This is a genomic window from Streptomyces sp. NPDC051576 (genome assembly GCF_040681835.1).
Classification (GTDB): Bacteria; Actinomycetota; Actinomycetes; order Streptomycetales; family Streptomycetaceae; genus Streptomyces.
In genome coordinates, this window is record NZ_JBFAZO010000004.1 from 508,414 (window position 1) to 563,217 (window position 54,804).

The following is a 54,804-nucleotide window of genomic DNA, read 5'->3' on the forward strand; positions in this document are numbered from 1 at the left end:
CGCCCACGCACAGGACGTGCACCTCCGAGCCGACGCCTCCGGCCCCAACCGGATCCACCGCGACCAGAAGACCGGCCGAACCACGAGCCCGCTCCACGGACACCGCGCCCACGCACAGGACGTGCACCTCCGAGCCGACGCCTCCGGCCCCAACCGGATCCACCGCGACCAGAAGACCGGCCGAACCACGAGCCCGCTCCACGAACACCACGCCCACGCACAGGACATCCACCCACAAGCCCACACCCAGACCCACCACAATCACGTCCCCCCGCAGCCCGGCACCTCCGCCCCCGCCCGGATCCACCCCTCCGGCCACGACCAGAAACCCGCCGCCTCATGAGCCCCCTCGACGGACACCACACCCACGAGGAGGACGTCCACCTCCGTGCCGACGCCTCCGGTCGCGCCCGCATCTACCAGGCCCGCCGCGACCTGTTCGCCTCGGAGCGCGACCTCCACCTCCACTACGAGGACGGCGTCCGCACCGCCCGCCGCGTGCACACCGCCGACGATTCGCAGGAGTGCCCGTACCCCGGGCTCGCCGCGTTCGGTGCCGAGCAGGCCCGCTGGTTCTTCGGACGGGACGCGCTCGTCGCCAAACTCCTGGTGCGGCTGGACAGTTGTCTCGCGGAGGGCGGGGCCCTGGTCGTCGTAGCACCTTCGGGGGCCGGGAAGTCCTCGCTGCTGCGGGCCGGGCTGCTGCCCGAGATCGCGCGGGGCGCCCTGCCCGGTTCGGCGCGGTGGGCCTGCCGGTGGCTGACCCCGACCGCCCACCCGATGACGGCCCTGGACGCCTGTCTCCAGGAGGTCCAGAAGGGCCAGAAGATCCAGAAGGACACAACCTCCGCTCGACGTCCCGTACTTGTCGTCGACCAACTGGAGGAACTGTTCACGCTCTGCGCCGACGACCAGGAGCGCCGTGAGTTCCTGGACACGGTCCTGGACCTCGCGGAACCGGGCCCGCACGGCGAACCGCCCGCCGGGATCGTGGTCTTCGGGCTGCGCTCGGACTTCTACACCCACTGCGCCGCGTATCCCCGCCTGCTGGACGCGGTGGAGCGCAACCAGGTGCTCGTCGGCCCGCTCTCCCCGGCCGGTGTACGGGAGGCGATCCTGTATCCCGCCCGTTCGGTCGGTCTCGACGTCGAACCGGGCCTGGTCGAACTCCTGTTGAGCGATCTCGGCGCACCCGCGCCGGAGGAAGCGGCAGAGGCTGCCGCCTACGAGATCGGGCGGCTGCCCCTGCTGGCCCACGCCCTGCGGGCCACCTGGCTGCGCCGCGCCGGGCATGTCCTCACCGTGGACGGCTACCGGGCCACCGGCGGCATCGCCCACAGCGTGACCACCGCCGCCGACCGCATCTTCGACGAGCTGGACCCGGCCGCGCGGCAGACGGCCCGGTCGATGTTCCTGCGGCTGGTCAGGTTCGACGACGACAACGGTGACACCCGACGCCCGGCCACCTACGCGGAGTTGCTCGGCGCGGACGCGGATACGGACAGGACCGCCGATGTGATCGAGGTGTTCACCCGGGGGCGCCTGCTGACCCGGGAGCAGGACCGGGTCGCGATCACCCACGAGGCCCTGCTGCGGGCGTGGCCCCGGCTGCGGCAGTGGATCGAGGCGCATCGCGCCGAGTACGTGGTCCGGCAGGAGTTCGAGGAGGCGGCCACGGCATGGCAACAGGCCGGTCGTGACCCGGGGTTGCTCTACCGGGGCGGCAGGCTGGCGACGGCCCGCGCCTGGACCGATCGGCACGGCACGGCCCAACTGGACGCGACCACGGCCGCGTTCCTCACCGCCTCCGCCCAACTCCGCCTCCGTGCACGCCGAATCCGGCGCGGGGTCGTCGTCGTCCTGTCCGTGCTGGCGCTGCTGGCCTCGGGCTCCGCCGTCGTGGCGTTCCAGCAGCGAGGCGCGGCCCGGCACGAGCGGAACACGGCGATCCTCGGTGAGATCAGGGCCGAGGCGGACCAAGTCCGAGTCGGGGACCCGTCGTTGGCGGCGCAGCTCGATCTGGTGGCGCAGCGGATGGTGCCGGGGGCGGGGACGGCCACGCGGTTGATCAGCGCCCAGAACCTGGCGCTGTCGACCGTGCTGCCCGGTCACACCGACCGGGTGGACACCGTGGCGTTCAGCCCGGACGGGCGGCTGCTGGCGAGTGCCGGGGACGATCGCACCATCCGGCTGTGGAGTACGGCACGATCAAGTCAACCAGCCTTGCTGGGCGCCCCGTTGCGCGGTTCGGCCGGTCCGGTCCGGGCGCTGTCCTTCAGCCCGGACGGGCGGATGCTCGCCGCCACCGGCGACGACGGAAGAGTGCGCCTGTGGGCCATGGGCGACCCCCGTCACCCCACCCCTCTCGGCACCCCGTACGACATCGGCGCGGGGGCGCTCAGGGCACTGGCCTTCACCCCGGACGGACACACCCTGGCGGTCGCGGGGCAGGACGGCCGTATCCGGCTCCTCGATCTCACCGCCCCCGGGCGCCCCCGGTCCCTGACCACCCCGCTCAGCGCGGCCGTGGGCACGGTGAACGGGCTCGCCTTCAGCCCCGACGGCGCGCTGCTGGCCTGCGGCGGCACCGCGCCGACCGTACGGCTGTGGCGGGTCTCCGACCCCGGCGCCCCCGTCCCCCTCGGCGCGCTCCCCGGCCGTATCCCCTACCAGTCCGGGGTCTCCGGCTCCGCCCACGCGGTCGCCTTCAGCCCGGACAGCCGTACGCTCGCCGCGGCCGGCAGCGACAACAAGGCCCATCTGTGGAATGTCGCCGACCCCGAACACCCCACCGCGCTCGCCCAGTTGGAGAGCAACAACGAGGTCAACGCGGTGGCCTTCGCACCGGCCGGTGACCTGCTGGCGTACGGCGGCGACGAGAACAACATCAGGCTGCGCAACGTCACACGGCCGGACGACGTCTGGCGCCTGACCGAGGCCCTCAAGGGGCACACCGGGCATGTGCTGGCGGTGGCCTTCGACCCGAGGGGCGGCACGCTGGCCAGCGCGGGCAGCGACGGCACCGTACGACTGTGGACGCTGCCGCGCACGATCCGCACCGGGCACAACGGTTACGTCGACACGGTGGCGGTGTCCCCGGACGGGCGGCTGTTCGCCTCGGGGTCGGAGGACAGCACCGCCCGGCTCTGGGACATCCGCGACCCGGGGCGCCCGCGCCCGCTCGGTACGCCGATCCGGGGCGGCGGCACGGGCTATGTCAACGCGGTCGCCTTCAGCCCCTACGGGCACGGCCGTGTCCTGGCCGTGGCGGGCGGCCGGGACATCCGCCTCTGGGACGTCTCCGCGCCGGCCCGGCCCAGGCCGCTGGGCGCGCCGCTGCGCAATCCGCGCGACGGCTTCCTGCATGTGACGTTCACACCGGACGGCCGCACCCTGATCGGCTCGAACGGCGACGGCACCGTCACCCTGTGGGACGTCACCGCCCCGGCCCGACCGAGGGTCCTGGGGGCACCCCTGAAGCTGCGCTCCGGCTGGGCCATGCGCGTGGCGGTCGGCCCCGACGGCCGCACGCTCGCCTGCGCGACCCGGAACGGCACGATCCGGCTGTGGGACATCACCCGCCCCGACCACCCCACCGCGCTGGGCGCACCGCTGCGCGCGAGCGCGGAGGAGCTGGACTCGATCGTGTTCAGCCCCGACGGCCGCACCTTGGCGAGCGCGGGCCGGGACGGCCGCATCCGTCTGTGGGACCTGCACACCCGCCGCACGCGCCCGACCCCGCTCGGCAGGCCCCTGACCGGCCACACGGACACCGTCTACGCCCTGGCCTTCAGCCCGGACGGCCGACTACTGGCCAGCGGCAGCTTCGACAACACCGCACGTCTGTGGGACCTGACCGACCCGAGCCACGCGCGGGCCCACGGAGCCCCCCTCACCGGCTTCCTCAACTACGTCAACGCGGTCGCCTTCACCCCCGACGGCGGCACGCTCCTCCTGGGCGACGGCGAGCACACGGTCCGCACGCTGCCCCTGACGGTGAAGACGGCCACGGCCTACGTCTGCGAGGCCACCGGCGACACCCTGTCCCCGGCGCTCTGGCACACGTACATCCCGCAACTGCCCTACGACCCCCCGTGCACCGGACACGGCTGACCGCGTCTCACCGGTCGAGGGCCGTCCGCCACTGCTCCACGGCGGACACCGAGACCGGCTCCGTCCAGCCGCCCGGCCGGGCCGCGCCGCCGATGTGGAAGGCGTCCACTCCGGCGGCGCGCAGGGTCGGTACGTGGTCGAGGCGCAGGCCGCCGCCGACCAGGACGCGCTGCTCGTAGCCCGGTTCGCCGCGCAGTGCCGCCTCGCGGAGGAGGGTGGGGAGGCCGTCGTCGACGCCGGTGGCCGAGCCGGCGGTGAGGTAGGTGTCCAGGCCCGGCAGGTCGGCGAGCTGCTTGCGCAGGGCGTCGCGGTCGGCGGCGCGGTCGATCGCGCGGTGGAACGTCCAGGCGCAGCCGTCCAGTTCGGCGACGACCCGCTCCACGGCGTCCAGGTCGACCCCGCCGTCGGCGTCGAGGAACCCGAGCACGAACTGGTCGGCACCGGCGGCCCGCAGCTCCCCCGCGACCCGCACCAGCCGGTCCACGTCACCCGCCGCGAACCCGTCCGCGAGCCGCACCATCACGCGCAGGTCGATGTCCACGGCGGCCCGGATCGCGGCGAACCCCTCGACCGACGGCGTGAGTCCGTCCGCCGCGATGTCGGTGACCACTTCAAGGCGGTCCGCCCCTCCGGCCTGGGCGGCGACCGCGTCCTCGGCACCGAGGGCGATCACCTCCAGGACTGCACGCGTACTCATAGGACCCCTTCCGTGGTGTTCCCTGGAGCGGCTACAGGTCTAGTCCAATCTCAGGGTACGCGGGAGGGGTACGGGCCGCGAGATCGGCCCCGTCACGCCACCAGACCGCCGAAGATGTTCAGCTCCCCCACCTCCGCCCCCGCCAGCTCGTACCCGGCCCCCTCCCGCACCGGCCGCCCCGAGTAGAGCCGTACGAGGGTGGCCGCGTCGCCGATGTAGCGCGCGGGTGTCCGCTCCCCCGACACATCGCCCAGCCGCAGCGGGTCGTCCACGTCGTCGAGGTCGGCGTGGAGGGGCAGGTGGCCCTTCTCGCGGGTGATGCGGGCGAGCAGGGCCAGGGCGTCCGGCAGTCCTTCGCCGCCGTACGCACCGGGCTCGCCGAGCACGTCCCGTACGTCCCCTGCGTGCACCCACTCACCCAGCGCGACCGCGTCCAGCACCCCGCCCGCGCGGGCGATCGCCGGGCCCGCCTCGGTCATCCCGCGCTCCAGCTCGTCGACGACCCGCGCGTTCGTCCAGTCGGCCCGCTCGGCGATGTCCCGGTCGTTGGACTCCGGCGAGAACACCCCCTTCTCGAACCGTCGCTCCACCACCCGCGTCAGCACGGCCGAACAGTGCGCGACCACATCCCGCACGGTCCAGCCCGGGCACCCGGCGGTGGCCAGCGCGAAGTCGTCGTCGGGGCGGGAGCGCAGGAGCGGGATGAACGCGTCGCGTTCGAGGGTGAGGAGGCGGCCGGGCAGCTCGGGGTCGCGTACGTCGTGTGCGGTGTCGGCGTAAGTCATGGGTTCCACGCTAGGTGCGGGGACGCGGGAGGAAAATAAGGGGCATGGCCGATCTTGACGCTCTTCGCGCCCGCTGGACCCGCGCCCTCGAAGGGGCCCGCTCGCCCGGCGGCGGACCCGACCCGGTGCCGTACGCCGAGAATCTCCTGGTCCGCTGGCAGGAACCGCAGCGGCACTACCACACGCTCACCCACCTCACCGCGATCCTCGACCACGTCGACGTGCTGGAGAAGCACGCGGCCGACCCGGACGTCGTACGGCTCGCGGCCTGGTTCCACGACGCGGTCTACCACCCCGACCGCTCGGAGAACGAGGAACGGTCGGCGCGGCTGGCCGAGCGGGCGCTCGCCGAGGCCGGAGTGCCGGAGGACAAGACCGCCGAGGTCGCGCGTCTCGTCCGGCTCACCGTCACCCACGCCCCCGCCGACGACGACCGCGACGGCCAGGTCCTGTGCGACGCCGACCTCGCGATCCTGGCCGCACCGCCGTCGGCGTACGCCGCGTACACGGCCGCCGTACGCGAGGAGTACGCGTTCGTCCCCAACGAAGCCTTCCGGGAGGGCCGTTCGGCGATCCTGCGTCAACTCCTCGATCTGCCGCGGCTGTTCAGGACGCCGTACGGGGCGGCGGAGTGGGAGGCGACGGCCCGGTACAACCTGCGCGGCGAGCTGGAAATGCTGTCGCCCTGAGCCGTACCGACCGCTTAGCCTGCCCGCATGCGAGACATCGGCGCGGAACAGGTGGAAGCGGCCGTCGCGGAGGCCGTGGCACTGCTGCGGACGGCGACCGGCCTGGACTGGGAGAAGGCCACGGCGGGCCGGCTGGAGTGGAGTTGCCGCCGCACCGCCGAGCACATCGCCGGTGATCTCATCGCGTACGCGGGCCAGTTGGCCGGCCGCCCGCAGCACGCCTACGTCCCCTTCGACATCACCTTCGACGAGGGCACCGACAACTCCGGTGTCCTGGACGTGATCGAGACGACCGGCGCCCTGCTCGTCGCCGCGATCCGCACCACACCCCGCGAGGTGCGCGCCTTCCACCCGTACCCGTTCCGCGGCGCGAACCGCGAGGGCTTCGCCGCGATGGGCACCGCCGAGGTGCTCCTCCACACGCACGACATCGCCGAGGGCCTGGGGCTCGCGTACGAACCGGCCCCGGAACTCAGCGAGTTCGTCCTCACCCGGATCTTCCCGCACGTCCGGCCCGGCCCCGACCACTGGCGCACCCTGCTGTGGGCGACCGGCCGCGGCGACCTCCCCGGCCGTGCCCCCGTCACCGACTGGCGCTGGCACAACAACCTGGTGCACCGCACCGACCGGCTCACCCTCGAAGGCATCACCCCCGCCTCCGCCACCGACCTCGCCGCCGGTGGCGACGGCGGCTTCGACTGGGTGGTGGGCGGCCCCTACCAGGGCACCCGGGACGCGGCCACCATGACCCTCAAGGCGTACCAAGCGGGCGTGCACCGACCGGAGTTCGGCGTCTTCGCCCTGATCCGGCAGGACGGCCTCGCGGTCGGCGGCATGGGTTTCCACGGCACCCCGGACGACGAGGGCCGGGTGGAGGTCGGCTACGACCTCGTCGAGGGCGCCCGCGGCCGGGGCTACGCGACGGAGGCGCTGCGAGCCCTCTCGGAGTGGGCACTGGCCAGGGACGACGTCCACACCGTCCTCGCCACGATCGACCGCGACAACCTCGCCTCGCAGGCGGTCGTCACCCGGGTGGGCTTCCGGAAGGTGAGCGAGGGCCACAGCGACGACGAGGAGTTCGCCTACGAACTCGGCCGCTGACCGAACCGGGTGACCAACTGGGCTACTGAGCCCGCCCCTTGGGCCGCCGCAGCCCTGCCACCGTCAGCAACCGCACCACCTCCCGGCTCCTGACCTCCACCGCCCCCGCGGCCACCGCGTCCGCGTAGCGATGCGACGGGATGTCGTAGTGATCGCGCTCGAAGGCCCGCCGAGGCACGCCCAACTCCTCGGCGAACAAGTGGAGTTCGTCGTACGACACGTCGCTGACGAGGTGGGACCAGAGGCGGCCGTGCCCCGGCCAGGTCGGCGGGTCGATGTAGACGGTCACAGGGAACCCAGGCTTCCCACCGCGGCGACCTTCACGCCCGCCTGGTGGCACACCCAGTGCGGGTCGGGTCCGAGTTCCGGTTCGACCTCCAGGGCGTGCGGGTCGCCGGAGGAGCAGACGGGGCACAGGGGCCAGCGGCCGTACCGCTCCAGGAGCGCGTCCTGTACGTCCTGGGCGACCAGGCCGGCGACGTACTCGACACCTTCCGGCCACTGCTCCACCCACCACCGGCGCTCCACGACGGACTCCTCCACCATGGACACCACGTCCGCCGCCACGACCTCGCCCGAGGCCAGGTCTGCGAGCACGAGGGCGCGAGCGGCGTGCAGCGCCTGCTCCAGGGGACTGACCGGATCGTTACTGGGTGCCATGCACCCATTGTGCGCACTCTTGACCCGACCACCGGACGAAAATATCTTTCAAGGGTGACCCAGGACGTGAAGGAAATTTTCGGAAGCCCCTCCAGGGGTTCCGGGGCCTCCAGGGGTTCCGGGAGTACGCCACCCGCCGCGCTCGCCGCCAAGGTGCGCACCCTCGCCCCCTCCATGACGCGCTCCATGCAGCGCGTCGCCGAGACCGTCGCCGCCGACCCGGCCGGCTGCGCGGCCCTCACGGTCACCGGCCTCGCCGAGCTCACCGGCACCAGCGAGGCCACCGTCGTCCGCACCGCCCGCATCCTCGGCTACCCCGGCTACCGCGACCTGCGCCTGGCCCTCGCCGGGCTCGCCGCGCAGCAGCAGTCCGGGCGGGCGCCCGCGCTCACCACCGACATCGCGGTCGACGACCCGATCGCCGACGTCGTCGCGAAACTCGCCTACGACGAGCAGCAGACCCTCGCCGACACGGCCGCCGGACTCGACACCGTGCAGCTCGGCGCGGCCGTCACCGCGCTCGCCGCGGCCCGCCGGACCGACGTGTACGGGGTGGGCGCCTCCGGGCTCGTCGCCCAGGACCTCGTCCAGAAGCTGCTCCGGATAGGACTCATGGCCCACGCCCACAGCGACCCGCACCTCGCCGTCACCAACGCCGTGCAGCTCAGGGCCGGGGACGTGGCCATCGCGATCACCCACTCCGGGTCCACCGGCGATGTCATCGAGCCGCTGCGCGTCGCCTTCGAACACGGGGCTACGACCGTCGCCATCACCGGACGTCCGGACGGACCGGTGACGCAGTACGCCGATCACATCCTCACCACGTCCACGGCCCGGGAGAGCGAGCTGCGGCCGGCGGCGATGTCGTCCCGGACGAGTCAACTGCTGGTCGTGGACTGCCTGTTCATAGGCGTGGCGCAGCGGACGTACGAGCAGGCGGCGCCCGCGCTGTCGGCGTCGTACGAGGCGCTGGCGCACCGGCACCGCCGCTAGGCCCTGTCGCTAGGCCCTGTCGCCAGTCCCTTTCACCAGTCCCTGTCGCCAGATCCCGTCATCGGCCAAGACGCGCACGACCTCACACCGCACACGTGAAAGAGCCGCCGAACCATGACCTCCACGTCCAACCCCCGTGATCTCCGCACCGAGTTGGAGACACTCACCACCGAGGCCTTCCGCCCCGAACTCGCCGAGATCGACCAGCTGCCCACCCTCTCCATCGCCCGCCTCATGAACGCCGAGGACGCCACCGTCGCCGCCGCCGTCGCCCGGCGCCTCCCCGAGATCTCCGCCGCGATCGACGCCGTGGCCGAGCGGATGGGACGGGGCGGCCGGCTGATCTACGCGGGCGCCGGTACGGCCGGACGGCTCGGGGTGCTGGACGCCTCCGAGTGCCCGCCGACCTTCAACACCGACCCCTCGCAGGTGGTCGGCCTGATCGCGGGCGGCCCCGCCGCCATGGTGACGTCGGTCGAGGGCGCCGAGGACTCCCAGGAACTGGCGAAGACGGACCTCGACACGCTCGCGCCGACCCCCGACGACTCGGTGGTCGGCGTCTCCGCCTCCGGACGCACCCCGTACGCGATCGCCGCCGTGGAGCACGCGCGCGCACTGGGCGCCCTCACCATCGGCCTGTCCTGCAACGAGCACAGCGCGCTCGCGGCAGCCGCAGAACACGGCATCGAGGTGGTCGTGGGCCCCGAACTCCTCACCGGATCAACGAGGTTGAAGGCGGGCACGGCCCAGAAGCTCGTCCTCAACATGCTCTCCACGATCACGATGATCCGGCTGGGCAAGACATACGGGAACCTGATGGTCGACGTACGCGCCTCGAACGAGAAGCTGCGCGCCCGCTCCCGCCGTATCGTCGCGCTCGCCACCGGCGCGGACGACGCGGAGATCGAGCGGGCGCTCGCGGCGACCGACGGCGAGGTGAAGAACGCGATCCTGGTGGTCCTCGCCGGGGTCGACGGCCCGACGGCCGCCCGCCTTCTGGAGGAGTCCGGCGGCCGGCTGCGCGCGGCACTGACGGCGGCGACCGACTGACCAGCACGATCGTTGGGTGAACACTCCGTACGAAACCGCCGCCGCGCTCCTCCCCCTGGTCGGCGGCCCCGCGAACGTCACCTCCGTCGCCCACTGCATGACCCGCCTCCGCCTCGGCCTCATCGACCGTTCCCTGGTCGACGAGACGGCGTTGCGGGCGGTACCGGGCGTGCTCGGGGTGGTGGCCGACGACACGTCCTATCAGGTGGTGCTGGGGCCGGGGGCGGTGGTCCGAGTAACCCAGGAATTCGAGAAGTTGACGAGCGGCGCGGCCGAACTGGCCGCGCGGGGAGCCGAGTTGCGGAACGAGCAACGCGCCCGCAATTCAACTCCCGCCAAACTCCTCCTGCGCCGGGTGGCGAACATCTTCGTCCCCCTCATCCCCGCCCTGATCGGCTGCGGAGTCCTGGCAGGCCTCAACGGCCTGCTGACCAACATGAGTTGGCTGCCGGGAGTGACCCCCGCCCTCTCCGCGATCGCCTCCGCATTCCTCGCCCTCATCGCGGTCTTCGTCGGCTTCAACACGGCGAAGGAGTTCGGCGGGACGCCGGTGCTGGGCGGGGCGGTGACGGCGGTCGTGGTCTACCCCGGGGTGGCGAAGGTGACGGCATTCGGGGTCGCTCTCTCCCCCGGCCAGGGCGGAGTACTGGGCGCGCTCGCGGCGGCGTTGCTGGGCACCTACGTCGAGAGATGGTGCCGCACCTGGGTCCCGGCAACCCTCGACGTCCTCCTCACCCCCACCCTCACGGTCCTCATCTCCGGCCTCGCGACGCTCTACGGCCTCATGTACGCGGCCGGCGAGATCTCCACGGCGATCGGCACGGCGGCGAACTGGCTCCTGTCGACGACGGGCCCGTTCGCGGGCCTGATCCTCGGCGGCCTGTTCCTCCCCCTGGTGATGCTGGGCCTCCACCAGGCCCTGATCCCCATCCACGCCACCCTCATCGAGCAACAGGGTTACACCGTCCTCCTCCCCCTCCTCGCGATGGCGGGCGCGGGCCAGGTCGGCGCGGCGGCAGCGGTCTACGTCCGCCTGCGCCACGACACGTCGATCCGTACGACGATCAAGTCGGCCCTCCCGGCAGGGTTGTTGGGCGTGGGCGAACCCCTCATCTACGGCGTCTCGCTCCCCCTCGGCCGCCCCTTCCTCACCGCCTGCGCGGGCGGGGCGGCGGGCGGGGCCTTCGTCGGCTTCTTCGCGATGCTGGGCGACAAGGTGGGGGCGACGGCGATCGGGCCGTCCGGGTGGGCGCTGTTTCCGTTGCTGGCGGGGAACAGGGGGTTGGCGCTGACGGCGGCGGTCTATGGAGGAGGCTTGCTGACGGGCTACTTGGTGGGCTTCCTGGCGACATACGCCTTCGGCCTCACCGGAGTCGCGGGCTTGGCTACTTCGCCTCACCGGAGTCGCGGTGAGGGCGCTCGGCCCGTGGAGCGGCCCGGTGTTTAGGGTCCTTCCATGACAAGGACCACGCCTCCACGCCCGCTCGACATAGAGGCGCTTTTCCCGGATCTGGCCGCGTACCGCGGCACAACGACCCGGCTGCACCCGCGGCCGGGAAACCCGACGGCATCGGCGAGTTCCGTGGGCGGGCCGTTGCTGTGGCCGGCCGACGAGCCGTGGCCCGTGTGCACCGAACCGCACGCCCGTGCACGAGGTAGGCGCCCTGCGGACATCCACCAGGAGCGGCGGGTCCTGGCCGCAGCATGGGCCCGCGACCGTCCCACGGACGAGGAGCGGCAGCTCTTGGACGACCTGGGTCGTGAGCACCGTGTTCCTGGCGTTTCCGAGACTGATCCGCTCCCGATGATCGGTCTGGCGCAGTTGTATCGGCGGGACGTCCCCGACCTGCTCGCGGGGCCGGACGACTGCGACCTCCTCCAGTTGTTGTGGTGCCCCTTCGAGCGGCACGGCGAGAGCGGGTACGGCCTGGCGCTTGAACTGCGCTGGCGCAGGTCGTGGGAGGTGGCCGAGGTGCTGGCCTCGCCGCCGCAGCCGCAGGTCGTGGGTTCCCCCGGTTTCGTGGCGGAGCCGTGCGTGCTGCACCCGGAACAGGCGGTCACCTATCCGTTCGCGGGGCTTTTGCCCGAGGCTCTGTGCGCGCGGATCGACTCGTGGGAAGACGCCCTCGCGGAGGAGTCCGAACAGGCCGGTGGGCACGTGGCGGACGGAGAAACAGCCGAGCCGCCCGCCTACCAGTACGACCTGTCCATCCCACCCGGGTGGCGCGCCGGCGGGTTCGCATCCTGGCACGCGACCGACCCGTACCCCATGGACTGCCTGACCTGCACGTCACCGATGCAACTGCTGCTGACCATCGACAGCTCGGAATGGGACGGCGGCAGCGGCAGCTGGAGGCCGCTGGAGGAGCAGGGCGCACCCGCATACCTGGCTGCCAGACCGACCGAGGTCACCGTGGGCCGCTGGGGCGAGCTCAACGTCTTCGCCTGTCCGCTTGATCCTCGGCACCCGCATCGTTGGAGCATCCAGTAGACGGAAGTCGGCCGGTTCAGTTCGCGAGCGCGGACGTGAGGCCGAACGTCGGCACCAGGTTCGGGTCGTTGAATGCCGTGATGCGGGCAATGCGGTCGCCGATCAGGGTCAGGACCTGGACGCCGTACGCCTCGTAGTGGCCCTTGCCGGTGTGCTGGTAGACGACGAAGGCCGGCTGGCCGTTGGCGCGGGTGGGCACCATCCGCCACAGGTCCCTGCGGAGTACTCGACCGGCCAGGAATCCGGCGACGGCCGGCCGACCGGTGAACCAGGTCGGGATCGGTGGCATCTCCATCTCGACGTCGGCCCGCAGCAGGCCGACCAGCGCGTCGACGTCGGCCCGGGTGAACGCGTCGACGTAGTCGTCGAGGAGGGTGCGCAGGGTCTCCTCGTGCGGCTCGGCCTGGTCGTCCTCGACCGGTCCGACCTCCGCCAGGCGGGCCCGGGCCCGACGCAGCACGCTGTCGACGGCCGCGGTCGTCGTGTCCAGCATCTCGGCCACCTCGGCGGTCCGGAACGCCAGCACGTCGCGCAAGGTCAGCACGGCCCGCTGCCGGGCGGACAGGAACTGGAGTGCGGCGATGAAGGCGAGCCGCACTCCCGTCCTCCTGACCGCGATCGCCGCCGGGTCGTCGGCGCCGACCAGCGCGTCGGGTACCGGCTGGAGCCACGCCACCGACGGCTCGCGGGGAGCCATCGCCACTCGGTGATCGTCCGAAGGCGCACCCAGTCCCGACGGAAGCGGCCGCCGGGAGCGGGTATCCAGCGCCGTCAGGCAGGCCCTGGTGGCGATCTTGTAGAGCCACCGCCGCAGCGAGGAGCGTCCCTCGAACCGGTCGAACCCGCGCCATGCCCGCAGATAGGTCTCCTGCACCAGGTCCTCGGCGTCATGGATCGAGCCGAGCATCCGGTAGCAGTGGGCGATCAGCTCCGGCCGGAACTGCTCGGCCAGGGCGGCGAACTCGACGTCCTGCGGCATCGCGGATTCTCCCAGGGAGGCGGTGCGGTCCACGGTAGGCGGCGGCTCAGTCGACCGGACGCGGTCCCGCGCCGTCGACCTGGTACTCCGGACTTGCGCCGGGGTCCTGGGCGATTTCCATGACGGCCTTGGCGACCTGGTCCGGGGTGAGGACCGGCTCCAGGCCCTTGACGAAGGTGTCCCGGTCGACGCCCTGACGGGCGGCGTAGCCCGCGACCCCGACCGAGCCCACGCCACCGAACGGGGTCAGCGTCGGAAGCAGCGCGTGGAACCGGATGCCGAGACCGGCCCGCTCCGACTCGTCGGCCGCGTACCCGCGCAGGTAGCGGATTGCGGCCTTGGCGCTGGCGTAGCCGCCGCTGAGCGGTGAGCCGCCCAGGACGGCTCCGCTGGACATCGCGAGGACCACGCTGCCCGGCGCCAGGGGCTCCCGCAGCGCTGCCCGCAGCCACGTGAAGACATGCCGGGTGTCGACCTCCCAGTTGCGGCTGAAGGTTTCCCAGGTCTGCTCGTGCACGGGCGCCATGTGCGGAACGACCCCGGCGTTGAGAACGAGCAGGCCGGGACGGTGTGTTCGGATCACGTCCTGCGCGAGCGCCTCGTCGGTGGCATCGGCGGCGACGGACGTGAAGCGGGCGCCGAGTTCATCGCCTACGGCGCGCAGCTCCCGCTCATCGCGGGCGATGCCGACGACGCTGGTGCCCGCGGCCACGAGCGCGGCTGCGACAGCGCGCCCGAAGCCACGGCCGGCACCGGTGACAACGGCGGTCTGAAAGGGTTCGGACATCGGACACTCCCCAGGGGTGGTCGGGTTCGGTCCGCATCAAGACCAGCCGAAGGACGAAAACCCGTCGCCGCGACCGAATCGAGAAGAGTGATACAGGTCACACCTGCCGCCACACCAGCGTGTACCGCCAGAACAGCCGCCGCCGCAGCCGGGCCCCCGGCAGCAGGCGCACGGCCTCGCGGCGGATCTCGGCGAAGGTCATCTCCGGGGGCCGGGTGACGGCGGTCATGGACACGGGACGCGATCCTCTACGGCCCTTGTTCTTCAGCCAGCCGGTGGCGAGGTTCAGGGGGATGGAGAGGACGCCGAGCAGATGGGCGACGGCGCCCTCGTCGCGGGCACAGCCGACGACCACCAGGGTTCCGCCGGGGGCGAGTTGGTCGCGGAAGCGGGTGAGCGCGTCGACGAAGGGCAGGTGGTGGAGGACGGCGACGCAGGTGATGACGTCGTAGGGGCCGGCGGGGAGTCCGGCCGGGGCATCGGCGACGGCGAAGGCGGCCGGGACACCGGGTGGGGTCAACTCCCTTGCCCGGTCGATGATTTCGGGATCCGAGTCGACCCCCTCCACCACCCCCGTGGCGCGTACGGCGAGCAGCCGCACCAGATCCCCGCTCCCACAACCCACGTCCAGGGCGGGCCCGAACCTGCGGGGCAACTGCCGTAGCAGCCAAGGGTGGTAGTGCGCGTTATGGCTCCAGGGATGGGCGGAGTTGAAGTTCTGGAGGGCGCGGAGGAGTCGGGGGGTGAGTACGGGCATGCGGCCAGTCGATCACGCCGGGCCTGTCACGGGAGGCGGGCCTCGCGATTCCTCTCCCGCACCCGCGCCCGCAGCACCTCCTCCTGCGCGGCCGGCCCGGTCGACTCCGGTGGGCAGTCCCACTCCCGGCCGCCGGCGACGGGCCGCAACTGCACCAGCCCGCCCACATGCCCCATCACCTCCCCGACCCGCCCGTCCCGTACGTCCACGACATGCGCCCCGACCGGCGGCCGTTCCCCGCGCAGCACGGACGCGAGCTTCTCGGCGGTACGGACGTTGCAGCGCCCCAGGACGACGAGGGCGAATCGTTCCTCGCTCGCACCGGTCACCGGGTCCACACACAGGGACGGCAGGACGACGCCCACACCCGTGAGCGCCTCCCGGAGCGAAGCGACGACCTCTTCCGTCGACCGCAGCATTCCTTCACCTCCACGCAGAGTTCGTGATTCGCGACACAGCGTGGCGGCTGCGCCTCTAACCTGGCCAGACGGAGCGACCCAACAATTTCGGATGTCGGACAGGGAGTTGCCGTGGCAGGACAGAAGGACCTCGACCCCTCTACGTCGCCGCGCGCACTCCTCGGCGCGGAGCTGCGGCACGCCCGCGAGAAAGCCGGCCTCAACCAGGAGGAGTTGGGGCAGCGGCTGTTCGTGAGCGGGTCGTTCATCGGGCAGTTGGAGGCGGGGACGCGGCGGATGCTGCCGGAGTACGCGCGGATGCTGGACGCGGAGTTGGGGACGGGGGACTTCTTCGAGCGGAACTGTGTGGCGGCGGCGAAGTCCCGGTACCCGGAGCACTTCGCCGAGGCGGCAGAGGCGGAGGCGAGGGCTACGGCGATCCGCGAGTACGCACCGATGCTGATCCCCGGCCTGCTCCAGACACCCGCGTACGCACGAGCGGTGAACCGCGCTTACGACCCCACGGCACCCGAGGAGACGATCGACGAGTGGGTGGACGGCCGGATCGCCCGGACCCGCCTGCTCGACCACCCAACAAAACCGCTGTTGTGGTCCGTACTTGACGAGGCGGCACTACGCCGAGAGACCGGTGGCCGGGCGGTCATGGCGGAGGTCCTGCACCACATCGTGGACCTGGGCCGTCGGGGCCGGATCATCGCGCAGGTCTTGCCATTCAACGCGGGAGCACACACTGCGATGGAGGGTTCCCTGAAGCTCATGGACTTCGCGGACGCCCCTCCGCTGGTCTACTTCCAGGGAGTTCGCATCGGACGACTGGAGGACGACCCGGCCACCGTCACCCAAGTCAGGCTGGACTTCGAACTCCTCGCGGCCTCCGCACTCTCTCCAGAGAAGTCCCTGGCCCTGATCGAGACGTTGGCGCAGGATTACGCCCATGAGGAACTTTCCTGACTACGACCTGAGTACGGCCACCTGGCACAAGTCCAGCTACAGCGGTGGGGGCGGCGGCGACTGCCTCGAAGTAGCCGAAGGCAACCCCGCCCTCATCCCCGTCCGCGACTCCAAGAACCCCCTCGGCCCGAAGCTCGTGTTCCGGGCGGAGGCGTGGTCGGTGTTCGTCGGGGATCTCAAGCGGGGCTGATCACCTGCGCTGCCCGAATCGGAAGTCTCGGGCTCCGCTTCACTCCATCCGGTGACCGTTGCCGCTATAGCGCCACTATGCTGTGGACGACATATTACGGTGCGCCGCATGGACGACCTGTACGTGATCGAGTTGGAGCCCGAGGTGCGGTCTTGGCTTGAGCTTCTTCCTGACAGCCAGCACCGCAAGGTGGAGGAGTACGCGGAGTTACTCGCCACCCTGGGGACGAGGACGCCCATGCCGTTCGCCCGTCCTCTGGAGGAGGGGGTGTACGAACTGCGACCCACACTCGGCGGCGTTAACACGCGGATCACCTACTGGTTCACGCCCGAGCGCCGCATCGTGCTCCTCACCGTCTTCCGCAAGACGCGGATGCACGAGTCGGCCCAGGTGGCCCGTGCCGTGGCCGCCCGTAAGCTGTGTGCCAGCGAGCATGGACCGGCCCACACGACGTACAGCCGCTGTGAGGAAAGGGAAACGCGATGAGCCACACCCGCTGGAGGCTGGCCCGCGAGAAGAAGCTGGCCGAGGGGTACACCGAGTCCCCGGAGGTCGCGGCCGAGCGCGCGGAGATCCGGCTGGCCATGGCCTTCGCCCAGGCTGTGTACGACCGCCGCAGGGAACTGGGCTTGTCCCAGACAGAGCTGGCCGAGCGCGCTGGGCTGACCCAGGCGAAGATCTCCCGGGTCGAGGGCGCCGACACCGTACCGACCCTTCCACTCCTGCGCCGCTTGGCCCTGGCTCTGGACGCCTCGCTGAACATCGCCTTGGACGATGGTCGCGAGGAAGTCACCTTCGTCGCCCACTCAGCGGCCTGAGCTGCGGCAAAGGCCCGCTGCCGGAAACCCGTACACCCGAAACCCGACCATCCCGACTATCGTCGGCAGGACCATGAACCACGCCCAGCAGACCGCCCTAGGCCGCGCCCTCCGTCTCCTCGGGGAGCACGGTGACGCGCTGACGTCCGACACCCCCGACGGGAAACTCCACGAGGTCAAGGCCGACCTCAAGCGCGCCCTCGACCTGCTGGACGACAGCGTCAGCGGTGCCGCGCCGACCACCCGCTGCCTGGAGCATCCGAACGGGCCGGTCGACGCCGACGCCCCCGACCTCTGCCTGCTCTGCGAGACCCGGCGCCGCGCGGCCCGCCGCTCCGAGTTCAACGGGCCGGACCCGTACACCCGGGGCGCCGAGACCACGCCGTCCCGCTACGGCGTGCGCGAGGACCGCCCCCAGCCTCAGCAGCGCTGGCTGCCGGAGGCCTGGAACGGCCAGGCGTGGCAGCTCTGCGGCACGCCGCGCCGCGACCGCCACGAGGCCGAGCTGTACCTCAACGCCCAGCGCCGCGGCTCCCGCCCCGCGATGGCGTACCGCCTCGTCCACGAGTTCACGGACTACGAGGTGCTGCGGGTCTGGGGCACGCCGGTGCACGTCGACATCGAGCCCCTTGGGAACCTGTAGTCAGTTCAGTACGGCCAACTACCCTTTCGGCGCGTGCCGTTCAATCATCGACCGCATCTCCTCCGCGTCCAACTGGTACACCGTCTCGTGCGCCCGCGGGTCCCGTGCGTGGAAGGTGTGGAACATCGGCCCGGTCTCCCCGCCCAGCTCCACCAGTGACGCCGAGGCCCCGCGCACCGCCCGCTCCGTGCCGTATGCCGTGGTCAGGTCGATGCGGTTGACGACACCGGGTGTGACCCACACCGGCGTGGCCTCCAGGAAGCCGAAGAGCTGGAGGTGGAAGTGGCCGGTGAGTACGACCCGTACGTCACTCCCCCGGATCGCGTCCGCCAACTCCCCGGGATTCCGCAGCCCGAAGGCCTGTTGTGACGGCACGTCGAGGGTGACCGGCGGGTGGTGGAAGGCGAGGACGGTCCCGTTCTCGGACGGTGTCCGCAACTCCTCCCTCAGCCAGTCCAGTTGGGCCCCGCTCAGCAGCCCGTGCACCTTCCCCGGCACAAGCGAGTCGAGCGTGATGAACCGGTACCCGTCGACCACGCTCACGGCAGCGCACCCGAACTCCGCCGGAAACAGAGCGGATACGACATCGTCCGTACCGTCCGCCGCGAGGTGCCCGCTCCCCAACACCTTCCCGAACGCCTCGCGTTCGTCGTGATTCCCGGTGGTGTAGAAGACCGGCACCCCACCCCCCGCACCCATCGACCGCGCGAACTCGCCCATCAGCTCCCGCAGCGCCTGGTACGCCTCGACCGCGCCGTCGTTGGCGAGGTCCCCGGTGACGACGATCGCGTCCACACCGCGCTGGTGCCGCAGCTCGGCGAGCATCAGCCGCAGGGAGTCGGTCGCGTTGACGCCGTTCCGGTTGGGGGCGTCGGTGCGCTCCAGGTGGGTGTCGGACAGGTGAAGGATCCTCATGTCCCGGCACGCTAGCCCGAGTTGACGGCCGGGCGCCACATCGTCGTCACGACCTGGCCTCCGGCGGTGACGATCTCGTCCCGTGCGACGAAGCCGACGCTCTCGTACCGCTTGTTGTTGGCCGGGTTGGTCGACTCCAGGTAGACCGGAGCAGCGCCGAGCGCGTCGATCCGGGCGAGCCCCTCCCGCACCAGCGCCATGCCCAGCCCCTTGCCCCGGTGGTCGGCGTGCGTGCCCAGGATGGTCAGATAGAAGAAGGGCTCGGCGGGGTGTACCGCCTCGAACTGCTCCCCCACCGCCATGATCGCCCGAGCCGTCCCCGCGTCCGTGACCCCGGCCAACCGCCCCTCCAGCCCGGCCGCCTCCTCCTCGGTCAGCTCGACCCCGCCCGCCGGAATGAAGATCGCCGCGGCTTCTACGCCAGGCGTCACCAGCGTCCAGGGGTAGCGCAGCGCGGAGCCGGCGTAGACCCGCCACATCACGGCCGCCTGCTCGGCGCGTCGGCGCTCGTCCGGGAACGCGGGGCCCCAGACGGGGTCGTGGAGGAAGGCGCTGGTGAAGGTGGAGACAATGGCGTCGAGATCGGCGGGGGTGGCGATGCGGGCGGGTCCGGCAGGAGTCGTCATCACGAGGCCCCACGGTATGCCGGTTGGACGGGACGAAGGGAATCACCGATGAGACGGCTGTTCTCCACGGGCGCCGGAAAGGCCGCGTCCGTGCTGGCGGCCCTCGCGACCGCTCTTCTTCTCGTGGGCGCGGTCTGGGGGACGCTGACGGACAGTGCTCAGCAGCACGACCTCTCGATCGGCTGCCTGCGCGCGGCCGCGCTCCTGGCGGCCGTAGCACTCCTGCTCATGCTCCGACACCGCGAGGCGCTTCGAGCACGAGAGAGCACCGCTTCCGGCCCGTCCGGCGGTTGAGGACGAGGCCGGAGGCTGATGGGGTCTGGGGGCGAGCCCCCAGGGACACGCGCCCCCACCACCCGCACCGGCACCTCAGCTCACCTCAGCTCAGCGAGCGCAGCGCCGCCGCGTCGTACGGCGCCAGCTCCCCCACCCGCCCCGCGAGGACCTTCGCCGCCCACTCGGGGTCCTGGAGGAGGGCCCGGCCCACGGCGACCAGGTCGAACTCGTCGCGTTCCAGGCTGTCGAGGAGGTCGTCGATGCCCTTGAGCGGGGCGCCTTCGCCACGGAAGCCCTTGAGGAAGTCGCCGTCGAGGCCGACCGAGCCGACGGTGATGGTCGGCCTGCCGGTGAGCTTCTTGGTCCAGCCGGCGAGGTTGAGGTCGGAGCCGGTGTCGGCGAACTCGGGGAGCCAGTAGCGGCGGGTGGAGGCGTGGAAGACGTCGACACCGGCCGCGGCGAGCGGGGTGAGGATCGCCTCCAGCTCCTCCGGGGTCTCGGCGAGACGGGCGCCGTAGACGTCCTGCTTCCACTGCGAGAAGCGGAAGATGACCGGGAATTCGGGGGAGACCGTCTCGCGGACCGCCGCCACGATCTCCGCCGCGAACTTCGTACGGGCGACCGGGTCGCCGCCGTAGGCGTCCGTACGGCGGTTGGTGCCCTCGTAGAGGAACTGGTCGAGGAGGTAGCCGTGCGCGCCGTGCAGCTCGACCCCGTCGAAGCCGATGCGCTCGGCGGCGGCCGCGGCCTCGGCGAAGGCGCCGATGACGTCGTCCAGGTCCCGCTGGGTCATGGCCGTGCCGGTGACCTCGTCGCTGCCGATGCGCAGCCCGGACGGGCCGACCGCGGGAGCCTCGGCGTACGGCGGCTGGCCCTGCTTGCGGACCATGCCGATGTGCCAGAGCTGCGGCACGATCGTGCCGCCCGCCGCGTGCACGGCCTCGGCGACCTTGGCCCAGCCCGCGAGCTGCTCCGTACCGTGGAAGCGCGGCACGCGGTCGCTCTGCCCGGCCGAGTCGTGGCCGACGTAGGTGCCCTCGGTGACGATCAGGCCCACGCCCGCGGCGGCACGACGGGAGTAGTACGACACCACGTCGTCACCGGGGATGCCGCCCGGGGAGAACTCCCGGGTCATCGGCGCCATCACGATCCGGTTCGGGACCGTCAGGCCGTTGAGGGTGATCGGGCGGGCGAGGACTTCGGCCGCTCGGGAGGCGGGGGCGGTCGTAGACACGTGTGGGGGCTCCTCGAAGTGCCGGGTACCAGGCAATGGGTACCGGATGGTATGTGCGTATGCATCGACTATCCGTCAACGACAACCCTCCGGCCAAGCCCCTCATTCCTGCCGTCCGGCCCCAGAGCCTGTGATCCCGGACACGGCACCCCGGACACGCCGAAGGGCGGCACCCCCTGCCCGAGCAGGAAGTGCCGCCCTCCGTAAGGACGTTGATCAACCGGAGGCCGGGGCCCCGAGGCGGATCAGAAGTCCATGTCACCGCCCGGCATGCCGCCGCCGGCCGGGGCCGCGGACTTCTCCGGCTTGTCGGCGATGACGGCCTCGGTGGTGAGGAACAGCGCGGCGATGGACGCGGCGTTCTGCAGGGCGGAACGCGTGACCTTCGCCGGGTCGATGATGCCCTCGGCGATGAGGTCCACGTACTCACCGGTCGCGGCGTTGAGGCCGTGACCCGGGGTGAGGTTGCGGACCTTCTCCACCACGACGCCGCCTTCGAGGCCGGCGTTGACGGCGATCTGCTTCAGCGGGGCCTCAAGGGCCAGCTTCACGATCGCGGCACCGGTGGCCTCGTCACCTTCGAGCTCAAGCTTCTCGAAGACGCTGCCGGCCTGGATGAGCGCGACGCCACCACCGGCGACGATGCCCTCCTCGACGGCCGCCTTCGCGTTGCGAACGGCGTCCTCGATGCGGTGCTTGCGCTCCTTGAGCTCGACCTCGGTGGCCGCGCCCGCCTTGATGACGGCGACGCCGCCGGCGAGCTTGGCGAGGCGCTCCTGGAGCTTCTCGCGGTCGTAGTCCGAGTCGCTGTTCTCGATCTCGGCGCGGATCTGGTTGACCCGGCCGGCGACCTGGTCGGCGGAGCCGGCGCCGTCGACGATCGTGGTCTCGTCCTTGGTGATGACGACCTTGCGGGCGCGGCCGAGGAGATCCACGGTCGCGTTCTCCAGCTTGAGGCCGACCTCCTCGGAGATGACCTCGCCGCCCGTGAGGATGGCGATGTCGCCGAGCATGGCCTTGCGACGGTCACCGAAGCCCGGAGCCTTGACGGCGACGGACTTGAAGGTGCCGCGGATCTTGTTGACGACCAGCGTGGACAGGGCCTCGCCCTCGACGTCCTCGGCGATGATCAGCAGCGGCTTGCCCGACTGCATGACCTTCTCCAGGAGCGGGAGCAGGTCCTTGACGTTGGCGATCTTCGAGTTGGCGATCAGGATGTACGGGTCGTCGAGCGACGCCTCCATACGCTCCATGTCGGTGGCGAAGTACGCCGAGATGTAGCCCTTGTCGAAGCGCATGCCCTCGGTGAGCTCCAGCTCAAGACCGAAGGTCTGCGACTCCTCGACGGTGATGACGCCTTCCTTGCCGACCTTGTCCATCGCCTCGGCGATGAGCTCGCCGATCTGGGTGTCGGCGGCGGAGATGGAGGCCGTGGAAGCGATCTGCTCCTTGGTCTCCACGTCCTTGGCCTGCTCAAGGAGGGCACCGGAGACGGCCTCGACGGCCTTCTCGATACCGCGCTTGAGGGCCATCGGGTTGGCGCCCGCGGCTACGTTGCGGAGGCCTTCCTTGACGAGGGCCTGGGCGAGGACGGTCGCGGTGGTCGTACCGTCACCGGCGACGTCGTCCGTCTTCTTGGCGACTTCCTTGACCAGCTCGGCGCCGATCTTCTCGTACGGGTCCTCGAGCTCGATCTCCTTGGCGATGGAAACACCATCGTTGGTGATCGTGGGGGCGCCCCACTTCTTCTCGAGGACGACGTTGCGGCCCTTGGGGCCAAGGGTGACCTTGACGGCGTCGGCGAGCTGGTTCATCCCGCGCTCGAGACCGCGCCGTGCCTCCTCGTCGAACGCGATGATCTTGGCCATGTGAAGTGGTCCTCCCGGACTGGGGTGGATTGCTCCGGACCGCGCTGGCGCCCGCGACGGACGGCCTGCCTGCCCCGTGGTTCCTTGCACCACCTGGCCTGCGGGCCTCACCCACCCGGTCCTTCGTTATCACTCTCACCTTCAGAGTGCTAACGCCAATGATTAGCACTCGGCATGGTCGAGTGCAAGCGGCTCCCAGCTACTGACCCCCTCGTACCGGCTCCTCGTACCGGCTCTCCGACATGCCGAAGGGCCCGTACCCCAGGGGGTGACCCCAGAGGTACGAGCCCTTCGGTGGGAACGAAGAACGTCGCTGCTGTTCGTCGGCGCGTGCTTCAGCCGACCGCGAGCTTGACCATGTCAGCCTGCGGCCCCTTCTGACCCTGCGAGATCTCGAAATCGACCCGCTGACCCTCTTCCAGGGTGCGGTAGCCGTCCATCTGAATCGCGCTGTAGTGGACGAAAACATCCGCACCACCGTCGACCGCGATGAAGCCGTACCCCTTCTCCGCGTTGAACCATTTGACGGTGCCCTGAGCCATGCCTAACTCCCCTATTACTGGCCCTTGCACGGACCCGCACTTCGCGGATCCGGGTCAGACCTCACCCCCCACAGGATTGGGGGCGTGCGCCGGAACGCGTCGACCGCGGCCGAATGTATCCGTCCAACTGCCGTCTGCAACAGGTCAATCCGACGAGAATTCCGGGCAGGACCGGTCGGGAATTTACGGAGAATTCGTCCGACTTCAGGGCAAGTCGGGCCCCATAAAGAGAACATAAGGTGCAAAAGACCTGCACACTTTGGCTACTTCTCGTCGCATGCGAAGCCGGTACTCATATGCGTCCGGCATGCGGAGTGGAGCGCGTTCCCCAACTGTACCGTGCTCAATCATAGAGAATTGCCCCCTCCGCTTCTCTCACGGAGGGGGCAATTCAATGAACTCTTGGTAACCGCGGTTACCCAGGGTAATGATCAGCCTCCGGCGACCGCCGGAATGATCGAGACGCCGGCCCCGTCCGGAGTGGCCGTCTCCAGCCCCTGCTCGAACCGCACGTCGTCGTCGTTCACGTACACGTTGACGAACCGCCGCAGCTTGCCCTGGTCGTCCAGGACGCGGGCGGAGATGCCGTTGTGGTTCTTCTCCAGGTCGGTGATGACCTCGGCGAGGGTGGCGCCCTCGGCGGCGACTTCGGCCTGACCACCGGTGTAGGTGCGCAGGATGGTGGGGATGCGGACGGTCACGCTCATGCGAGGCCAGCCTCTCGGAAGGAGTCGAGGTTCGGGCGGATGGTCGCGGTCAGGCCGGTGCCGGCGACCGCGTCCAGGGTCTTGAGGCCGTCGCCCGTGTTGAGGACGACCGTGGTGAGAGTGGGGTCGAGGAGACCATTCTCGATCAGCTTCTTCGTCACGCCCACCGTCACCCCGCCCGCGGTCTCCGCGAAGATGCCCTCGGTCCGCGCCAGCAGCTTGATCGCGTCGACGACCTGCTCGTCGTTGACATCCTCCACCGCCCCGCCCGTCCGGCGCGCGATGTCGAGCACGTACGGCCCGTCCGCCGGGTTCCCGATGGCCAGCGACTTGGCGATCGTGTTCGGCTTCTGCGGGCGTACGACGTCGAGCCCCGCCTTGTAGGCGACGGACACCGGCGAGCAGCCCTCGGCCTGGGCGCCGAAGATCTTGTACGGCTTGTCCTCCACGAGCCCGAGCTTGATCAGCTCCTGGAGTCCCTTGTCGATCTTCGTGAGCTGCGAGCCGGAGGCGATCGGCACGACCAGCTGGTCCGGGAGCTTCCAGCCGAGCTGCTCGCAGATCTCGTACGCCAGGGTCTTGGAGCCCTCCGCGTAGTACGGCCGCAGGTTGACATTGACGAAGCCCCAGCCCTCGCCGGCCGGGTCGCCGATCAGCTCGGAGCAGAAGCGGTTCACATCGTCGTAGTTGCCCTCGATGCCGACCAGCTCGCCGCCGTAGATCGCGGCCATGACGACCTTGCCCTGCTCCAGGTCGTGCGGGATGAACACGCAGGAGCGGAAGCCGGCCCGCGCGGCGGCGGCGCCGACCGCGCCCGCGAGGTTGCCGGTGGAGGAGCAGGAGAGGGTGGTGAAGTTGAAGGCGCGCGCCGCTTCGATGGCCTGGGCCACGACGCGGTCCTTGAAGGAGTGCGTCGGGTTGCCCGAGTCGTCCTTCACGAAGAGCTTGCCGGCGTCGACGCCCAGTTCGCGGGCGAGGTTGTCGGCCTTGACGAGCTTGGTCCAGCCGGGGTTGATGTTCGGCTTGTCCGCCACGTCCGCGGGGACGGGCAGGAGGGGCGCGTAACGCCAGATGTTCGCGGGGCCCGCTTCGATGCGCTTGCGGAGCTCTTCGGTGTCGTAGGCCGAGAAGTCGTAGGCGATCTCCAGCGGGCCGAAACACTCCTCGCAGGCGAAGACCGGGCCGAGCGGGACGCGGTGGCCGCACTCGCGGCAGGAAAGCGCGGCGGCGGGGCCGAGATCAACGGCGTCTACGGGGTTCGTGGTGCTTGCAACAGTCTGCGCAGCCATGGAGGCGAGGCCCTTTCTCCTCATCTTCCTCACGGCGCATCTCGCCGTGAGACGGATTTGGCACCTTCCCGAGCCGGGAGCCTCGCCACGTCAACGTGACAAGACCGGCTGGAGGGTTGCCGGGGCTTCAACGGGCCGTATCCCTCTGCCCCTCTGGATGAGCGGTGTTCAGTTGTGTATGCGATTGTCTCGCCGACGGCCCCGACATGCGATGGTCATCAGCGTTGTTCAAGACTGTAACCGAAGGCCAGGACAGTTGAGTGAGCCGTCCGAACCGCGAGATGGATCACCCACAGTCCGTGATCACCCCTCGCCGAGAGAACGCAGAGGAGCCGCGCAACGTGCTGAAGGAAGTCGAGCACTGGCTGAGCACCCGCTCCTGGTCCCTGACCGATCGGCCGCTCCACAAGATTCTCGCCGCGAAGCAGCGCACGGGCCAGTCGGTCAGTGTCGTGCTGCCCGCGCTCAACGAGGAGGCGACGGTCGGCGACATCGTCGCCATCATCCGTCATGACCTCATGCAGCAGGTCCCGCTCGTCGACGAGATCGTCGTCGTCGACTCCGGGTCCACCGACCGCACCTCCGAGGTGGCCGCCGCGGCGGGCGCCCGGGTCGTGCACCGCGACGACATCCTGCCCCGCATACCCGCCGTGCCCGGCAAGGGCGAGGTGCTGTGGCGTTCGCTGCTGGTGACCAGCGGCGACATCGTCTGCTTCATCGACGCGGACCTGAAGGAGTTCTCCTCCGACTTCGTCACCGGGATCGTGGGCCCGCTGCTCACCGAACCCGGCGTCGACCTCGTCAAGGCGATGTACGACCGCCCGCTGGGCGGCGCGGCAGGCCAGGGCGGCCGGGTCACCGAGCTGATGGCCCGCCCGCTGCTGAACATGCACTGGCCGCAGTTGGCCGGTTTCGTACAGCCGCTCGGCGGCGAGTACGCGGCCCGCCGTTCGCTGTTGGAACAGCTCCCGTTCCCCGTCGGATACGGCGTCGAGCTGGGCATGCTGGTGGACGCGCTGCACCTGGTGGGCCTGGACGCCCTCGCGCAGGTCGACGTGGGCGTGCGGAAGCACCGCCACCAGGACGGGCAGGCGCTGGGTCGGATGGCCGCGCAGATCTACCGCACGGCTCAACTCCGGCTGGCGCGCGGACATCTCGTCCGGCCGTCGCTGACCCAGTTCGAGCGGGGTCCTGACGGATTCGAGCCGCGCACGTACTCCGTGGACACGGAGGAACGGCCGCCGATGGTGGAGATCACCGAGTACCAGTCACGCAAGGTGGCGTAGCCGGCCGGGGGCGATGTCGCGGGCGGGGCCGTATACGGATCCATTCGGTCCGCTGTGGCCCGTCCGGGCCCGTCCGTACGTTTGAGCGTTTGTGGGCCGGGCTAGGTTGTGGCACATGACTTCCACGTACGGTGCTGCTCAGGTGCTCGTCGCGTCCAACCGCGGCCCCGTCTCGTACGAGGTGGGCGACGACGGTTCGCTGCACGCGAGGCGCGGTGGCGGCGGGCTGGTGTCCGGGCTGTCGGCGATCGGGCCGGACGCGGGGGCGCTGTGGGTGTGCTCGGCGCTGTCCGACGGTGACCGGGAGGCGGTACGGCAGGGGGTCGGCGAGGACGGCGTACGCATGCTGGCCATCCCGGCCGACGTGCACTCCGACGCCTACAACGGCATCGCGAACTCCGTCCTCTGGTTCGTCCACCACATGCTGTACCAGACCCCGCTGGAGCCGGTCTTCGACGCCGAGTTCCGGCGGCAGTGGGCGTCGTACGAGGCCTACAACCGGGCGTTCGCCGAGGCGCTGGCGGAGGAGGCGGCCGAGGGCGCGGTCGCGATCGTGCAGGACTACCACCTGTGCCTGGTCCCGGGGATGCTGCGCGAACTCCGGCCCGACCTGCGCATCGGGCATTTCTCGCACACGCCGTGGGCGCCGGCGGACTACTTCCGGATGCTGCCGGACGACATCCGGGAGCGGCTGCTGCGGGGCATGCTCGGCGCGGACCGGCTGGGGTTCCTGACGCGCCGGTGGGCGGACGCGTTCAGTGCCTGTTGTACGGAGTTCGCGGGCGGCCTTGGTGGGACGCGGATCGGCGTCCACGGCCTCGGCGCGGACGCGGAATTCCTGCGGGCCCGTTCGCACGAGGCGGACGTCGAGGAGCGGATGGTGGCGTTGCGCGAGGAGATCGGCGCGGGCCGCCGGACGATCGTCCGGGTCGACCGCACCGAGCTGTCCAAGAACATCGTGCGCGGGCTGCTGGCGTACCGCCAACTCCTCGACGATCACCCGGAGTTGCGGGAGCGGGTGGTACACGTGGCGTTCGCCTACCCCTCCCGGCAGGACCTCGCCGTCTACCGCGACTACACCGCCGAGGTGCAGCGCCTCGCGGAGGAGATCAACTCCCGGTACGGGACGCCCGGTTGGACCCCGGTCGTCCTGCACGTCAAGGACGACTTCGCCCGTTCCCTGGCCGCGTACCGCCTCGCCGACGTGGCCCTGGTCAACCCGATCCGCGACGGCATGAACCTCGTGGCCAAGGAGATCCCGCTCGTCTCCGACGAGGCCTGCGTCCTGGTCCTCTCCCGGGAGGCGGGCGCGTACGAGGAGTTGGGCGAGGACGCGATCCCGGTCAACCCGTACGACGTGACGGCCACGGCCACGGCCCTCCACGAGGCCCTCACCATGCCGACCGAGGAGCGAGCCGAGCGAACCAAGCGCCTCGCTGCGGCGGCTACGGCGCTTCCGCCGGCTCAGTGGTTCCTGGAGCAGTTGAACGCGTTGCGCGATCAGGAGGGTTGAGCGGCGGGCGGCTACAACCCAACTCGACGACGCACTCAGCCCAGTCGAGCCGCCAACGCCGCCAACAACCCCGCCACCCCCGCCGCCCCGTCCACCACCAGGTCCGCCCGTTCCCGCAGCTCCGTGACCTCGTCGCTTCCGCTGCACACCAGCAGGCCCGGGACGCCGTCGGAGCGGAGTTTTTCGACTGCTGCGAAGGCGGGGAGGTCGCCGAGGTCGTCGCCTGCGTAGAGGACGGATTCTGCGGCGGTTTCGCGGATGTGGTCGAGGAGGGCTACGCCCTTGTCCATGCCGGGGGGGCGCAACTCCAGGACCATGCGGCCGGGTTCGACGATCAGGCCGTGGCGGGTGGCGAGGTCGGTGAGGGGGGCGCGGAGGGCGTCGAAGGCGGCCTGAGGGTCGGTGGCTCGGCGGGTGTGGACGGCGAGGGCGCGGCCCTTTTCCTCGATCCAAGTGCCCTGCCCGGCGCCGATGCGGTCGAGGAAACCGGGGAGTTCGGCGCGGACGGCGGCGACCCCGGGGTGCGGGGCGGGAGCGGTGACTGTGCCGCTCACCGCGTCCCAGCGCTCCGCGCCGTAGTGGCCGAGGACGACCAGGTGTTCCAGGCCGCGGACGCCCGCGAAGCCGCCGTTGCGGACCGCCACTTCGGCCGGGCGGCCGGTGATGACGGCGACGGAGGCGACTCTCGGGGCGAGCGCGGCCAGTGCCGGTACCGCGTCCGGGTGGGCCCGGGCCTGCTCGGGGTCCGCCACGATCGGTGCGAGCGTGCCGTCGAAGTCGAGCCCGATCACCGCGGCGGCGGGGTTCGCGAGGATCGCGGCGAGGCCCTCGCGTCCGGCGGCGGTGACGGGGGTCGGCACTACGTCATCAGGGCTGGCCATACGACGACCCTATCCGGGCGGACCGGGACCGCACCTGCCCCTCACCGCTCCGAGCGGCGGCTTTCACGGACCCGTCTCAGCCTGTTCACCGTGACCGGGTCGTGGGCCAGTGCCCGTACGTCGTCCAGCAGGGCGTTGAGGAGTTGGTAGTAGCGCACGGGGGCCAGGCCCAGTTCCTCGCGTATCGCGCGCTCCTTCGCGCCGGGGCCCGGGAAGCCGCGGCGCTCCAGCGCGAGGATGTCCTGTTCCCTTCGGTTCAGCGAGGGCCGGTCGCCGTCCTTGTCCATGTGTCGAACCGTAGACCCCGCCACTGACAACCGCCCCGCCCCGCTACTTGCCGCTCTCCGCCAGCGTCGCCGCCGACTGCAACTGCCCCAGCACCGCCCCCGGGCTGCCGTTCGCGGCCACCGCCTGCCCTATGCGCTTCTTGATGTCGGCACTGACCGTGGCCCACGAGGTGTTGCCGACCGGGTAGAGCGTCGACAGCGGGAGTTCCGCCAGGAACGGCCGCAGCGCCTTGTCCTGCTTGTCGGCGGCCATCGCCTCGGACGCGGAGTTGGTCACGGGCAGCAGGTCGTACTCGCGGGAGAAGGCGAGGACGTTCTTCTCGTCGTAGACGAAGTCGAGGAAGTCGCCGATCTGGTCGCGGTGGCCGTTCTGCTTGAAGGCGGTCATCCAGTCGGCGACCCCCATCGTCGACTTGGCCTTGCCGGTGCGCCCGGGCATCGCGACCGTGCCGAACTTGACGCCCTTCTTGGTCGCCTGCTGGATGAGTGTCGGGTGTCCGTTGAGCATGCCTACGTCACCGTTGGCGAAGGCGGCGAAGGCGTCCGCGCGGTTCAGCTCGGCGGGTGCGACGGGACCGGTGAGGCCCTTGGCGACGAGGTTGTCGCGCAGCCAGGTGAAGGTGGAGATGTTCTCCGAGGAGTCGAGGGTGTAGGTCCCGATGTCGTCGGTGTAGCCGCCGCCCCCGCCGAGCAGCCACTGCATCGTCTCGGCCTGCGCCTCCTCGGAACCGAGCGGCAGCGCGAACGGGTACTTCACACCCCGCGCCTTCAGTGCCTGCGCGTCGGCCGCCAGCTCGCTCCAGTCCTTCGGCGGGGTCAGGCCGGCCTGGGCGAAGAGGGTCTTGTTGTAGAAGAGGACGCGCGTGGACGCGGCGAACGGCATGCCGTACTGGATGTGGTCCACCTGCCCGGCGTCCGCGAGCGGCTCCAGGAAGTCGGCTTCTACGGGGATGGAGAGCACGTCGGCGGTGGAGTACAGCTTGCCCGCGTCCGCGTAGTCCGCGTACGCGCCGATCTGTGCCATGTCGGGCGCCTTGCCGGCCGCGACCATGGACTTGACCTTGGCGTCGACGTCGTTCCAGGAGTACACACTGACGTCGATCTTCACGCCGGAGTGCTTAGCCTCGTAGGCCTTGACCAGTTCGTCCCAGTATTTCCGCGAGCTGTTGGACGCGGAATCGCCGTAGTCGGCGGCGACCAGCCTGAGGGTGACCTCGCCGGAGTCCCCGGTGAGGCCGCAGCCGCCGAGGACCGCCGTCATCCCCAGTACGGAGGTCACCGCGATCATTCCTGTCCTGCGCCGCTGCACTGCCGAATCCCCAACCTTTGCTGTCGTGACGTTCGCTCTGCGAACCCATAAGGTCTACACCACGTGAGTGGACTAGACCTCTCGCGGGTCGGCGGGCCACACTGTCCCCCGTGAGACATGTCATCGCCCTGGATGTGGGCGGCACCGGGATGAAGGCCGCCCTAGTGGGGGCCGACGGCGAGCTGCTCCACCGGGCCCGCCGGGCGACCGGCCGCGAGCGCGGTCCGGACGCCGTCGTCGAGCACATCCTCGACTTCGCCGCCGAACTGCGCGCCTACGGCGAGGAGCAGCACGGCGAGCCCGCGGCCGCCGCCGGCGTGGCCGTCCCCGGCATCGTCGACGCCGAGCGGGGCATCGCCTCCTACTCCGCCAACCTCGGCTGGCGCGACCTGCCCCTGCGCGATCTGCTCGCCGCCCGGCTCGGCGGTGTCCCGGTCGCCCTCGGCCACGACGTCCGCACCGGCGGCCTCGCCGAGGGCCGCATCGGCGCGGGCAGGGGCGCCGACCGCTTCCTGTTCGTGCCGCTGGGCACCGGCATAGCGGGCGCGATCGGCATCGACGGCCGGGTCGAGGCGGGCGCGCACGGCTTCGCCGGCGAGATCGGCCATGTCGTCGTACGGCCCGGCGGGACCCCCTGCCCCTGCGGCCAGACCGGCTGCCTGGAGCGGTACGCGTCCGCCGCCGCCGTCAGCGAGGCCTGGGCCGCGGTCACCGGGGACCGGGAGGCGGACGCGGCGGACTGCGCCAAGGCCGTCGACTCCGGCGACTCCCGGGCCCACGCCGTCTGGCAGGAGGCCGTCGACGCCCTCGCCGACGGCCTGGTCACCGCCCTCACCCTGCTGGACCCCCGGACGATCATCATCGGTGGCGGCCTGGCCGAGGCGGGGGAAACCTTGTTCACACCACTGCGGGAGGCGGTCCGGCGAAGGGTCACTTTCCAGAAGCTGCCGTCGATCGTCCCCGCGGCCCTCGGGGACACCGCCGGATGTCTCGGTGCCGGGCTCCTGGCCTGGGATCTCCTCAATCACAGCGACCGCACGGAGGTAACGCCCTGATGGCAACCGGTCCAAGGCCCCTCGTCCTGTCCGGCGCAACGGTCGTCCTCCCGACCGGAACCGTCAGGGACGGCCGGGTGATCGTCGACGGCACCCGCATCACCGGTGCCGCCCCCGAGAACGCCGACGTGCTCGACGTCGCCGGCCACTACCTGGTCCCGGGATTCGTCGACATCCACAACCACGGCGGCGGCAGAGCCTCCTTCACCTCCGGCACGGTCGACGACGTCCTCAGGGGCATCCACACCCACCGCCTGCACGGCACCACGACCGTCGTCGCCTCGACGGTCACCGGCGAGATGGACTTCCTCGTCCAGCGCGCCGGGCTGCTCTCCGAGCTGGCCGAGCAGGGCGACCTGGCCGGCATCCACTTCGAGGGCCCGTTCATCTCGCCGTGCCGCAAGGGCGCGCACTCCGAGGCGCTGCTGCGCGACCCCGACCCGGCGGACGTCCGCAAGCTGGTCGACGCGGCGCGCGGCAGGGCCGCCATGGTCACCCTCGCGACCGAACTGCCGGGCGGACTCGACTCCGTACGGCTGCTCGCCGAACTCGGCGTGATCGCGGCGATCGGGCACACGGACGCGTCGTACGAGCAGACGGTGGAGGCGATCGACGCGGGCGCGACGGTCGCCACCCACCTGTTCAACGCGATGCCGCAGCTCGGCCACCGCGAGCCCGGTCCGATCGCGGCGCTGCTCGAAGACGAGCGCATCACCGTCGAGTTGATCAACGACGGTACGCATCTCCACCCGGCCTCCCTGGAGTTGGCGTTCCGCCATGCGGGCGCGGGCCGCGTGGCGTTCATCACGGATGCGATGGACGCGGCGGGCTTCGGTGACGGCCGTTACATGCTCGGCCCGTTGGAGGTCGAGGTGAGCGAGGGGGTGGCGCGGCTGGTGGAGGGCGGCTCCATCGCGGGCTCGACCCTCACCCTCGACCGGGCCTTCAAGCGCGCGGTGACGGTCGACCGGCTGCCGGTCGAGGACGTCGTCGCCGCGATCTCGGCCAACCCGGCCAGGCTGCTGGGGAGTTACGACGAGATCGGCTCGCTGGAGCCGGGCAAGTACGCCGACCTGGTGCTGCTGGACTCCGCGTTCGACCTCAAGGGCGTGATGCGGCGCGGCAGTTGGGTGGTCGACCCGCGACTGGGCTGATCCGTGGGCCGGTCGCGGGCTGGGCCGGCCGCCTCCTCTTTGGCATGATCGATCCTTCGGAACAAGCCGGTTCAGAGGGGGAGGTCGGCCCGGTGATCCTCACGGTCACGCTGAACACCGCTCTCGACATCACCTACCGGGTAAGGGAGTTGCGGCCGCACGGCACGCACCGCGTCTCCGAGGTGACCGAACGGCCCGGCGGCAAAGGCCTGAACGTGGCCCGGGTGCTGGCCGCGCTCGGCCACGAGGTGACGGTCACGGGTTTCACCGGCGGCGCGACCGGCCGCGTCGTACAACAGCAACTCGCCTCCACGCCAGGCGTGTTGGACGCACTCGTCCCGGTCTCCGGCGCGACCCGGCGCACGATAGCGGTCGTCGACGAGCTGACCGGTGACACGACTCAACTCAACGAGCCCGGCCCGACGGTGACTTCGGCGGAGTGGTCCGCGTTCCAGGAGGCGTACGAGGGGCTGTTGGGCGGGGTCTCGGCGGTGGCCCTGTGCGGGAGTCTGCCGCCGGGGCTGCCGGTGGGCGCCTACGCCGGACTGGTCCGCACCGCCCGCTCCGCCGGTGTCCCGGTCCTCCTCGACACCAGCGGCGAGCCCCTGCGCCGCGCGGTCGCCGCCCGCCCCGACATCATCAAGCCCAACACCGAGGAACTGGCCGAACTCACCGGCTCCCACGAGCCGTTGCGCGGAGCCCGGGACGCACGCCGCCGGGGCGCCCACACGGTGGTCGCCTCACTCGGCCCGAAGGGCCTGCTGGCGGTGACCCCCGAGGCCCACTGGCACGCGACACCTCCGGCCCACATCCACGGCAACCCGACCGGCGCGGGCGACTCGGCGGTGGCGGGGCTGCTGTCGGGGCTGGTCGAACAACTCCCTTGGCCGGAACGGCTGGCGCGGGCCGTGGCGCTGTCGGCAGCGACTGTACTGGCGCCGGTGGCGGGCGAGTTCGACGGACCGGCCTACGAGGAGTTGCTGGGGCGGGTCGCGGTGACGGGGGGTGCCACCGCGGCGTGAGCTGTCTAGCCCTGCTGGCCCTTCTCCAGCCACAGCTGGTCCAGAAGGACATTGCAGCTATCGCCGTTCTCACAGGACAGGGTGATGGTGTTCGTGCCCTTGGTGAGGGTGGGATACGAGTAAGTGGTCGTCCATGCCTTGGACGGGTCGTTCTGGCCCGTGTAGTTCTTCAGGCCGAACTTGCTGCCGAACACCTTGCCGTTGACGGTGAGCGTCATGCTCCCGTCGTCGCCCGCGTTGCTGTAGCGGGCGAAGAGGGTGTACGCGCCGTCCGAGGTGATGCCGTTGACCGTCCAAGTGACCGAGGCGCCCACGTTGTTGAGGCCCGTCACATAGATGCCGCCGTCGGCCTTCGCACCCGCGACGTCGGAGGCCGTGGACACACCGGTCCCGAGCTTCAACGCCTTGGCGTCGATGGTCTGCGTCTCGTCCGCGCTGGACGGTTCGTTGCTCGGCGACGGACTCGACGAGGCGCTCTGCGAAGCCGACGGCGTCGACCCCGCCTGGTTGCCCGACTTGTTGTCGTCGTTGCCGTTCATCATCGCGACGCTGATGCCGATGACCACCGCGGCGACGACCGCGATCGCGCCGATCAGCAGGCCCTTGGTGTTGGGGCCGCGGCCCCGGCCGCCGCCGTCGTTGTACGACGGGGGCTGGCCGCCGGCCGGTGGGCCGCCGGGGAAGGTCTCCGGGGCCTGGTAGTGGGCGTTCGGCTGGGCGCCGTAGGACTGCTGCTGGGGGACGGTCTGGCCGTAGGGCTGCTGGTACTGCGCGGTGGGGGCGGCGGCCTGCTGGCCGCCGTACTGGCGCTCGCCCACCGGGCGTACTCGGTTGACGGAGCCCGGGTAGCCGTAACCGCCGCCGGAGGGCGGCTGGGCTCCGTTGGCCTGGCCGTCGGCGTAGAGGTAGCCGAACGGGTCGTCGTCCTCGGGCGTGCTCGCGCCGTTGTTGCCGGACGTCATCCCTTGGTACTCCTCAGCAGGTGCGGGTGCAGATACGTCAGCTTCAGATGCGTCTTCGATGTGTCTTCGATACGTCTGGAGAACTGCGAGCCTACCCGTTCCACGTCGTCCAAACGGGTGACTCAGACCGCATCAGACCACTGACCTGGAGATCATCCCGCGCGTCTGTGCTGTTTGGGACGAGATCGTTTCTCGATGTACATCCGTTCGTCAGCGGACTTCAGGACCTCGTCCGCCGTCATGCCGCAGTGGGCCCACCCGATGCCGAAACTGGCCCCGACCCGCATGGCCCGTCCGTCGACCCGGATGGGCTGGATGATCTCGTTCCGCAGGCGTACGGCCAGGTCGGCGGCGTCGGCCTTGCCGAGTCCGTCGGCCAGGACGACGAACTCGTCGCCGCCGAGCCGGGCCACCGTGTCACCGTCGCGGACGGCCCGGCCGAGCCGACGCGCGACCTCGATGAGAACCGCGTCACCCGCGTTGTGCCCGAACCGGTCGTTGATCGACTTGAAGCCGTCGAGGTCGCAGAAGAGGACCGCGAGCCCCTTGGTGCCGTCGTCACGTTCACCCTCGGGGGCGATGGTGTGGACGTGGTGGTCGTAGGCGTCCAGGAGGTCGGCGCCGGGGCGGAAGTCGAAGCCGTGGCCGTTCGCGTCGTAGGCCGGGTGTCCGTACGCGGCGTCGATGGACTCGATCTCGCCGGGGAACGCGGACTGCGGGCGCTGGCAGAGGCGGGCGGAGAGGCGGGTGCGCAGCTCCGCCGAGTTCGGCAGGCCGGTCAGCGCGTCGTGCGCGGCGCGGTGGGCGAGCTGCAGCTCTCGGCGCTTGCGGTCCTCTATGTCCTCGACGTGGGTGAGGAGGAAGCGCGGTCCGTCGGTGGCGTCCGCGACGACGGAGTTGCGGAGCGAGACCCAGACGTAGGTGCCGTCCCGGCGGCCCAGGCGGAGCTCCGCGCGGCCGCCCTCCGCCGACGTTCTCAGCAGGGTGCCTATGTCCTCCGGGTGCACGAGGTCGGAGAACGAATAGCGGCGCATCGCGGAGGCGGGGCGGCCCAGGAGGCGGCACAGGGCGTCGTTGCTGCGGAGTATTCGGCCGTGCTGGTCGCCGCCCATCTCGGCGATGGCCATGCCGGAGGGGGCGTACTCGAAGGCCTGCCGGAAGCTCTCCTCGCTTGCACGCAGGGCCTGTTGCTCGCGCTCCAGCCTGACAAGTGCGCGCTGCATATTCGCACGTAGACGCGCGTTGCTGATCGCGATGGCGGCCTGGAAGGCGTACATCTGGAGCGCTTCGCGCCCCCATGCGCCGGGCCGACGGCCGTTGCGCGGCCGGTCCACGGACAGGACGCCGATCAGCTCGCCGCAGGAACCGCCGGAGACGCCGGGTGTGTACATCGGCGCGAAGAGCCGGTCGGACGGGTGCCACTCGTCGTCGAAGCGGGGTGCGGGGCCGTCGGTGTACCACTGCGGTACGTCGTCCTCGTCGAGGACCCAGCCCTCGGTGTGCGGGATGAACCGCAGGTCGCCCCAGGCCTCGCCCATGCCGAGGCGGCGCTCCCAGGAGGTGCGCGAGCCGACGCGACCGGTGATGAGCGCCTCGGCGGCGGAGTTGCCCGCGAAGGCGGCGACCACGAGGTCGCCGTCGGGGCGGACCAGGTTGACGCATGCCAGCTCGTACCCGAGCCCGTTGACCACGCCGTCGGCGACGGTCTGCAGGGTGTCCGCCAGGCTGCGGGCGGTGTTCATGTCCGCCATGACCGTGTGCAGTTGTCGCAGGGTCGCAAGACGGACGTAGGGTTCCGACTCGGTCTCCATACTCGCCCTCCCCCCGAGACCTCGCAGCGAATCAAGGGTCATCTTCCCCGCCACTGAATCACAGCGCGCTGCCCACTCGGTACACAGGGTCAACAATTAATACCTCTTGTGACTCAAGTCACAGCAGAAGATGAACAATTGAGAGGAGTTTCTGCATTTTCCCTGTGCGTTTACTGAACGCAAACTTTGTAGGTGTGTGGACATGATGCACGACGATGTTCCGCCGCGTGGTCCCTTGGTCCTAGGACCTGATTGGGCCGCAGGTCCGATGCGGTGCGCGGATGCCGGAGATTAGCGTTTCGCCCGTGCTGAACACCGTGACAACCGCCAACGCCGATCCCTCCAGGCATGCTGTGGGGGTGAGCAACGACGAGTTCCGCGCCGCCCTCGCACGGCTGGCCGCGGGCGTGGTCCTGGTGACCGCGCACGAGGAGCCGTACGACCCGGACGACCCGCACGCTCCGGTCGGCGAGGACGTGGGCATGACCGCGACCGCGTTCATGTCGGTCTCCCTGGACCCGCCCCTGGTCCTGGTCAGCCTCCGCAACGGCTCCCGCATGGACGACCTCCTCGACGAACAGCCCCTGTGGGCCGTCTCCGTCCTCTCCGAGAGCCAGCGCCACATCGCCGGCCGCTTCGCCATGAAGGGCCGCATCAGCGACCGCCTCCTGTTCGACGACCTCCCCTACGTCCACGGTCCGGCGTCCGGCGCCCCGCTGATCCGAGGCGCCCTCGCCACCCTCGAATGCCGCACGGAACAGCGGGTTCCGGCCGGGGACCACACCCTTGTCATCGGGCGCGTTCTCACGGCTGAGGTGGGCAGCGCGGAGGGCGGTCCGCTGACGTATTTCCGGGGCAAGTACCGGCAGTTGGGCTGATGGCCAATTCGGTCGCCCCCGCCTGCCCGACCGCTTACCGTGCACGCATGACGACGACCACCGCGACCGCCGCCGGGCTCCGCCTCGAAGAGATCACCCCGGGCAATCTCGAAGCCGCCATCGGCATACGGGTCCGCCCCGACCAGGAGTTCGCGGTCGAGCCCGTCGTGAAGTCCCTCGCCGAGGCCTACGTCCACCCCGGCACCGCCTGGCCGCGCCTGATCGTCGACGAGGACCGGCCCGTCGGCTTCGTCATGGCCTTCCTCGACATCGACTGGAACCTGGACGGCTCCGTCATCCGCTCCGGCCTGTGGCGCCTGAACATCGCGGCGGACGAACAGGGCCGCGGTTACGGCCGGTTCGCGGTCGAGTCCGTGGCCGCGGAAATCCGCCGCCGCGGCGGCAAGGAGCTGTACGTGACGTGGCACGAGGGCCAGTCCGGCCCGGCCGACTTCTACCTGGGGCTCGGTTTCCGGACCAACGGCGAGCTGAGCGAGGGCGAGACGGTGGGGGTGCTGGAGCTGGCGTAGCCCTGGGGAGGTGGGGGCGGTGACGCCGTCCACCCGGGCGGGGTGTGCAAGGCCGGCGAACTGGGCGAAGCCGACCGCGCCGGGTCGCCACGGCGGTCACCGCGTCCCCGGCACGGGTCACGATGTCCGGGCCGAGGGCCTCCACCAGCGCGTCGAAGTCACCCTTGCGCACGGAGACGAGAAACACGTTGGCGACCACACGTCACCGGGCCCGCGGACATGAGGTCTGCTCGGGTCGGCGGCGGTGGCCGGAGCCGGTGTGCCGATGTCGAGGGGCTCATCCGCGCGGGAGTTGCCCGCTGCCCGCCCGGCTCAGCCGGAACCTGGCCGCTGGCACGGAGATGAAGGCGATGCGATGCGATGCGAAGCGAAACGTACGGCGAGAAATTCACCGCCGTTCTTGGTGCCGTTCTCGTCCCCGTTCCCCTTCCATTCGCGGAAGGGGATTTCGAAGTCGCCCACGGGTAAGCACAGTTGCAGGGATTACCCCCAGTCCCGCCCCGTCCGCCCCCGCTTCGTGTCGGAGCGTGCCTTCTTCTCTCGCAACCGGCGTTCATTGATGCCGCGCGGAATACGGGTGGCCCGGCGCGGCTTCGGTGGGGGTGCGGTGGACTCGGCGAGGAGTGCCGCGAGGCGTACCGCGGCGGTCTCGCGGTTGCGCCACTGGGAGCGGTGCTCGGAGGACCGTACGGTGATGACGCCGTCGACGAGCCGCGAGGCGAGCCGCTCCAGCGCCCGCGCCTTCCACACCTCGGGCAACGCCTCGGTCTTCGCGAGGTCGAAGCGCAGCTCCACCTGGGTGTCGCTGGTGTTGACGTGCTGCCCGCCCGGCCCCGACGACCGCGAGAAACGCCACATCAGCTCGGCCTCGGGCAGGGAGACGGAGCCACGGATGAGATAAGGACCGGACATGCCCCCATGGTCGCGTGCCTGTCCCGTCCACGTCACGCCAATTACCCGGGACGTCCGGGTAAAGAAAGTAAAGCCACGTGGAACCTTCGGTACCCCTCTTGGCGTTCATAGAGGTACCGGTAGCTTCGTCCTCAGTACGAAGCCCGCACCGCAACGAGGGAAGGACTCCCAACCATGGCTGTAAGCCTGTCCAAGGGTGGCAACGTCTCGCTCACCAAGGAGGCCCCGGGCCTGACCGCCGTCACCGTAGGCCTCGGCTGGGACGTCCGCACCACCACCGGCACGGACTTCGACCTCGACGCCTCGGCGATCGCGGTCAACCCCGAGGGCAAGGTGTACTCGGACGGACACTTCATCTTCTTCAACAACAAGTCGACCCCGGACCAGACCATCGTCCACACCGGTGACAACCGCACGGGCGAGGGCGCGGGCGACGACGAGGCGATCAACGTCAACCTGGCCGGTCTCCCGGCCGACATCGACAAGATCGTCTTCCCGGTCTCGATCTACGACGCGGAGACCCGCTCGCAGAACTTCGGCCAGGTCCGCAACGCGTACATCCGCATCGTGAACCAGGCGGGCGGCGCCGAGATCGCCCGCTACGACCTCTCCGAGGACGCGGCCACCGAGACGGCCATGGTCTTCGGCGAGCTGTACCGCAACGGCGCGGAGTGGAAGTTCCGCGCGGTCGGCCAGGGTTACGCCTCGGGCCTGGTCGGCATCGCCCAGGACTTCGGTGTGAACGTCTGACGTTCGCCGACCTCGTCGAAGCCCCTGGCCGCGGCCGGGGGCTTCGGCCTGTGCGGGGACGGGGAGTCGACGGAACGTCCGGGGTCGCACAGGGGCCGCTCAGTCCCGTATGGCAGTGTGCCGGGATCAACAGCGCTCGGTCGCCTGGAAGGACAGCGAGCCCTATGTCGTTCGGACCGTCCCCCGCCGGTTTCGGGCCTCCGCCACCCCCTGTCTGGACCCCGCCGACCGAGACCGAGCGGGCCCTGCTGGAGGCGAAGACACGCGGTGACCGGGCCGCCTGCTACGACGTGCTCGCCGGGGTCCGCCTCTACTACGAGATGTCACGCGAGGCCTACGACGCCCAACCGGACCGCGTCCACCGCGTGTTCGTCCGCGACCTGCGCACCGGCACCAGGCACTGGGAACTCTTCACCGACGGCATGCTGCCCGCACCGACACCCGACCCGGTGTACTCGCGGGCCTCGCTGAGCTGGATCGCGGACGCCTGGAACCCGCAGTGCCCGCCCGCGATCGTCGTCAACCCCGGCTCCCCGTGCGAACTCGCCCTGCCCTACGGCCCACCGGGCACCACCGACTGGTCGCGCGTGGCGGAGAAGGCCGGTGTCCCCGGCACCTCCATGCGGCTGCGCGCACTCCATGTCGGCGGCGCGCTGCACGGCCCCGTCGCCCACGGCCTGGCCTGCGGAGCCCTCCTCTGCGTCAGCAACGGCTCCCTCTGGAACGCGCCGGCCTGGCACGGCCACGGCTACGACGGTGAGCGCCGGCGGCTGCGCGAGTGGTGGGGCATCACCACCCGCGCCGAGTGGCAGCACCATCTGCGCAACCTGCTCGCCTGCGAAGCGTCCAGCTCCGTATGGGAGTTCGCGCTGAGCCTGCGCCGCACCATTTCCCGCGACTTCGGCGGCCATGTCGACACCGGCTACTGGCGGCAGGCCGTGGCCACCGTCATCCGCGCCAACTCCGAGGGCGCCACGGTGATCACCGAGGACGGCGTCACCCGGACCGACCCGCGGCCCGCCGCCGAGACCGAGGCCCGGATAGAAGGCGTGCAGCGGCTCATCGGCCGTATCACCCGCTACGAGGCCCGGATGCGCGCCGACGGCATCCTCGACGAGAACCGCCATGTCACCTCCGTCGAGGCCTGGGACCTGGGCCGCGCCTCGAAGATGGCCCGCTGGGGCCTCGGCGCCCGCTTCGCCACCCTGGCGGAGACCGAGTCCGCCGTCGTCCGGGCGGGCCGCGCCGCCGCCCTCGCCTACCGCTCCTGGCCGGACTTCTCCGCCGGCTACATCCTCGGCCGCTGCCTCCACTTCGACGAGGAGGAGTTCGGCGACTGGTACCAGGACATGGTCGCCGCCCACCGCATCCTGATGACGGATGCGGGGAGCCCCTGGCTGAACATCCCCTTCCGCTAGGACCTGTCCGGCCGAACAAGTCGCAGGAGCCGCAGGAGCCGGGCCCGGCACGCGCGCCCACCGCGTTAAGGCGTGGGGAGCTCAAGCGGCGCAGCCGGCACCCGCCGACTCCCCCTCGTCGGCGGCGGAAGCCACTGATGCCAACGCCTCCACCGACCTGATCCGCAGGAGCAGGGACAGGGGCAGGGACAGGCACTGAGGCGGACCACCCCCGATTACCGCAGCATCCACCGCTCAGCCCGCCGCACGCCGGTCCGGACCGTGCGGCTCGTGTCCCGCGGGAGGCGGCGCAGCAGTTCGCGGATGCCGTGGCGGAGGCGGTGGTCGGCGGCGGTGCGGAGCAGGAGGCGGCGGGTGGTGCCGATCCGGCCGGGGGTGCCGACCGCGAGCCGGAGTTGGCCGCCGGGGCCGGCCCAGGTGGGCGAGACGAGGCGCGGGGGTGTGCCGACGGCGACGGTGCCGAGGGAGATCCGGGTGCCGCCCGGGGCGGGGGCCAGCCGGGGGCGGCGGCCGACGCCGAGTACCTGGGCGCTGGCCCAGACCTGGTAGGCGCCCGGGTCCATGGGCCCGTCGCCGGTGAGGGTCAGCGGGTCGATGACCGTCTCGCCGGCGACCACGACGCGGTGACGGCCGCCGCCGAGCGGTTCGAGGGTCGGCGTCAACTCCTCTTCCGGGTACCACCAGTGGTCGCGGGTGGTGTCGTGGACGATGAGTTCCCCGTGCGCGTAGGAGAAGGGGTCGGGGACCTCCCAGTCCTCCGCTCCCTCGATGCCGTCGAGGAGTTCGGGGTCGAGCAGCATCCGTCCGCCGCGCTCCACGAGGGTCAGCGGCTCGCCGTCGCCCCGGACCATGCCGACCCGGGTCCGGATCACCAGCCTGCCGTTGCGCCACCGCATGTCGTCCACGTCGACGTGCGCCCTGATCCGCTCGGTGCGGCGGGCGAGTTCGACCAGGGAGTCCAGCCGGCCCCGCACGAGCAGCTCCGCCCGCAGCCGGCTGATCGCCGGGAGCCCCTCGCTCACCCCTGGCGGATAGCTCGTCATCGCCATCCGGCGGACGGTGGTGAAGTACTCCTCCAGATCCTTGCCAGTACGCCGCAGCACCCGCGGCTCGCTCACCGGCCGCAGCAGCTCCACCCGGTAGGAACGGCGCAGCAGCCGGTCCTGCAGATCCCCCGGCGGTGTGCCCTCCTTGATCGCCTCCACCACATTGCCCAGGTGGCCGTAGTAGTCGTCGGCGGTGATCCGGCGACTGCTGTTGTTGCCGCCGTCCTCGCGCCGGTTCCAGCGGTAGCAGGGATAGTCGCCGAGGATCGACACCGTCCTGGCCCGCACATAGGTGCGCGCCATGAAGAGCTGGTCCTCCAGCCTGACCCGCCCCTCCGGGAAGCGGATCCCGTGCTCCCGCAGGAAGGCCCGGCGGAACATCTTGTGCGGCGTCAGGCTCTCGAAGAGCGGCGCGTCGGCGGCGGTGCAGCGCTCGACGGTCCGCTTGAAGACGTTGCTGGGCCCCTGCATCGTCCCGTGCACCTTGCCCAGCACGACGTCCGACCCGTTGCGCGCCGCCAGGGCGTAGAGCCTCTCCAGCGCCTCGTACGACAACTCGTCGTCCTGGTCGACGAACTGGACGTACTCCCCCTTGGCCCGGTCGATGCCCACGTTCCGCGGCTTGCCCGGCCAGCCGGAGTTCTCCTGCCGGTAGACCCGCACATGCGGGTGCGCCTCGGCCAGCCGCCCGAGCCGCTCGGCCGAGTCGTCCGTCGACCCGTCGTCGACGTACACCACCTCGTATGCGTCGGCCCCCAGGCTCTGATGGACGAGCGACGGCGCGCAACGCTCAATGTAGGAACCGGCGTTGTAAACCGGCACGACAACGCTGACCTTGATCAAGACATCCCCCCCGGGACAAGTGTTGTTGAAACACAAGACACTTGTTGTTGGGGAGAAGTTGTACGGCACTTGGCACGGGCGTTAGGAAACGCGGCCGGGCGCCGGACGCGCCCACGGATCCGGAACCGCCCCGGCGGCTAGCGTGCCCCCATGTTCCTCGAACCGCTCACGCCCGCCGAGGCCGGCGCGCTCCCCGGCGAACTGCTCACCGAGCTGACCGCCCTCTACGCCTCTCATCACGCCTTCCACGCGCTCAGCGGCGACTTCCCCGACCCGGAGGACATCCGGCCCGAGCAGGTGGCGACCGCGTTGGCCGACGAGCTGGCCGACCCCGAGGTGGAGGTGCTGCTCGCCCGGAGTTCCGGGCGGCTCGTCGGGATCGCGATCACCCTCGGAACGCATCCCGACCCGGAGGACGAGGACCCCTGGATCGGTCTGCTGATGGTGGACGCGGCACAGCAACAGCAGGGATACGGGCGGCAGTTGGCGACCCTCGTCGAGGACCGCTTCCGCGCGGCCGGCCGAACCGCCGTACGCCTGGCCGTACTCGACAACAACCCCAAGGGCCTCGCCTTCTGGACCGCCCTCGGCTACGACGTCATCGACCATCGCGAGGACCGCCAACTCGGCCGCCCCTGCGCCGTGTTGCGCAAACAGCTCCGCAGGATCCGCCACTCCGCCCGTGTCGCGGTGCTCGACCCCGCCGGCGCCGTCTTCCTCTTCCGCCACGACGACGCCGAGGGCGGCGCCTTCTGGGCCCTGCCCGGCGGCGGCCTCGAAGGGGACGAGACCCCGCGCGAGGGCGCCCTGCGCGAACTGCGCGAGGAGACCGGCTGGACCGACCTGGAGCCCGGCCCCCTGCTGTGCACCAGGGAGGTCGACCTCACCCTCTCCGGCACCCCGGTCCACCAGCACGAGCGCGTCTACGTCATCCACGGCCCCCACCGCGAACCCACCGGCCCCCACCTCACCTCCACCCACACCGAGGAAGGCATCCTCAGCTGGCGCTGGTGGACCCGGGAGGAACTCCGGGCGGCGACGGAGACGGTGTGGCCGGCCGAACTCGCGGGGCTGCTCGACGAGTTGGACGAGTCGGGGGCGGGGTGACGACGATCAGTACACCGCCATCCGAAGGAGCAGACCTGATGGCCGACACCAAGGACCGCCGGCAGCCCGGCCCGCAGCTCCGGGCCCTGCTCTACACCGACTTCGACGGCAACCCGGCCGACCCCGACGACGTGATCGCGGACGCGCTCGACGACGACGGCCATCTCGAACGCACCCCCGGCCTGGTCACGATCCTCCAGGACGGCACAGCCGACCCCGCGGATCGCCTCCTCGCCTGCCGCGCACTCACCAGTTGGGCCCATCCGCTCGGCTACGACACCGTCGTCCAAGCGGCCGCGGCACCCGACGACGTGGTGTGGCGTGGGCAGTCCGCCGACCGGTTCTTCAGCCAGGACGACACCTTCGGCCAGCTCGCCGACGCGGTCGGAGCCAGTCGGGACATGGTCGACGAGCGCGGCACCGCCGGCCTGCGGATCGAGGCGGCGCGTGCTCTGCTCGCCCTCGCGGACCGTGTCCAGTTCGACCGGCACATCTCCTCGCTGCTGACCCGCGAGATCGTCGGGGAGGCGCGGGACGAGATCGGCGGCGCCGTCGAGCGGGGCATCGGCCGCCTCGCCTCCGGCGAACACGTCCGCTACGACCTGGGCCTCCAACTCGCCCTGCTGACCGTGGCGATGAAGAAGTACGACGAGCAGGGAGCGAACGACGCGATGGCCCGCCTCGCCGCGGCCCGGCCGGGTGAGCGCGCCCTGCGGGAACTGGCGGACGCGACCGGAAGCTCCCTCTGGCTGATGCAGGAGTGACCGGAGCGAGCGGTTCGGCCGGACCGGTCAGGGGTGGGCCGGCTTTCCGTCCCCGTACAGCCAGTCCTTCCAGATCCCGCTGAAGTCCTTCCCCGGCGCCATCCTCTCCACGTACGCCGTGAAGTCCGCCGTGTCCGCGTTGCCGTGGCGGTGTGCGGCTGCCCAGCCCTGGAGGATGTCGTAGAACCTCGCGTCCCCGACCGTCCGGCGGATCTTGTGGAGGACCATCGCGCCGCGTTCGTAGACGGGGCTGTCGGAGATGTGGGCGGCGGAGGTGGGCTCAGCGGGCGGGAAGGCCCAGACGTCCGCGTCGCCGCCGCTCCTGTAGAGGGCGTCGAAGGTCTGCTGAGCGGTGTCGCCGTCGTGGTCCTCGGACCAGAGCCACTCCGCGTAGGTCGCGAAACCCTCGTTGAGCCACATGTCGCGCCAGGTCTTCGGGGTGACGGAGTCGCCGTACCACTGGTGGGCGAGTTCGTGGACGAGGGTGGCGGTGTCGGGGGCGCCGGGGAAGAACGGGCGGTTCTGCGTCTCCAGCGCGTAGCCCGCGTCGCCCCGGCGGTCGACGATCGCGCCGGTGGAGGAGAAGGGGTACGGGCCGAAGTTGTACTCCTCCCACTCCATGATCTCCGGGAGCCGGGCCAGCACCTTGCTGCTCGCCGCCGCCTCGTGCGGGTCGACCGCGACGTACACGGGGAGGCCGTTGCTCAGGGTGGTGCGGGTGATGTCGTAGTGCCCGATCGCGACCGTCGCGAGGTAGGTCGCCATCGGCTGGGTGGTGCGCCAGGTGGAGGTCGTACGGCCGGCGCCGGTCGTCGTCTCCGTCCTCAACTCCCCGTTGGAGACCGCCCGCAGACCCTTCGGGACGGTGACCGTGATGTCGTACGTCGCCTTGTCGGACGGGTGGTCGTTGCCGGGGAACCAGGCCATCGAGCCGGTCGGCTCGCCCAGCGCCAGCGCACCGTCCGCCGTGGGCAGCCAGCCCTCCTGCGAACCGTCGGGATCGGTGATCGTTCCGGGCGTGCCGGAGTAGCGGACCGTCGTCCTGAACGTCTCGCCCTCGGCGAGGGCGGCCGACGGCCGGACCGTCAGCTCCTGACCCCTGCGCGTCCAACGGGCCTTCCTGCCCTGCACCGTCAGCGACTTGACCTGCATGCCCTTGAGGTCGAGGTCGAAGGCGGAGAGGTTCTGGCCTGCCCGGGCCGTGATCGTCGCCGTACCGGTCAAGGGGGTCGGGGTCTCGGGGGCGTACTCCAGGTTCAGGGCGTAGTGGCTCACGTCGTAGCCACCGTTGCCCGCCTGCGGGAAGTACGGGTCGCCCACCCCCGCGCTGCCCCGCCCGTCCCCCGTCCCACCGCACGCCGTCAGGACGAGGGCCAGCGCACAGGCGGTGACCATGGGGAGAAGGGGCGCGGATCGGGACACGTCCGCGATCCTACGAGTCCCGGATGCCGCCGCCCCGGCCCAACTCCCCCGAGTCCGGCGGTCGCCGTACGCTCGGCTCGTGCCCCGCTCTCACAAGAAGCCCCGGGTGCTCGTCGCTGACGGGCGCGCTTATTCATGGACCCTGCGCCACAAGCACCGCCAGGCCCTCGGCCGTTCCCCGGGCTGTGTCCACACCCTCACGCTGTCTCCCCGGCCGGCCGGCAGCAGTGCTCCCCTGCGGATCGTCTTCGTGGCCGGGCCCGGACGGTTCGTCCCGGGCGGAGCCCCCTTCGGTTCCGGGGACGTGGGGTTCGTCCGGGGCGCCACGCTGAACCTGCACGAACCCGGTGCCGTCCGCGCCCTGCTCGACGCGGCGGCGGCCCGTGGGTGGGTGCCGCGCGCCGGAGAGACACGGGCCGTGGAGGTCGACGGCTGGACCCTGCTGGAGGTCGCCGCCGCCGCGCGGGACGGGCATGGCGACGGTCCCGCGGGGACGTCCTGAGCAGGGGCGCAGCCGCCCACCGCCGGCCCCGGCGAACCGTGACACCATCACCTACGTGCTCGACATCGGCTACGCCCTCTCCAACCGCTTCCCCGACCCCCCGCAGACCGACTACCGGCGCGCGGACGTCCACGCGCTGCGGCACGACCTGTTCTGCGGTGACGTGTATCTCGCCGACACCAAGGCGGACCGGGAAGTGGCCACGGCCTGGGGCTGGGTGCCGGTGCTCGACTTCGCGTGGGCGCTGTGCGACATCGTGGAGCGGATCGACCAGGACCCGGCGGGGTCGCGGGCGTCCCGGCCGCAGCGGGCGGAGCTGGACTTCACCGAGTCCACCGACCGCATGCTCTTCGAGCGGCGCTTCGGCTGGGTGGACGTCGAGGCCGACTGGATGCGGCGGGACGAGGAGCCGCTGACCTTCTCGCACGCCGAACTCCGGCGCGAGGCACGGGACTTCCTGCACGATCTGATCGCCGACCTGGCCGATATGCACGAGGCCCTTGGGGAGAACCCGGCGATCTGGACTCTGCAGGCCCGCTTTCCCAGGCTTCCCTGAACCGGTGCCGGTGCCTCACCCCTCCACCCGAATCCCCATCTGCACCGCCAATACCGGTGCCAGATCCAGCAGTTGCCCCATGCTGATCACCGCCCCGGACAACCGGTCCACCCCCCGCCCGATCTCCAGCTCCGCCGCCCCGCGCAGATCCACGTCCGTGAGCGTCACCCCCGTGAAGTCCGCCCCCTTCAGCGCGCAGTCCACGAACTCGACGCGTTCCAGGCGGGCGTCGAGGAAGTCCGGTTCGACGAGGACGCAGCTCTCGAAGACGACGTCCCGGAGCTTCGCCTTGCGCAGGTTCAGATAGTCGATCTTCCCGCCGCGGATCACCACCCGCTCCAGCACGGCGCCGTGCATCTGCACCCCGCCCATCCTGGCGTCGATCACCTCGACATCACGCAGGGTCGCATCGGCGAGGTCCGTGCCGACACCCCGTATGCCGGTGAGGACCGAGTCCAGTACGCGGGCGTGGTGCAGCCGTGTCTCGTCCAGCGCGCAGCCCGTCAGCGCACAGTCCATGAAGCGGGCGCCCCCGCCGTCCTGCCCCGCGAAGTCCTCGTCCCGGATCTCCAACCCGTCGTAGTCCCCGTCCGGCTCCAACTCACCGCCGCCGTAAGCCTCCAGAGCCGGCAGCCGCACCTCCGGCCGCCGCGCCCCCTTCACTCCACCCGTCCCGCCCACCGCTCTCCTCGCCATGCACCCCATCCTGCACCCCACCACTGACATCGAGGCCTACGGACCCTTGACCTCAAGCATGCTTGAGGTTGAAGAGTGGCCCGCATGCATGCCATACGACTCCACACCTTCGGCCCCGCCGAGAACCTGACCTACGAATCCGTGGACGACCCCTCCCCCGGCCCAGGCCAGATCCGTATCGCCGTAGCGGCCGCCGGAGTGCACCTCCTGGACACCGTGCTACGGGCGGGAGAGCGGGGCCCGCTGCCCGAACCGCCGCCCCTCCCCACCATCCCCGGCCGCGAGGTCGCCGGTGTCGTCGAGTCGCTCGGCGAGGGGGTCGCCGGGCTGTGGCTCGGGAAGCGGGTGGTCGCGCATCTCGGGTTCGCGCCGGGCGGGTACGCGGAGCTGGCCGTGGTCGATGTCGACCGGGTGCACGAGATCCCGGGGAACCTGGACTTCGCACAGGCCGTCGCGATGATCGGGACGGGTCGGACGGCGATGGGGATCGTTCAGTTCAGCGAGTTGGGGGCGGGCTCCGTGGTCGTCGTACCGGCCCCCGCCGGTGGGCTCGGGACCCTGCTCGTGCAGTACGCCGCACACGCCGGCGCCACCGTGATCGGTGTCGCGGGCGGCCCGGAGAAGGTCGCCATGGCACAGGCGAACGGCGCCGATCCGGCCGTCGACCACACCGACCCGGAGTGGCCGGAGAAGGTGCGGGCCCGGCTGGGCGGCCGCCCCGCGACCGTCGTGTTCGACGGGGTGGGCGGGCCCGTGGCCCGTGCGGCCGTCGGCCTGCTCGGGCCCGGCGGTCAGCACCTCGTCTTCGGCTGGTCGAGCGGGGAGCCGTATGCCGTGGAAGGGCTGTCGGAGCAGGTGCTCGGGCCCGTGATGACGCGGAAGGCCGGCGGGCCGAACCCGGTCCGGACGCTGGAGTCGCGGGCCCTCGCCGAGGCCGCCGAGGGGCGACTCGTGCCGGCCGTACGACGGTTTCCGCTGGCCGAGGCGGCGGACGCGCACCGGGCGCTGGAGACACGCAGGACGACCGGAAAGGTGGTATTGGAACCATGACCAGCCACAACACGCCCGCAGATGCGATACATCCCGATTCATGGTCTTCTGACCAGATGAGTGTCACCCGAACAGGTGAAACCGGAACGACGGCCGCGGACGGTCCCGACCCCCGGCGCTGGTGGGGTCTGGTGATCATCGCTCTCGCCCAGTTGATGGTGGTCCTGGACGCGACGATCGTGAACATCGCGCTCCCGTCCGCACAGCGTGACCTGGGCATGTCCGACGGCAACCGGCAGTGGGTCATCACCGCGTACACGCTCGCCTTCGGCGGACTGCTCCTGCTGGGCGGGCGGATCGCGGACCTGGTGGGGCGCAAACGGACGTTCATCATCGGCCTGATCGGCTTCGCCGGCGCCTCCGCGCTCGGCGGCGCGGCCACCACCTCGGGCATGCTCTTCGGCGCCCGCGCCCTCCAGGGCGTCTTCGCCGCCGTACTGGCCCCGTCCGCGCTCTCCCTCCTCACCACGACCTTCACCGACCCGAAGGAACGCGGCAAGGCGTTCGGGATCTACGGCGCGCTCGCGGGCAGCGGTTCGGCGATCGGCTTCATCGCGGGCGGACTGCTCACCGAGTACCTGAACTGGCGCTGGTGCCTCTACGTCAACATCCCCATCGCGGTCATCGCCGTCTTCGGCGCCTTCGCCCTGCTGCACGACCGCCCGGGCCACACCGGCGCCCGCCTCGACGTGCCCGGCGCACTGCTGGGCTGCGGCGGACTGGTGGCGATCGTCTACGGATTCAGCGAGGCGGAGTCGCGCGGCTGGACGGACTCGCTGGTCCTGGGCCTGTTCGCGGCAGGTGTCGTGCTCCTCGTGACGTTCGTGTGGTGGCAGACCAGGGCCCCCAGCCCCCTCCTCCCCCTGCACATCGTCAAGGACCGCAACCGGGCCGGCTGCTTCCTCACCATGGGCCTCGCCGTGATCGGCATGTTCGGCATGTTCCTGTTCATGACCTACTACCTCCAGGTCATCCTCGGCTACTCGCCCGTGAAGACCGGCATGGCGTTCCTGCCCCTCACGGTCGCGATCATCATCGGCTCGACCCAGATCTCGGCCCGCCTGATGCAGCACGTACCGCCGCGCACCCTGATGGTGCCGGGCGCGGTGCTCGCCGCAGGCGGCATGTCCTTCTTCACCCGGCTGACCGTGAACTCGGACTACGCGACCGAACTCCTCCCCGGCCTCCTGCTGATGGGCCTCGGCATGGGCCTGATCTTCATGCCGGTCTTCGCCACCGCCACGGCCGGGGTCGCCCCGCAGGACTCGGGCGTCACCTCCGCGACCGTCAACACCTCGCAGCAGGTGGGTGGTTCGATCGGTACGGCCCTCCTCAACACGATCGCCACCACCAGCAGCACGGCCTACATCGCCGCCCACCTCCACGACCCGGCCCAGAAGGCCCTGATCACCAGCGAGGGCATCGTCCACGGCTACACGGTCGCCATCTGGTGGGCCGTCGCCGTGATGCTCCTGGCGGGCCTGGTCGCCGGCCTGATGGTGACGGCCCGGGCGCCGAAGCACGGGGCGGCGGTGGAGGCGCCGGTGCCGGAGTCGGTGACGTGAGTGTCAGTTGCGGCGCAGCAGCACGGCCGCGGCTCCGACGGCCACGCTGGTCGCCAGGATCCAGCCGGCGAAGGCCAGCACGACGGCGATCCACATGGAGATGCCCTGGGTGTGCCACTGCGTTTCCTGGCCCAGGTCGAGGATGGGGAGCAGGAGATCCAAGGTGTAGATCTCGGGACTCCACGCCGGGCCTTCGCCGGCCTTCATCGGGGCGGGCGGCCGGTGACTGAACCACAGCGAGCCCGCCGCCCAGATCACCGAGAGCCAGACCACCGCGCGCCCCGGACGGTAGCCGTAGCCGAAGGTCACGTCCTGCACCGCGTCCCACACCTTCGCCACCCCGCCGAGGGTCTCGCGGCGACGGCGCATCCGGGCGAGCAGCACCGTGTCCGCGTCCTGGGGCTCGCCCCCGGCCCGCAACACCCTGGCGAGCTGCTCGTACGGCTGCGGATCGTAGGTGTCCAGGGTCGCCGTTCTCAGCCACGCGATTCGCTCCGCGACGGTGAACAGCCCAAGGGGCGCGATCCGTTTGTAGACGAAGCCGGACAGTTCCAGGCCGGTCCTCGGCCAGCCGCTCACCGAGTCCACCAGCGTGTCGACCGAGGCCTCCTCAAGCACCACCCGGCTCCCGTGGACCTCGCGCGGGAGGAACCGCAGTTCCGAGGCGTGCACGCGGCGCAGCGAGAACACCCCTTCCTCACGGCGCAGTTCGGCCGACTGGAGGTCGATGGCGTCCCCGATCCGCGCGTCGTCGAGCTGCACCTCGCCGTCGAACACCGTCCGCCGCTCGCCGCTGCCGCCCTCGGAGTCCGTTCTCGCCACGGCGCTCGGGGAGAAGTACAGGGAGCGGTCGACCGACAGGCGCGGCGCGGTCAGCGCGTAGCGGTCGTGCCGATTGCGCAGCCGACTCCCGCGAAAACTGCAGGACTTGCCGACGTGTGCGTCCGCGAGCGATATCCGCCCGTCCGACTCCAATCCTTCCGCCTCGATGTTCTGCGTCACGACGACGCCGTCCGCCAGCAGGCTGAAACCGTTCCGGTCCGGATTCAACGTGGCCTGGTTGAGCAGCAGATCGCCTCCCACCTGCGCGTTCTTCAGGACGAGGCCGCGATGGAAAGTGCACCGCGGCAGGTGAAGATCGCCCGCGACGCGCACTCCCTCCGCGTGCATCGTCGGCAGGAAGCAGCCCACCAGACGCAGCGTCGACATACGGCTCGCCGTGAGCTCTACGGGTCCCGTGAAATCGCACTCCACCAGTTCCACATAGGCGGCCACCTCCGCCCCCGACAGGTCAAGGACTCCGGTGATATCCAAACCCCTGAGCTTCAGGGAGGAGACCCTGCCGGGCAGCGGCGGCGGACCGTCGAGCAGCAGCCACGCGACGATCTCGGCGCGCACGCGCAAGCGGGCCGAGGGCGGATGGTCACCGCCGCGCGAGTCGGGCCGGCCGTCGTAGACGCTGCCCATGCGAAACGCCATCCACATCCCCCGCTCGTCGGGGGTGAGATCGGCGGGCATCTCCGTGCTGTCGCTCAACTGACGCCTCCTGGCCGGGTCATGGACCATTGTCCATGGTCCGCCGGCCCCCTCAGTGGCGCCCGGCCACCCGGTCCGCGACCCGCGCCAACCGCGACGACTCCGCACTCTGCCCGGCCAGTTCACGCCGGTCGGCCGCGCGATACGTGGCGTACATGCCCTGCACGCCCAGCCAACGCAGCGGCTCCGGTTCCCACTTGCGGACCTTGTGGTCGACCCAGGGCAGGTCCACCAGGTCGGTGCGGCCGGCCTGGCCCGAGTCCAGCCGGACCAGGTCCCGCAGCGTCCGCGCGGCGAGGTTCGTGGTGGCGACGCCCGAGCCGACGTAGCCGCCCGCCCACCCCAGGCCGGTCGCACGGTCCAGGGTGACCGTCGCGCACCAGTCGCGCGGCACCCCGAGCACCCCCGACCAGGCGTGCTCGACACGCAGCCCGGCGAGCGAGGGGAAGAACCGCACCAGGATCTCCCGCAGCGCCTCGATCGTCGCCGCTTGCGTCCGCCCGTCGTTGTCGGTCCTCGACCCGAAGCGATACGGCACCCCGCGCCCGCCCAGCGCGATCCGCCCGTCGGCGGTGCGCTGCGCGTACATATAGGCGTGCGCCATGTCGCCGAGGGCTTCCAGGCCCGCCCAACCCACCGACTCCCACTGCTCGTTGGTGAGCGGCTCGGTCGCGATCATCGAGGAGTTCATCGGCAGCCAGGTCCGCCGCTGGCCCTTGAGCGAGGCGGTGAAGCCTTCGGTGCAGCGCAGGACGTAGGGGGCGCGGACGGTGCCGTACGGCGTGACGGCGTGCCCGGGCCGGATCTCGGTCACCGGCGTCGACTCGTGAAGGGTGACCCCCGCCGCCTCGGCCGCCGCCGCGAGCCCCTTCACCAGCTTCACCGGGTGCAGCCGCGCACCGTGCGGCGTCCATGTCGAGCCGACCGCGTCCGCGACCCGGATCCGCTCGGCACTCTCCCGGGCGCCGTACAGCTCGCGGTCCTTCTCGCCGTAGGACAGCTCGTGCTCGTGAAAGGCCTTCAGCCGCGCCAATTGGGCCGGTGTGCAAGCGACTTCGAGGACACCCCCGCGATGGATGTCCGCCTCGATCCGCTCCTCCTCCGCGACCCTGATGACCTCGCCGACCGTGTCGTTCATGGCCTTCTGGAGGCGTACGGCGGCTTCGTGGCCGTGGAGTCGGGCGTACCGGTCGCGGCCCGCGATGCCGTTGTAGAGCCAGCCGCCGTTGCGGCCCGAGGCGCCGTAGCCGCAGAACTTCTGCTCCAGGACGGTGACTTGGAGGGAGGGGTCCGCCTTCTTCAGGTAGTACGCGGTCCACAGTCCCGTGTATCCGCCGCCGACGATCACGACGTCGGCGGTGGCGTCACCGGCGAGGGGCTCCCGTCGCGCCGGGAGGCCGTCGTCCGCGTACCAGAAGGAGATTCCGCCGTTCACGACACCGTTCACGACACCGCTCGCCGAACTGCTCATGCCGGGACGCTAACCCCTGAGGGCGGCCACTGTCTCCTTCGGATTCCATGCTTTTCCGCAGCCTCTGACCAGCGGATAACACGCCAGGCCGATGATTACGGAGGTGAAATGCCCGAGATCGGTGAAGGTGCGGCCGGTGGCCAGCGGCACGCCGTAGATCGCGAGCACGACGAGCAGATAGGGGTACCGCCACGGCGCCGCGATGCGGTACGTCAGCACTCCGACCACCCCGGCCAGCGCGTAACTCACCCCGATGTCAAGGGTGTCGGCGGCCGAGCGCGGTGCCATGTCGTGCTTGATCGCCCACAGCAGCGCCCCCTCGCTGATCAGTGTGGCCAGCACATGCGCAGCCACACACACCATCAGCCAGCGGGCCGTCCCCAGCCACCGCTCGGCCTGTGCGTGGAACACCGTGTACAGCGCCGCGTACGGCAGCCAGCGCCCGCCGTCCATCCACATCGCACTCGCGAACAGCACCCGGACCGGGTTGTTCGACAACTCGTGGATGTTGGTGGACCGCTGGCGCAGGAACTCCTGCTCGAACTCCGGCGACATGTGGTGCATGGCGACCGTGGTGACGAAGAGGATCCCCAGCCAGATGTAGGTGCCGGGGGCGCTGCGGACGTATGTCCACACCCTGTGGAGGCCCCGGATAATTCGCATGAGCCGATTCACGCACGCAAGTATCGTCGGAGCCGTGATCGACATTCCGGCCGGACTGGTCGCCTCGCAGGAGAGATTCCACGGAGCGGCCGGACGCGCCTTCGTCACCGCGCTCCCCGAGCGGGCGGCCGGCTTCCTGGACCGCTGGTCGCTACGGCTCGACGGCCCCTCCATGTACGGCATGTGCGCACTCGTCCTGCCCGTACTGCGCGCCGACGGCGGCCGGGCCGCGCTG

At 70.8% G+C, this 54,804-nt stretch carries 56 protein-coding genes, 1 pseudogene and 1 riboswitch (1 of these 58 only partly in view); of the genes and pseudogenes, 30 read left to right on the forward strand and 27 right to left on the reverse strand.

Annotation, left to right across the window (positions count from 1 at the left end; all coding sequences use genetic code 11):
* Positions 1-343, forward strand: a pseudogene (locus tag AB0M63_RS15980) (hypothetical protein); the annotation flags it as partial.
* Positions 340-4,113 carry a hypothetical protein gene (locus AB0M63_RS15985; RefSeq protein WP_366019775.1) on the forward strand — a complete coding sequence of 1,258 codons (3,774 nt, stop codon included), beginning with the start codon at positions 340-342 and terminating at the stop codon, positions 4,111-4,113. The pseudogene AB0M63_RS15980 and the gene AB0M63_RS15985, both read left to right, overlap by 4 nt.
* A 7-nt stretch (positions 4,114-4,120) precedes the next feature.
* Here the strand turns inward: AB0M63_RS15985 and AB0M63_RS15990 are convergent, their stop codons facing one another.
* Both AB0M63_RS15990 and AB0M63_RS15995 read right to left on the reverse strand, forming a co-directional pair.
* Positions 4,121-4,810, reverse strand: a complete 690-nt coding sequence (locus tag AB0M63_RS15990) for a copper homeostasis protein CutC (RefSeq protein WP_366019776.1) — start codon at positions 4,808-4,810, stop codon at positions 4,121-4,123.
* A 92-nt stretch (positions 4,811-4,902) separates the two neighbouring features.
* A complete protein-coding gene (locus AB0M63_RS15995) occupies positions 4,903-5,595 on the reverse strand; it encodes a maleylpyruvate isomerase family mycothiol-dependent enzyme (protein ID WP_366019777.1) in 693 nt (230 codons plus the stop codon).
* Between the two features lie 44 nt (positions 5,596-5,639).
* Between AB0M63_RS15995 and AB0M63_RS16000 the strand changes: the two genes are divergently transcribed.
* Together AB0M63_RS16000 and AB0M63_RS16005 are read left to right on the forward strand one after the other, a co-directional pair.
* Complete coding sequence (locus tag AB0M63_RS16000) at positions 5,640-6,284, forward strand: hypothetical protein (protein WP_366019778.1); 645 nt, start codon at positions 5,640-5,642, stop codon at positions 6,282-6,284.
* Positions 6,285-6,311: 27 nt separating this feature from the next.
* The gene (locus tag AB0M63_RS16005) at positions 6,312-7,385 is read left to right on the forward strand and encodes a GNAT family N-acetyltransferase (RefSeq protein WP_366019779.1); all 1,074 of its coding nucleotides are present in this window, start codon (positions 6,312-6,314) and stop codon (positions 7,383-7,385) included.
* 22 nt (positions 7,386-7,407) lie between these two features.
* Here AB0M63_RS16005 and AB0M63_RS16010 read toward each other — a convergent pair whose 3' ends face one another.
* A complete protein-coding gene (locus tag AB0M63_RS16010) occupies positions 7,408-7,674 on the reverse strand; it encodes a DUF4031 domain-containing protein (protein WP_366019780.1) in 267 nt (88 codons plus the stop codon).
* Positions 7,671-8,045, reverse strand: a complete 375-nt coding sequence (locus AB0M63_RS16015) for a hypothetical protein (RefSeq protein ID WP_355905961.1) — start codon at positions 8,043-8,045, stop codon at positions 7,671-7,673. Before AB0M63_RS16015 ends, AB0M63_RS16010 begins: the two co-directional genes overlap by 4 nt.
* A gap of 54 nt (positions 8,046-8,099) precedes the next feature.
* Between AB0M63_RS16015 and AB0M63_RS16020 the strand changes: the two genes are divergently transcribed.
* The 4 genes from AB0M63_RS16020 to AB0M63_RS16035 all read left to right on the forward strand — a co-directional run bounded on the left by AB0M63_RS16020 (position 8,100) and on the right by AB0M63_RS16035 (position 12,579).
* Positions 8,100-9,038 carry a MurR/RpiR family transcriptional regulator gene (locus tag AB0M63_RS16020; protein WP_355905964.1) on the forward strand — a complete coding sequence of 313 codons (939 nt, stop codon included), beginning with the start codon at positions 8,100-8,102 and terminating at the stop codon, positions 9,036-9,038.
* A gap of 114 nt (positions 9,039-9,152) precedes the next feature.
* On the forward strand, positions 9,153-10,088 hold the full coding sequence (gene murQ, locus AB0M63_RS16025; protein WP_366019781.1) for an N-acetylmuramic acid 6-phosphate etherase: 936 nt from the start codon (positions 9,153-9,155) through the stop codon (positions 10,086-10,088).
* A 16-nt stretch (positions 10,089-10,104) separates the two neighbouring features.
* Positions 10,105-11,535, forward strand: a complete 1,431-nt coding sequence (locus AB0M63_RS16030) for a PTS transporter subunit EIIC (protein ID WP_366019782.1) — start codon at positions 10,105-10,107, stop codon at positions 11,533-11,535.
* A gap of 9 nt (positions 11,536-11,544) precedes the next feature.
* Positions 11,545-12,579 (forward strand): hypothetical protein, encoded by a 1,035-nt coding sequence (locus AB0M63_RS16035; RefSeq protein WP_366019783.1) that lies wholly within the window; start codon positions 11,545-11,547, stop codon positions 12,577-12,579.
* Positions 12,580-12,595: 16 nt separating this feature from the next.
* Here the strand turns inward: AB0M63_RS16035 and AB0M63_RS16040 are convergent, their stop codons facing one another.
* From AB0M63_RS16040 to AB0M63_RS16055, 4 genes are all read right to left on the reverse strand, one after another.
* Positions 12,596-13,591 (reverse strand): sigma-70 family RNA polymerase sigma factor, encoded by a 996-nt coding sequence (locus AB0M63_RS16040; protein ID WP_366019784.1) that lies wholly within the window; start codon positions 13,589-13,591, stop codon positions 12,596-12,598.
* Between the two features lie 13 nt (positions 13,592-13,604).
* Positions 13,605-14,345, reverse strand: coding sequence for an SDR family oxidoreductase (locus AB0M63_RS16045; RefSeq protein WP_366019785.1), 741 nt, complete (start codon positions 14,343-14,345; stop codon positions 13,605-13,607).
* 97 nt (positions 14,346-14,442) lie between these two features.
* Entirely contained in the window at positions 14,443-15,102 is a 660-nt protein-coding gene (locus tag AB0M63_RS16050; RefSeq protein WP_366019786.1) for a class I SAM-dependent methyltransferase, read from the reverse strand.
* A 26-nt stretch (positions 15,103-15,128) separates the two neighbouring features.
* A complete protein-coding gene (locus tag AB0M63_RS16055; RefSeq protein ID WP_355905987.1) occupies positions 15,129-15,521 on the reverse strand; it encodes a hypothetical protein in 393 nt (130 codons plus the stop codon).
* Positions 15,522-15,632: 111 nt separating this feature from the next.
* Between AB0M63_RS16055 and AB0M63_RS16060 the strand changes: the two genes are divergently transcribed.
* From AB0M63_RS16060 to AB0M63_RS16080, 5 genes are all read left to right on the forward strand, one after another.
* Positions 15,633-16,472 (forward strand): helix-turn-helix transcriptional regulator, encoded by an 840-nt coding sequence (locus AB0M63_RS16060; RefSeq protein ID WP_366019787.1) that lies wholly within the window; start codon positions 15,633-15,635, stop codon positions 16,470-16,472.
* Positions 16,456-16,662 carry a DUF397 domain-containing protein gene (locus tag AB0M63_RS16065; RefSeq protein ID WP_355905993.1) on the forward strand — a complete coding sequence of 69 codons (207 nt, stop codon included), beginning with the start codon at positions 16,456-16,458 and terminating at the stop codon, positions 16,660-16,662. The genes AB0M63_RS16060 and AB0M63_RS16065 overlap by 17 nt, the downstream gene beginning before the upstream one ends.
* 108 nt (positions 16,663-16,770) lie before the next feature.
* Positions 16,771-17,148 (forward strand): type II toxin-antitoxin system RelE/ParE family toxin, encoded by a 378-nt coding sequence (locus AB0M63_RS16070; protein WP_366019788.1) that lies wholly within the window; start codon positions 16,771-16,773, stop codon positions 17,146-17,148.
* Entirely contained in the window at positions 17,145-17,480 is a 336-nt protein-coding gene (locus AB0M63_RS16075) for a helix-turn-helix domain-containing protein (RefSeq protein ID WP_366019789.1), read from the forward strand. The genes AB0M63_RS16070 and AB0M63_RS16075 overlap by 4 nt, the downstream gene beginning before the upstream one ends.
* Before the next feature lie 73 nt (positions 17,481-17,553).
* Complete coding sequence (locus tag AB0M63_RS16080) at positions 17,554-18,123, forward strand: hypothetical protein (RefSeq protein WP_366019790.1); 570 nt, start codon at positions 17,554-17,556, stop codon at positions 18,121-18,123.
* Positions 18,124-18,141: 18 nt separating this feature from the next.
* Here AB0M63_RS16080 and AB0M63_RS16085 read toward each other — a convergent pair whose 3' ends face one another.
* Positions 18,142-19,038: a metallophosphoesterase gene (locus AB0M63_RS16085; protein WP_366019791.1), complete on the reverse strand. Its 897-nt coding sequence runs from the start codon at positions 19,036-19,038 to the stop codon at positions 18,142-18,144.
* An 11-nt stretch (positions 19,039-19,049) separates the two neighbouring features.
* Positions 19,050-19,664 (reverse strand): GNAT family N-acetyltransferase, encoded by a 615-nt coding sequence (locus tag AB0M63_RS16090; RefSeq protein WP_366019940.1) that lies wholly within the window; start codon positions 19,662-19,664, stop codon positions 19,050-19,052.
* 48 nt (positions 19,665-19,712) lie between these two features.
* Between AB0M63_RS16090 and AB0M63_RS16095 the strand changes: the two genes are divergently transcribed.
* Positions 19,713-19,958 (forward strand): hypothetical protein, encoded by a 246-nt coding sequence (locus AB0M63_RS16095; RefSeq protein ID WP_355906014.1) that lies wholly within the window; start codon positions 19,713-19,715, stop codon positions 19,956-19,958.
* Positions 19,959-20,043: 85 nt separating this feature from the next.
* On the opposite strand, the gene AB0M63_RS16100 is transcribed toward AB0M63_RS16095, so the two are convergent.
* The 5 genes from AB0M63_RS16100 to thrC all read right to left on the reverse strand — a co-directional run bounded on the left by AB0M63_RS16100 (position 20,044) and on the right by thrC (position 25,580).
* A complete protein-coding gene (locus tag AB0M63_RS16100) occupies positions 20,044-21,174 on the reverse strand; it encodes an NADH:flavin oxidoreductase (protein WP_366019792.1) in 1,131 nt (376 codons plus the stop codon).
* A gap of 245 nt (positions 21,175-21,419) precedes the next feature.
* Positions 21,420-23,042 carry a chaperonin GroEL gene (groL, locus tag AB0M63_RS16105; RefSeq protein ID WP_355906019.1) on the reverse strand — a complete coding sequence of 541 codons (1,623 nt, stop codon included), beginning with the start codon at positions 23,040-23,042 and terminating at the stop codon, positions 21,420-21,422.
* 335 nt (positions 23,043-23,377) lie between these two features.
* A complete protein-coding gene (locus AB0M63_RS16110) occupies positions 23,378-23,584 on the reverse strand; it encodes a cold-shock protein (protein WP_173314580.1) in 207 nt (68 codons plus the stop codon).
* 431 nt (positions 23,585-24,015) lie between these two features.
* A complete protein-coding gene (locus AB0M63_RS16115) occupies positions 24,016-24,291 on the reverse strand; it encodes a MoaD/ThiS family protein (protein ID WP_355906023.1) in 276 nt (91 codons plus the stop codon).
* On the reverse strand, positions 24,288-25,580 hold the full coding sequence (thrC, locus tag AB0M63_RS16120) for a threonine synthase (protein WP_355906026.1): 1,293 nt from the start codon (positions 25,578-25,580) through the stop codon (positions 24,288-24,290). Before thrC ends, AB0M63_RS16115 begins: the two co-directional genes overlap by 4 nt.
* Positions 25,581-25,597: 17 nt before the next feature.
* Positions 25,598-25,744: riboswitch (SAM riboswitch) on the reverse strand.
* A 177-nt stretch (positions 25,745-25,921) separates the two neighbouring features.
* Between thrC and AB0M63_RS16125 the strand changes: the two genes are divergently transcribed.
* Positions 25,922-26,866: a glucosyl-3-phosphoglycerate synthase gene (locus AB0M63_RS16125; RefSeq protein WP_366019793.1), complete on the forward strand. Its 945-nt coding sequence runs from the start codon at positions 25,922-25,924 to the stop codon at positions 26,864-26,866.
* A 115-nt stretch (positions 26,867-26,981) separates the two neighbouring features.
* Positions 26,982-28,379 (forward strand): trehalose-6-phosphate synthase, encoded by a 1,398-nt coding sequence (locus AB0M63_RS16130; RefSeq protein ID WP_366019794.1) that lies wholly within the window; start codon positions 26,982-26,984, stop codon positions 28,377-28,379.
* 35 nt (positions 28,380-28,414) lie between these two features.
* Here AB0M63_RS16130 and otsB read toward each other — a convergent pair whose 3' ends face one another.
* From otsB to AB0M63_RS16145, 3 genes are read right to left on the reverse strand one after another with little or no spacing between them, the layout of a single operon-like run.
* Positions 28,415-29,260 carry a trehalose-phosphatase gene (gene otsB / locus AB0M63_RS16135; protein ID WP_355906035.1) on the reverse strand — a complete coding sequence of 282 codons (846 nt, stop codon included), beginning with the start codon at positions 29,258-29,260 and terminating at the stop codon, positions 28,415-28,417.
* A gap of 41 nt (positions 29,261-29,301) precedes the next feature.
* A complete protein-coding gene (locus AB0M63_RS16140; protein ID WP_355906038.1) occupies positions 29,302-29,547 on the reverse strand; it encodes a DUF3263 domain-containing protein in 246 nt (81 codons plus the stop codon).
* Between the two features lie 43 nt (positions 29,548-29,590).
* Positions 29,591-30,835 carry an extracellular solute-binding protein gene (locus AB0M63_RS16145; RefSeq protein ID WP_355906074.1) on the reverse strand — a complete coding sequence of 415 codons (1,245 nt, stop codon included), beginning with the start codon at positions 30,833-30,835 and terminating at the stop codon, positions 29,591-29,593.
* A gap of 131 nt (positions 30,836-30,966) precedes the next feature.
* On the opposite strand from AB0M63_RS16145, the gene AB0M63_RS16150 reads away from it, so the two are divergent.
* From AB0M63_RS16150 to AB0M63_RS16160, 3 genes are all read left to right on the forward strand, one after another.
* Entirely contained in the window at positions 30,967-31,911 is a 945-nt protein-coding gene (locus AB0M63_RS16150) for an ROK family protein (protein WP_355924946.1), read from the forward strand.
* On the forward strand, positions 31,911-33,065 hold the full coding sequence (nagA, locus tag AB0M63_RS16155) for an N-acetylglucosamine-6-phosphate deacetylase (RefSeq protein ID WP_366019795.1): 1,155 nt from the start codon (positions 31,911-31,913) through the stop codon (positions 33,063-33,065). The genes AB0M63_RS16150 and nagA overlap by 1 nt, the downstream gene beginning before the upstream one ends.
* Before the next feature lie 92 nt (positions 33,066-33,157).
* Positions 33,158-34,087, forward strand: coding sequence for a 1-phosphofructokinase family hexose kinase (locus tag AB0M63_RS16160; protein ID WP_366019941.1), 930 nt, complete (start codon positions 33,158-33,160; stop codon positions 34,085-34,087).
* A gap of 5 nt (positions 34,088-34,092) precedes the next feature.
* Here the strand turns inward: AB0M63_RS16160 and AB0M63_RS16165 are convergent, their stop codons facing one another.
* Complete coding sequence (locus AB0M63_RS16165; RefSeq protein WP_355924950.1) at positions 34,093-35,049, reverse strand: carbohydrate-binding protein; 957 nt, start codon at positions 35,047-35,049, stop codon at positions 34,093-34,095.
* Positions 35,050-35,201: 152 nt separating this feature from the next.
* Positions 35,202-36,860, reverse strand: a complete 1,659-nt coding sequence (cdgB, locus tag AB0M63_RS16170) for a diguanylate cyclase CdgB (RefSeq protein ID WP_355924952.1) — start codon at positions 36,858-36,860, stop codon at positions 35,202-35,204.
* A 281-nt stretch (positions 36,861-37,141) separates the two neighbouring features.
* Here cdgB and AB0M63_RS16175 point away from each other — a divergent pair, with 281 nt between their 5' ends.
* Together AB0M63_RS16175 and AB0M63_RS16180 are read left to right on the forward strand one after the other, a co-directional pair.
* Positions 37,142-37,738: a flavin reductase family protein gene (locus AB0M63_RS16175; protein WP_366019796.1), complete on the forward strand. Its 597-nt coding sequence runs from the start codon at positions 37,142-37,144 to the stop codon at positions 37,736-37,738.
* 47 nt (positions 37,739-37,785) lie between these two features.
* Positions 37,786-38,268: a GNAT family N-acetyltransferase gene (locus AB0M63_RS16180; protein WP_366019797.1), complete on the forward strand. Its 483-nt coding sequence runs from the start codon at positions 37,786-37,788 to the stop codon at positions 38,266-38,268.
* Between the two features lie 483 nt (positions 38,269-38,751).
* Here the strand turns inward: AB0M63_RS16180 and arfB are convergent, their stop codons facing one another.
* A complete protein-coding gene (gene arfB / locus AB0M63_RS16185; RefSeq protein WP_355924958.1) occupies positions 38,752-39,180 on the reverse strand; it encodes an alternative ribosome rescue aminoacyl-tRNA hydrolase ArfB in 429 nt (142 codons plus the stop codon).
* A gap of 174 nt (positions 39,181-39,354) precedes the next feature.
* On the opposite strand from arfB, the gene AB0M63_RS16190 reads away from it, so the two are divergent.
* The gene (locus AB0M63_RS16190) at positions 39,355-39,930 is read left to right on the forward strand and encodes a TerD family protein (RefSeq protein ID WP_355924960.1); all 576 of its coding nucleotides are present in this window, start codon (positions 39,355-39,357) and stop codon (positions 39,928-39,930) included.
* A 164-nt stretch (positions 39,931-40,094) separates the two neighbouring features.
* Positions 40,095-41,348 carry a DUF1266 domain-containing protein gene (locus tag AB0M63_RS16195; protein WP_366019798.1) on the forward strand — a complete coding sequence of 418 codons (1,254 nt, stop codon included), beginning with the start codon at positions 40,095-40,097 and terminating at the stop codon, positions 41,346-41,348.
* Positions 41,349-41,563: 215 nt separating this feature from the next.
* On the opposite strand, the gene AB0M63_RS16200 is transcribed toward AB0M63_RS16195, so the two are convergent.
* Complete coding sequence (locus tag AB0M63_RS16200; RefSeq protein ID WP_355924964.1) at positions 41,564-43,216, reverse strand: glycosyltransferase family A protein; 1,653 nt, start codon at positions 43,214-43,216, stop codon at positions 41,564-41,566.
* A 171-nt stretch (positions 43,217-43,387) separates the two neighbouring features.
* Between AB0M63_RS16200 and AB0M63_RS16205 the strand changes: the two genes are divergently transcribed.
* Both AB0M63_RS16205 and AB0M63_RS16210 read left to right on the forward strand, forming a co-directional pair.
* The gene (locus AB0M63_RS16205; protein ID WP_366019799.1) at positions 43,388-44,344 is read left to right on the forward strand and encodes a bifunctional GNAT family N-acetyltransferase/NUDIX hydrolase; all 957 of its coding nucleotides are present in this window, start codon (positions 43,388-43,390) and stop codon (positions 44,342-44,344) included.
* Between the two features lie 38 nt (positions 44,345-44,382).
* On the forward strand, positions 44,383-45,108 hold the full coding sequence (locus AB0M63_RS16210) for a hypothetical protein (protein WP_366019800.1): 726 nt from the start codon (positions 44,383-44,385) through the stop codon (positions 45,106-45,108).
* A 27-nt stretch (positions 45,109-45,135) separates the two neighbouring features.
* On the opposite strand, the gene AB0M63_RS16215 is transcribed toward AB0M63_RS16210, so the two are convergent.
* Positions 45,136-46,530, reverse strand: coding sequence for a M1 family metallopeptidase (locus tag AB0M63_RS16215; protein WP_366019801.1), 1,395 nt, complete (start codon positions 46,528-46,530; stop codon positions 45,136-45,138).
* A 79-nt stretch (positions 46,531-46,609) separates the two neighbouring features.
* Between AB0M63_RS16215 and AB0M63_RS16220 the strand changes: the two genes are divergently transcribed.
* Together AB0M63_RS16220 and AB0M63_RS16225 are read left to right on the forward strand one after the other, a co-directional pair.
* On the forward strand, positions 46,610-47,032 hold the full coding sequence (locus tag AB0M63_RS16220; RefSeq protein WP_366019802.1) for a hypothetical protein: 423 nt from the start codon (positions 46,610-46,612) through the stop codon (positions 47,030-47,032).
* 55 nt (positions 47,033-47,087) lie between these two features.
* Positions 47,088-47,588 carry a hypothetical protein gene (locus AB0M63_RS16225; RefSeq protein ID WP_355924974.1) on the forward strand — a complete coding sequence of 167 codons (501 nt, stop codon included), beginning with the start codon at positions 47,088-47,090 and terminating at the stop codon, positions 47,586-47,588.
* Positions 47,589-47,603: 15 nt separating this feature from the next.
* On the opposite strand, the gene AB0M63_RS16230 is transcribed toward AB0M63_RS16225, so the two are convergent.
* Positions 47,604-48,284 carry a pentapeptide repeat-containing protein gene (locus AB0M63_RS16230; RefSeq protein ID WP_366019803.1) on the reverse strand — a complete coding sequence of 227 codons (681 nt, stop codon included), beginning with the start codon at positions 48,282-48,284 and terminating at the stop codon, positions 47,604-47,606.
* Between the two features lie 84 nt (positions 48,285-48,368).
* Between AB0M63_RS16230 and AB0M63_RS16235 the strand changes: the two genes are divergently transcribed.
* Both AB0M63_RS16235 and AB0M63_RS16240 read left to right on the forward strand, forming a co-directional pair.
* A complete protein-coding gene (locus AB0M63_RS16235) occupies positions 48,369-49,334 on the forward strand; it encodes a zinc-binding dehydrogenase (protein ID WP_366019804.1) in 966 nt (321 codons plus the stop codon).
* A 56-nt stretch (positions 49,335-49,390) separates the two neighbouring features.
* Positions 49,391-50,899: an MFS transporter gene (locus AB0M63_RS16240; protein ID WP_355924980.1), complete on the forward strand. Its 1,509-nt coding sequence runs from the start codon at positions 49,391-49,393 to the stop codon at positions 50,897-50,899.
* 3 nt (positions 50,900-50,902) lie between these two features.
* Here the strand turns inward: AB0M63_RS16240 and AB0M63_RS16245 are convergent, their stop codons facing one another.
* From AB0M63_RS16245 to AB0M63_RS16255, 3 genes are read right to left on the reverse strand one after another with little or no spacing between them, the layout of a single operon-like run.
* Positions 50,903-52,435 carry an oxidoreductase gene (locus tag AB0M63_RS16245; protein ID WP_366019805.1) on the reverse strand — a complete coding sequence of 511 codons (1,533 nt, stop codon included), beginning with the start codon at positions 52,433-52,435 and terminating at the stop codon, positions 50,903-50,905.
* 52 nt (positions 52,436-52,487) lie between these two features.
* On the reverse strand, positions 52,488-53,906 hold the full coding sequence (locus AB0M63_RS16250; RefSeq protein WP_355924984.1) for an FAD-dependent oxidoreductase: 1,419 nt from the start codon (positions 53,904-53,906) through the stop codon (positions 52,488-52,490).
* Positions 53,907-53,915: 9 nt separating this feature from the next.
* The gene (locus tag AB0M63_RS16255; RefSeq protein WP_355924992.1) at positions 53,916-54,569 is read right to left on the reverse strand and encodes a rhomboid-like protein; all 654 of its coding nucleotides are present in this window, start codon (positions 54,567-54,569) and stop codon (positions 53,916-53,918) included.
* Between the two features lie 34 nt (positions 54,570-54,603).
* Between AB0M63_RS16255 and AB0M63_RS16260 the strand changes: the two genes are divergently transcribed.
* Positions 54,604-54,804, forward strand: partial view of an aminoglycoside phosphotransferase family protein gene (locus tag AB0M63_RS16260; protein ID WP_366019806.1) — the 5' end (the start) only. Its footprint extends 681 nt past the window's final position; 201 of the gene's 882 nt are visible here — the first part of the coding sequence; the start codon lies at positions 54,604-54,606; the stop codon falls past the right edge of the window.

What these genes read in the sequence shown, in the direction of transcription:
- AB0M63_RS15985 (WP_366019775.1), top strand. Translation starts at nt 340, where the DNA reads ATGAGCCCCCTCGACGGACACCACACCCACGAGGAGGACGTCCACCTC.
- AB0M63_RS15990 (WP_366019776.1), bottom strand. Translation starts at nt 4,810, where the DNA reads ATGAGTACGCGTGCAGTCCTGGAGGTGATCGCCCTCGGTGCCGAGGAC.
- AB0M63_RS15995 (WP_366019777.1), bottom strand. Translation starts at nt 5,595, where the DNA reads ATGACTTACGCCGACACCGCACACGACGTACGCGACCCCGAGCTGCCC.
- AB0M63_RS16000 (WP_366019778.1), top strand. Translation starts at nt 5,640, where the DNA reads ATGGCCGATCTTGACGCTCTTCGCGCCCGCTGGACCCGCGCCCTCGAA.
- AB0M63_RS16005 (WP_366019779.1), top strand. Translation starts at nt 6,312, where the DNA reads ATGCGAGACATCGGCGCGGAACAGGTGGAAGCGGCCGTCGCGGAGGCC.
- AB0M63_RS16015 (WP_355905961.1), bottom strand. Translation starts at nt 8,045, where the DNA reads ATGGCACCCAGTAACGATCCGGTCAGTCCCCTGGAGCAGGCGCTGCAC.
- murQ (WP_366019781.1), top strand. Translation starts at nt 9,153, where the DNA reads ATGACCTCCACGTCCAACCCCCGTGATCTCCGCACCGAGTTGGAGACA.
- AB0M63_RS16035 (WP_366019783.1), top strand. Translation starts at nt 11,545, where the DNA reads ATGACAAGGACCACGCCTCCACGCCCGCTCGACATAGAGGCGCTTTTC.
- AB0M63_RS16045 (WP_366019785.1), bottom strand. Translation starts at nt 14,345, where the DNA reads ATGTCCGAACCCTTTCAGACCGCCGTTGTCACCGGTGCCGGCCGTGGC.
- AB0M63_RS16050 (WP_366019786.1), bottom strand. Translation starts at nt 15,102, where the DNA reads ATGCCCGTACTCACCCCCCGACTCCTCCGCGCCCTCCAGAACTTCAAC.
- AB0M63_RS16055 (WP_355905987.1), bottom strand. Translation starts at nt 15,521, where the DNA reads ATGCTGCGGTCGACGGAAGAGGTCGTCGCTTCGCTCCGGGAGGCGCTC.
- AB0M63_RS16065 (WP_355905993.1), top strand. Translation starts at nt 16,456, where the DNA reads ATGAGGAACTTTCCTGACTACGACCTGAGTACGGCCACCTGGCACAAG.
- AB0M63_RS16070 (WP_366019788.1), top strand. Translation starts at nt 16,771, where the DNA reads ATGGACGACCTGTACGTGATCGAGTTGGAGCCCGAGGTGCGGTCTTGG.
- AB0M63_RS16075 (WP_366019789.1), top strand. Translation starts at nt 17,145, where the DNA reads ATGAGCCACACCCGCTGGAGGCTGGCCCGCGAGAAGAAGCTGGCCGAG.
- AB0M63_RS16080 (WP_366019790.1), top strand. Translation starts at nt 17,554, where the DNA reads ATGAACCACGCCCAGCAGACCGCCCTAGGCCGCGCCCTCCGTCTCCTC.
- AB0M63_RS16085 (WP_366019791.1), bottom strand. Translation starts at nt 19,038, where the DNA reads ATGAGGATCCTTCACCTGTCCGACACCCACCTGGAGCGCACCGACGCC.
- AB0M63_RS16090 (WP_366019940.1), bottom strand. Translation starts at nt 19,664, where the DNA reads ATGACGACTCCTGCCGGACCCGCCCGCATCGCCACCCCCGCCGATCTC.
- AB0M63_RS16095 (WP_355906014.1), top strand. Translation starts at nt 19,713, where the DNA reads ATGAGACGGCTGTTCTCCACGGGCGCCGGAAAGGCCGCGTCCGTGCTG.
- groL (WP_355906019.1), bottom strand. Translation starts at nt 23,042, where the DNA reads ATGGCCAAGATCATCGCGTTCGACGAGGAGGCACGGCGCGGTCTCGAG.
- AB0M63_RS16110 (WP_173314580.1), bottom strand. Translation starts at nt 23,584, where the DNA reads ATGGCTCAGGGCACCGTCAAATGGTTCAACGCGGAGAAGGGGTACGGC.
- AB0M63_RS16115 (WP_355906023.1), bottom strand. Translation starts at nt 24,291, where the DNA reads ATGAGCGTGACCGTCCGCATCCCCACCATCCTGCGCACCTACACCGGT.
- thrC (WP_355906026.1), bottom strand. Translation starts at nt 25,580, where the DNA reads ATGGCTGCGCAGACTGTTGCAAGCACCACGAACCCCGTAGACGCCGTT.
- AB0M63_RS16130 (WP_366019794.1), top strand. Translation starts at nt 26,982, where the DNA reads ATGACTTCCACGTACGGTGCTGCTCAGGTGCTCGTCGCGTCCAACCGC.
- otsB (WP_355906035.1), bottom strand. Translation starts at nt 29,260, where the DNA reads ATGGCCAGCCCTGATGACGTAGTGCCGACCCCCGTCACCGCCGCCGGA.
- AB0M63_RS16140 (WP_355906038.1), bottom strand. Translation starts at nt 29,547, where the DNA reads ATGGACAAGGACGGCGACCGGCCCTCGCTGAACCGAAGGGAACAGGAC.
- AB0M63_RS16145 (WP_355906074.1), bottom strand. Translation starts at nt 30,835, where the DNA reads ATGATCGCGGTGACCTCCGTACTGGGGATGACGGCGGTCCTCGGCGGC.
- nagA (WP_366019795.1), top strand. Translation starts at nt 31,911, where the DNA reads ATGGCAACCGGTCCAAGGCCCCTCGTCCTGTCCGGCGCAACGGTCGTC.
- AB0M63_RS16165 (WP_355924950.1), bottom strand. Translation starts at nt 35,049, where the DNA reads ATGACGTCCGGCAACAACGGCGCGAGCACGCCCGAGGACGACGACCCG.
- cdgB (WP_355924952.1), bottom strand. Translation starts at nt 36,860, where the DNA reads ATGGAGACCGAGTCGGAACCCTACGTCCGTCTTGCGACCCTGCGACAA.
- AB0M63_RS16175 (WP_366019796.1), top strand. Translation starts at nt 37,142, where the DNA reads ATGCCGGAGATTAGCGTTTCGCCCGTGCTGAACACCGTGACAACCGCC.
- AB0M63_RS16180 (WP_366019797.1), top strand. Translation starts at nt 37,786, where the DNA reads ATGACGACGACCACCGCGACCGCCGCCGGGCTCCGCCTCGAAGAGATC.
- arfB (WP_355924958.1), bottom strand. Translation starts at nt 39,180, where the DNA reads ATGTCCGGTCCTTATCTCATCCGTGGCTCCGTCTCCCTGCCCGAGGCC.
- AB0M63_RS16190 (WP_355924960.1), top strand. Translation starts at nt 39,355, where the DNA reads ATGGCTGTAAGCCTGTCCAAGGGTGGCAACGTCTCGCTCACCAAGGAG.
- AB0M63_RS16195 (WP_366019798.1), top strand. Translation starts at nt 40,095, where the DNA reads ATGTCGTTCGGACCGTCCCCCGCCGGTTTCGGGCCTCCGCCACCCCCT.
- AB0M63_RS16205 (WP_366019799.1), top strand. Translation starts at nt 43,388, where the DNA reads ATGTTCCTCGAACCGCTCACGCCCGCCGAGGCCGGCGCGCTCCCCGGC.
- AB0M63_RS16210 (WP_366019800.1), top strand. Translation starts at nt 44,383, where the DNA reads ATGGCCGACACCAAGGACCGCCGGCAGCCCGGCCCGCAGCTCCGGGCC.
- AB0M63_RS16230 (WP_366019803.1), bottom strand. Translation starts at nt 48,284, where the DNA reads ATGGCGAGGAGAGCGGTGGGCGGGACGGGTGGAGTGAAGGGGGCGCGG.
- AB0M63_RS16235 (WP_366019804.1), top strand. Translation starts at nt 48,369, where the DNA reads ATGCATGCCATACGACTCCACACCTTCGGCCCCGCCGAGAACCTGACC.
- AB0M63_RS16240 (WP_355924980.1), top strand. Translation starts at nt 49,391, where the DNA reads ATGAGTGTCACCCGAACAGGTGAAACCGGAACGACGGCCGCGGACGGT.
- AB0M63_RS16250 (WP_355924984.1), bottom strand. Translation starts at nt 53,906, where the DNA reads ATGAGCAGTTCGGCGAGCGGTGTCGTGAACGGTGTCGTGAACGGCGGA.
- AB0M63_RS16255 (WP_355924992.1), bottom strand. Translation starts at nt 54,569, where the DNA reads ATGCGAATTATCCGGGGCCTCCACAGGGTGTGGACATACGTCCGCAGC.